This window comes from Fictibacillus aquaticus (assembly GCF_002245695.1).
Taxonomy (GTDB): Bacteria; Bacillota; Bacilli; order Bacillales; family Fictibacillaceae; genus Fictibacillus; species Fictibacillus aquaticus.
In genome coordinates, this window is record NZ_NOII01000007.1 from 1 (window position 1) to 56,957 (window position 56,957).

Below are 56,957 nucleotides of genomic sequence, written 5' to 3' on the forward strand. Positions count from 1 at the left end.
AATTCCTTACCTATGCTTTTGTTCAGTTTTCAAAGAACTTTTTTAACTCGTTTGTTTCAGTGCCGCTCGTTTTGGCGACTTTATTACTTTACCACGCCACCACTTTCGTGTCAACAGTCTTTTAAAAAACATTTTCGTTTGTTTTATCTAGACCGTCACAAGTAAGAAGTTTTCCCGGCGACGAATAATAATATACCACCTATTTTAATCTTAGGCAATAGGTTTTTCGAAATAACTTCAATAAGTTTTAGTTATTGGTCTTTTCGCTGACGAAAAAGCCTATTCTTACTAGTCTAAAGCCTTTGATGAAGGTTAGGAACCGATCAAAGCACACCCGATTTGCTGCAAAAAAAATCCCTTACAATAGAAAAAACCGCCACAAGGACGGTTTCGTTCTATATAAGTGTTTACTTCTCAGAGTGGCGCATTTGCGGGAACAGCAATACGTCACGAATAGACGGAGAGTTCGTAAGCAGCATAACGAGACGGTCGATCCCGATGCCAAGTCCTCCAGTAGGCGGCATGCCGTACTCAAGAGCCTCGATGAAATCGTCATCCATCATATGTGCCTCGTCGTTTCCTTCTGCACGTTCCTTCAGCTGGTCTTCGAAACGCGCGCGCTGATCGATCGGGTCGTTCAGCTCTGAGAACGCATTAGCGTGCTCGCGGGCAACGATGAACAGCTCAAAGCGGTCCGTGAAGCGTCCATCTTCTGGGTTCTTCTTAGCTAATGGCGAAATTTCAACCGGATGTCCGTAAACGAACGTAGGCTGAATAAGCTTTTCTTCAACGAAGTGCTCGAAGAACTCGTTCACAACGTGACCATATGCCATACTGTCTTTTACAGGAACACCGTGTTCTTTCGCAAGAGCACGAGCATCTTCATCAGACATGACTGGCCAGAAGTCAACGCCACATGTTTCTTTAATAGCGTCAACCATGTGTACACGGCGCCATTCAGGCTTCAAATCAACATCGTACTCACCGTATTTTACAGTTGTAGTACCAAGGACTTCCTGTGCAATGTGTGCGATCAGGTTTTCAGTCAGGTTCATGATGTCGTGGTAATCAGCGTACGCTTCATACAGCTCGATCATCGTAAATTCTGGGTTATGTCTTGTTGAAACACCTTCATTACGGAAAACGCGTCCGATTTCATACACTTTTTCCATGCCGCCGACAATAAGGCGCTTTAAGTGCAGTTCGATCGCGATACGCATGTAAAGCTGCATATCAAGAGCGTTATGGTGGGTGATGAACGGACGTGCAGAAGCACCGCCTGCGATCGCATGCATTGTTGGTGTTTCTACTTCCAAATATCCATTGTCATCAAGATAACGGCGCATTGCGCGGATGATCTTGCTTCGTGCGATAAATGTATCTTTTACTTCCGGGTTCATGATCAGGTCGACATAACGCTGACGGTAGCGCTGTTCTACATCTTTCAAGCCATGGAACTTGTCTGGAAGCGGGCGCAGTGATTTTGTGAGGAGTTCAAATTTCGTCGCTTTGACAGAAAGCTCCCCTACTTTTGTTTTAAATACTGTACCGGTTACACCGACCCAGTCGCCGATATCAATCGTGTCAAAAAGGCTGTAAGCTTCTTCGCCTACTGCATCCGTACGGACGTAAATCTGGACTTGTCCAGTTAAATCTTGAATGTGTGCGAAACCAGCTTTACCTTTTCCGCGCTTCGTCATAATACGGCCTGCAATTGTTACGCTGACGTTTTGGCTGTCGAGTTCTTCTTTTTCTACATCTCCAAACTGTGACAGCAGGTCTCCAGCCATATGGGTACGGCTAAATTTCGTGCCGAACGGGTCCATTCCTTTTTCGACTAAGCCTGCCAGCTTCTCTCTGCGCACTCTTAGCAAATCGTTTAATTCTAGTTCCTGACTCATGAAAACACTCCTACCTTCTGCAATTTTGAATATCTACTATCCTATAAGAAATGCTGTCTTCTTCCGGAAGTTCAGCATGTATGACCGCATTTACCGGTTTTCCTAACATCGCCCTGGCAACGGGCGAAAGGGCAGAGACGCGGCTGTGCAAATGGTTCGCTTCAAACGGATGAACGATCGTCATGGAAAAGCAGTCCATGAATTCCTGTTCCTGCAGCGTCACGAAAGAACCAAGTTCAACAACATCTCCCTGCTCTCTTATGTCAGGCATCGTTACAGCATCATCTAATACTGCGGCGATTTCCTGAATCCTCTGCCTCATCAGCAGACGGCTTCCGGACTCGGCCGTGTTTATTTCTAGCGTTAGTTCATCAATTTCCTTTTTTAACATCTGGATGCCTTCTTTAGTAAGCATGATTACATTAGACATGCTCATCTTCCTTCCATCATTTTATACAATGATGCGGTATCCAACGTTGTACTTTCTATAGTGCAATAAAAGCCAGATGTATATCTGGCTGGTTTGTTTCTCTAGCTGATTTTTTGCTGCTGCTCTTCTATCTGGTCCACGTATTCGTATAACAATGAGCTCATGTCTTCTCTTGTAGACATCTTGTTGATCTCGTTGCGGACATTCCCTGTCTTAGGAAGACCTTTTAAGTACCACGCTGCGTGTTTCCTCATCTCGCGCACTGCTACATCTTCACCTTTCAGTTCGATCAGACGGTCCATGTGCAGCATGCAGATGTTCATCTTTTCACGCGCATCAGGCTCTGGGAGAATCTCTCCGTTTTGCAGGTATTGAACAGTGCGGTACAGCATCCACGGGTTGCCGAGCGCTGCGCGTCCGATCATGACGCCGTCAACGCCGTACTTGTCGAGCTTTTCCTTTGCTTCTTGAGGCGTAGAGACGTCCCCATTTCCGATAACCGGGATGGAAACGTTCTGTTTAACTTCTTTAATGATATCCCAGTCTGCGAAGCCTTCATACATCTGGACACGTGTGCGTCCGTGGACGGCAACAGCCGCTCCGCCAGCACGTTCTACTGCCTGCGCATTTCGCACGGCATAAATATGATCCTCATCCCAGCCGATGCGCATTTTTACCGTGACCGGCTTTTGCACAGCATCGACTGTCGCTGATACCATCTCATAGATTTTGTCCGGATCTAGAAGCCATTTCGCGCCAGCATCACATTTCGTGATTTTAGGAACGGGGCACCCCATGTTGATGTCGATAATGTCGGCGTTCGTATGTTTATCTACATACTTCGCTGCCGCAACAAGAGATTCCCGCTCTCCGCCAAAAATCTGGAGGCTGAGCGGTTTCTCGCGCTCATCCACATATAGCATCTTTAGAGACCTTTCGTTTTCGAGAAGTATCCCTTTGTCACTCACCATCTCCGCGCACACAAGACCTGCGCCGAACTCTTTCGCGATCAGACGGAAAGCCGGGTTGCATACCCCCGCCATCGGGGCGAGAACGACAGGATTTTTTAACGTAATATCACCGATTTTGAGCATTTTTCACCTCTATCCTTTTAACACAATAAAAATCTATCTATTTGCCGTACTGTTTGTAAGTTCTTCTTCTGAGATGTTGAGTATATCTGCAATTTTCAGCAGCAGCTCTGGCTTTGGCTTTCGGCTGCCGCGTTCAATTTCTCCTAAAACAGATACGGAGATCCCGGCGCTTTTAGCGAGACCTTCCTGTGTATGGCCTTTTAGCTTTCGGTAAGCCCGGATGCGCCTTCCCATTTTATCTTCTTCCAAATGCGTACACCTTCTTTATCTTTCAGCTCGCAAAGGGCTTCTGAAATTGACATATCCACTCCAGGAATCTGAAGATCTGAAGCGATATCGCTGAGAGGGATAAGTACAAACGAACGCTCGTGCATTCTCGGATGAGGCACATTCAGCTGTCCGGTCTGTATACTTTCACTATTATACAATAAAATGTCAAGATCTAAAGTTCTAGGTCCCCATTTTTCTTTGCGTTTTCTTTCCAGTTTCAGCTCTATCTCCTGAGCTTTTGCTAAAATCTGATGCGGATCGCAGTTCGTTTTGAGCAAAAGGGTTAAATTTAAAAAGGCAGGCTGATCGGTATAGCCTACCGGGTCTGTCTCATAAATAGGAGAAACACGCTGAACCGATATATCCGGATCAGCATCGAGCAGTTCTATCGCCTTTATTAAATACGCTTCTCTGTCGCCGAGATTTGAACCGGCTGATATATAGACGCTATTCATTGCGTGACCGTTTGATCTCTACAGCAACGGCATCGTAATGACCCGGAATGGGAGGGTCTGGTTTGATGACTTTAACTGTAACTTCTTCAATAAGAGAGAACCGGGCAAGCAGTGAAGCCGAGATGTTTTCAGCAAGAGTCTCAACGAGCTTAACCGGCTGGCCCTCCATGATCTCCTTCACCACGCTGTAAATCTCCCCATAGTTCACACTTTTCTCAAGATCGTCCGACCGTCCCGCTTCACGAAGATCAACTCCTGCGGCAACATCGACCTCAAATCGCTGGCCAAGCTTTGTTTCTTCGGCAAAAACACCGTGATAGCCGTAAAATTTCATGCCGCTCACGTAGATTGTATCCATTAGTCCTGCCTCCTGCCGAGCATCGCATCCATCATTTTAGCCATCCTGGCGATTTCTTTAACATCATGCACGCGTACGATCGTACAGCCGCGCTCGATTCCAAGACAAACTGTCGCACCTGTCCCTTCCATCCGCTCTGTTACAGGAAGGTCGAGTGTCTTGCCGATCATCGATTTTCTTGATGTTCCGAGCAGCACAGGATAGCCGAGTGCCACGATTTCATTGAGCCGCCTCATCGTTTCAAGGTTCTGCTCATACGTCTTCACAAATCCGATGCCTGGATCCAAGATTATGTTCTCTGGTTTCACTCCTGCACCAGCGGCGATAGCGATACTGTGCTGCAGATCTGCGATAACGTCCTGCATAAAATCTTCATAATCCGTGTTATCACGGTTATGCATCAGAATAATCGGCACGTCGAGTTCAGCAGCAACGTCCGCCATATCTGGATCTGCTTTCGCACCCCAAACGTCGTTGATGATGTGTGCACCTGCTTTAATTGCCTGTCGTGCGACCTCCGCTTTATACGTATCGATAGAGATCGGCACTGACACCTCTCTTGCTAGAGCTTCAATTACTGGAATGACCCGTTTCAGCTCCTCTTCCAAGCCGACTTTCTCCGCTCCAGGACGGGTTGATTCTCCGCCCACATCAATAATATCAGCGCCGTCAGCTACCATTTGCTTCGCATGTTCGACAGCCGCTTCTATCCGGTTGAACTTGCCGCCGTCTGAGAATGAGTCGGGCGTGGTGTTCAGAATGCCCATTACATACGTCTTTTTAGAAAAATCCAGTGTATAAGGTCCGGCAGTTATCTTAGAGGTTTTCATTAAAACCGTTTCAGTCATGGTGGTGTCCACCCTTTCTTAGTTCGTCCATTGAAAGAAGGCTGTATTTGTTTGCATCATATTTTCTCTGTAAAAACTCGGTCATCTTCCCGGCACTTCCCGGAAAACGGGTGCCAGCAAACGAACAGACAGGCACGATTTCCTGAATCGAATTAGTCAGGAACACTTCGTCCGCCTGCAGAAGTTCCTCTATTTTATAATGCCCTACCTCGGCTGGAATGTTGAGCGTGTCCGCCAATAGGAGGATAAACTGTCTCGTGATGCCGTTCAGAATACCTGTGCTGACCGCAGGAGTGAAAAGAGTGCCGTCCTTCATCCAAAAGATGTTGGACACGCACCCTTCTGCAATATCGCCTTCTTTTGTCAGGAAGAGACCTTCTTGATTCAGAGGATCAGCCAGTTCTCTTTTTCCGAGGATGCTATTTAAGTAATGATGAGACTTGATCCGCTCATTGCCTTCAGGTGTGTTTCTAGCCGTCTTCAGAAGAACGAGTTCTTTTTCTGCAGAATACACGCCAGTCAGCGGTTTTCCATAAAGGATTACCGTTGGATGTTCATAGCTCCCCGTCTGCAGGCCGATCTCGCCTATTCCTGCTGAAACGTTAAACCGTATATACGCATCTTCCCATCCGTTTTTCTGCAAAAGGTCCCGTACAAGCTGCGCGGCTTCCTCAACAGCGAACGTTTTAGAAATGTTCAGCTCTTCAAGTGCCTTGTTCAGCCTGTTGATATGATCCTCGAGCAAAAAAGGATGGCCGCCGTATGTTCGAAACGTCTCAAACACGCCGAGTCCATACATGTAACCATGATCAAATGGCGAAATAACGGCTTCTTCTTTTTTGACCAGTTTCCCATTTAGACTGACATACATGGTTCACCTTTATAAGCCGTAATAAAATTACGCAGCAGCTGCATCCCCTCATCCGTCAAAATGGACTCAGGGTGGAACTGGACGCCTTCAATCGCGAACTCACGATGGCGGATTCCCATGATCTCGCCTTCTTCTGTCCAAGAAGTAACTTCAAAGCAGGATGGCAGCGTTTCTTTCTTCACGATAAGCGAATGGTAGCGCGCAGCTTGGAACGGCTGACTCAACCCGCTGTATACGGTCTTCCCGTCATGATGAACCATAGATGTTTTGCCGTGCATGAGCCGTTCTGCGCGGATAACGTCGCCACCGAAAGCCTGGGCCATCGCCTGCTGTCCTAAACATACGCCGAAGATCGGGATCTTACCGGCAAAATGCAGGATCGCATCCATGCTGATGCCCGCTTCGTCCGGTGAGCAGGGTCCAGGGGAAATCATGAGAAAATCCGGATTCAACTGCTCTATCTCAGCTATTGTAATTTCATCATTTCGCTTAACGATCAGCTCTTCGCCAAGCTCTCCTAAATACTGTACAAGATTGTAAGTGAATGAATCATAGTTATCGATCATTAAAATCATGACATTTCCCTCCTTGGATACTCTGCTTTCATCTCGCTCTCCTCTTTCGCGCGCCAAAGCACTTCCGCTTTCTTCAGTGACTCTTTGTACTCGGCGGCAGGCTCAGAATCGATCACGATTCCCGCTCCTGCCTGCACATGCGCGATACCTTCCTTAGCTGTTATCGTCCTGATGACGATATTCATTTCCATATCACCATTGTAGCCGATCCATCCGATCGAGCCGGTATAAAGCCCGCGCCGGACCGGTTCGAGTTCTTCGATGATCTCCATCGTCCGTACTTTCGGAGCTCCTGTAATCGTGCCTCCAGGAAAAGTCGCCTTAAGGCAGTCAAACGCATCCACATCGTCCCGCAGCTTGCCGCGGACATTTGAAACGATATGCATGACGTGAGAGTACCGTTCGATCACCATAAACTCGTCCACTTCCACGGTTCCGTATGCACACACCTTGCCAAGATCGTTTCTCTCAAGATCGACAAGCATCACATGCTCTGCCCGCTCTTTTTCGTTGTTGATCAAAGTCTCTGCGAGCTCAAGATCTTCCTCTTCCGTCCGCCCGCGCGGCCTGGTGCCTGCGATCGGCCGTGTAGAAGCTGTTTTACCTTTCTTTTTCACGAGCAATTCAGGAGATCCGCTCACGATTTCAAAAGACGGTGCTTGAATGTAACTCATATATGGTGATGGGTTAATCCGGCGCAGCTCTTTATAAATGCTGAACGGTTCGGTCATGAGCGGCTTTGACTGCCTTACTGACAGGTTCACTTGAAACACATCACCCGCAGCGATGTACTCCTGAATCCTCTCAACTGCTTCCATGAAGGATTCCTCTGTCATCGAAACGAAAAGTTCATCAGGATTTATATCATCCTTTACGATAAATTGTTTTTCCGCAAGATCATCCGCATCACAGCTTGTCCACCTTTTTACAAGGTCGTTCAGCCGTTCATTTGCACTAAGTTCATTGCCGAAGCGGTCATTCACGATAATCCACAGTGTTTCTGTTTCATGCTCATAAACGAACACATCATCGAACACGTAAAAAAATAAATCCGGCATATCCAAGTCATCTATCGCAGTTTCCGGCAGCTTTTCGATCTCTCTTGCCACATCGTAGCTGACGTAGCCGATCGCTCCGCCCGCAAACTCTGGCAGGCCGTGAACCGGATCACTTATATAATCAGCGAACCAATTTTTCATGCTGTCTAGCAGAGGACCTTCTACCTGTGTTGTTCCTTGCTTGTCGATGATTGTCAGCATATTGCCTTTGCCCTCAAGAACAGCGAATGGGTTCATGCCCATTATCGAATACTTGCCCGCCCGGCCGCTTTCAAGCAGCACCCGGTGCTCCTCATGCTGTGATACCTGCTCGAATTTATTGAACCAGTCATTGCGACCGATCATTATCGTCTCATACACCGTGACCGTCTGCTTCACTATTCATACACTCCTAAAATGAAACTTCTGCCTATATTGTACATGAGGAGTGCCGATGGTAACACACCTTTAACAAAAACAAAATGATGGAAATATGTTCGCAGCTACTTAAAAATCAATTCTGTTTCTAAAGAAATCAATGAAGCGGTTGATCTCCGTTTCAGGCGCACGCTTTCCGCGGGGGCGTGGCGAAAAGCAGAAACGGCTCGTTCAGCCCCGACCAGCAAAAGGGAAAGGGGGCCGGTAAGTCGCTCTTTGACTTATTGGACACTTGCCCTTTTGACCTCGAGGGGCTAGCCGTTTTCTGCTGGACAGGTGAGCCCCTTTGCCGCTGCGCGGCCTAAAGGGTCTCACCTGACCGCTCGTCCCCCAGGATAAGGAAGGCTACGTAGCAAGACATCGCACGAAGAAAATGTGCCTTTCATTTTCGAGGAGTCGGCACCTTCCACTCCGATCAACTTTATCAATGATGAATTCAAGATGATTATGTGAATGTTATTGAAGTTTAATCCGAAAAATTTCTAATGTATTTGTCTTTGAAGCTTACACCTCTAAGACAAATACATTGAACTTTCCCATCCACCCTAATGAAAAAAAGCCCCCGCAGAGGCTTTTGAGCTTTATTGATCTTCAAACTGATATAGCGGTGTGCTTAGGTAGCGTTCTCCGTTACTTGGGATGATCGCGAGTACTTTTTTCCCTTTACCAAGTTTTTTCGCGGTTTCGATAGCAGCATAAATAGCTGCGCCTGAAGAGATTCCTCCGAGCAAACCTTCTTCTCTAGCTGCGCGGCGCGCGTATTCAAACGCCTTATCGTTCGACACTTGGATCACTTCATCGTAAATATCCGTGTTCAGGATGTCCGGAACAAATCCTGCGCCAATTCCCTGAATTTTATGAGGACCAGGCTTTCCGCCTGAAAGAACCGGAGAATCCTGCGGCTCAACTGCGACGATTTGGATGCCAGGATACTGATCCTTCAGCACTTTGCCCGCTCCTGTAATCGTTCCGCCTGTTCCGATACCCGATACAAAGGCATCCAATCCGTCAGGAAACTGCTTTAAGATTTCCTGTCCTGTTGTGGCGCGGTGGACCTCAGGATTGGCTTCGTTCTTAAACTGCTGAGGCATGAAGTAGCCCTTTTCCTTAGAAAGCTCCTCAGCCTTGCGGATCGCGCCGCCCATTCCTTCAGGTCCAGGAGTGAGCACTAATTCAGCTCCATATGCGCGAAGCAGGTTTCGGCGTTCCATACTCATCGTTTCAGGCATTACAAGAACACTCTTGTATCCTTTTGCAGCAGCGACCATTGCTAATCCTATCCCCGTGTTGCCGCTTGTTGGCTCGATAATCGTGTCGCCCTCTTTAAGTGCGCCATCTTTTTCTGCCGCTTCGATCATGGCGAGAGCAATCCTGTCCTTAACACTGCTCCCTGGGTTCATGAACTCTAGCTTCAAATAAATGTCCGCTACATTTTCGTCAACGATTCTGTTCAGCTTTACTACAGGTGTTTGACCAATTAGCTCTGTTATCGATTGTGCCACTCTTGCCATTTTCACCACTCCTAAAACCGAGTATTTTTATTGGATAAATTGTATCAATTTTAAAAGAAGACTGTCAATTTTAAGAAACTGAGCGATTTCTTATTCATCATACGGCATTAAGGCTTTTTTCATGCCTACTCACCATATTAAAAAAGAACCCTAAGCTGGGCTCTTTACTTTGCTTCTTTTTGAAGTTCTCTTAATTCCTCATCTGTGAAAACATAAGACGTGCTGCAGAAATGGCAATTCGCCTCTGCCTCACCGTCTTCGTCAATAATGGCCTGCAGTTCATCAGCACCTAAGCTGATAAGCGCACTCGCAAATCGTTCTTTTGAGCATGTGCACTGAAACTTTACAGGGCTTTTCTCAAGAATTTTTACGTTTTCTTCGCCAAGTAGCTCAAACAAAATTTCTTCAGGCGTAAGGCCCTTATCGATCAGCTTCGAAATCGGCGGTATCGCTTTGATTCTTTCTTCCAGAAGATCAATCACTGCATCTGCCGCATTCGGCATAACTTGAACAACAAATCCGCCAGCAGCTTTAATAGTGTTGTCCGGATTCACCAGCACACCAACACCTACTGATGAAGGCACCTGTTCCGATGAAGCAAAGTAATACGTGAAATCTTCTCCAAGTTCACCTGAAACGAGCGGTACAGACCCGGTAAATTTCTCGCGCAGCCCAATATCTTTAACGACCGATAAAAATCCGTCCCGCCCGACAGCACGCGCTACATCCAGCTTGCCTTGGCTGTTCAGTTCAAAGTGTGTCTGCGGATTAGTAACATACCCGCGCGTCTCTCCAAGCGTGTTAGAATCCACGATAATCACACCGATCGGACCGCCGCCTTCGATTTTCACGGTGATCTTATTATCTTCACCTTTAAGCATCGCGGCCATCATCGTCGTTGCCGTCATCGCCCGACCGAGGGCAGCTGACGCGGTCGGCCATGTGCCGTGGCGTCTTTGCCCTTCGTTTACCATATCTGTAGTGCTGATCGCATAAGCTCGAATCTGCCCGTCAAACGCAAGTGCTTTTATTAAATAGTCGTTCATGAGGTTACCCCTTTAATTCCTGTTTTTTAAATAGATCATTAGCAGTCCCTTTAATGTTAGGAACGGGTCAACAATATCGATCAACTCACATTCCTGTGCGATCAATGCCGCCAAGCCGCCTGTCGCAATGACTTTCGGCTCTGTTTCCGACTGCTCTTTCATTCTTCTTACAATACCCTCAACCTGGCCGACATAACCGTACACGATACCCGCCTGCATAGCATTTACCGTGTTCTTGCCGACAATGCCGCCCTCAGGCTTCGCGATCTCGATACGCGGCAGCTTAGCCGCCTTGGTATAGAGCGCTTCTGTCGAGATGCCTATTCCCGGTGCGATTGCTCCGCCCATATACTGCTTATCTTCGTTAATATAGCAGTAGGTAGTCGCTGTCCCGAAATCAACGATTACAAGCGGACCGCCGTATTCATGGATAGCCGCAATCGCGTTTACAATACGATCAGCTCCCACTTCTCTCGGGTTTTCATATTTTATGTTCAGGCCTGTTTTGATGCCAGGGCCTACTACTAGAGGCTTTAAGCCGAAATATTTTTTGCACATGCGCTCAAGTGAGAACATGATTGGAGGCACTACAGAGGAAATAATAATGCCTTCTATGTCTTCCTTTTTTATGTTCACGTGACGAAAAAGATCCAGCACGAGCATACCGTACTCATCCTCTGTCTTCTCACGAGATGTTGCTATTCTCCAGTGGTGCTTAAGTTCATCGCCTTCATACAGACCTAAAACAATATTCGTGTTGCCTACGTCAAAAACGAAAATCATCGCTATGTCCCCACTTTAACTTAATAATCTCACTTCAAATAAAATACCACACCCAGCCGTTCCTTGCACGCAGGCTGACTTCCAAAAGATTATGAAAGACAAAACTTGTTTTCTTAATCTATGTTGTTATTTAAGAACTCAAGGAAGCAGTTGATGGATTCAAGATGATTATGAATCTGTCCCTGTATTGCTTCGGAGAAGAAAACTAAGAATCAGAAAGCTCTTTTACTTACGCACCTCCCACAGTTCGCTTCGTTGAAAATGTTAGCTAACATCGCCTGAGAGCAAAACCATCTTTTGCATCAGCGCTTCCCGTAGTTCGCTTCGATGAAAACGTTGTAGACATCGAAACCTATAATTCCCCAAAACCAAATCCCTGTCTAAGAACCTAACCATTCAAAAATCTGATAAGTCCAACCAATTTCAAAAACCAAACAACAAAAAAACCGCCCCATCAAAAGGGCGGCTTTGCTTATGCGTCTTTATTGTTCTCGTCTTTCTTATGAATCGTTACTTTAACGTCATCAGAAGAAGTAGAGATTGTTTTGGAATCAGGAAGCTTGCCTGTGTTTACAAGCGCTTTGATTTGCTCTTCGTCCAGTGTTTCTACTTCTAGAAGCGTTTGGGCGATGATTTCGAGCTTTTCGCGGTTGTCTGTCAGGATCTGCTTACAGCGGTCGTAAGATTCTTTAACGATGCGCTGGATTTCCATATCGATTTCGTGAGCGATTGCATCACTGTAGTTCTGTTCGTTGTTAAAGTCGCGTCCAAGGAATACCTGTCCTTGAGAGCTGGAGCCGAACTGCATCGGTCCGAGTCTGTCACTCATACCGAATTCGGTTACCATGCTGCGCGCGATTCCGGTTACACGCTGGAAGTCGTTGTGTGCCCCTGTACTTACTTCATTGAACACGATCTCCTCTGCAACACGTCCGCCTAGTAGGCCGACGATCTTGTCGAGAAGCTCAGGCTTTGTCATGAAGTAGCGGTCTTCCTTAGGAAGCATTACTGTATATCCGCCAGCTTGGCCGCGCGGAACAACTGTTACTTTGTGAACCGTATCTGCACCTTCGAGAACAAGACCGATTACAGTATGGCCTGCTTCGTGGTAAGCAACGATATTCTTTTCTTTTTGAGAGATGACGCGGTTTTTCTTGGCCGGACCGGCAATAACACGGTCGATCGCCTCATCGACATCTTCAAGTTCGATCTTTTTCTTATTAGAACGGGCTGCCACAAGAGCTGCTTCATTCAATAAGTTCTCAAGATCCGCACCCGAGAATCCAGGAGTACGCATCGCGATTGTCTTCAGGTTTACTTCTTCCGCTAAAGGCTTGTTGCGTGCATGAACCTTTAAGACTTCTTCACGGCCTTTAACGTCTGGACGGTTAACCGGAATCTGACGGTCAAAACGTCCCGGACGAAGAAGTGCCGGGTCAAGAATATCAGCACGGTTTGTCGCAGCGATGATGATGATTCCTTCATTCACGCCGAAACCGTCCATCTCTACGAGCAATTGGTTCAGCGTTTGTTCACGCTCGTCATGGCCTCCGCCAAGACCAGCGCCACGCTGGCGTCCAACCGCATCAATTTCATCGATAAAGATGATACAAGGTGCGTTTTTCTTAGCGTTTTCAAACAAATCACGAACACGAGATGCACCGACACCGACAAACATTTCTACGAAGTCAGAACCTGAAATCGAGAAGAACGGTACGCCGGCTTCCCCTGCTACTGCACGGGCTAAAAGCGTTTTACCTGTACCCGGAGGTCCTACAAGAAGAACCCCTTTAGGGATACGGGCACCGAGTGTAGAGAATTTGCGCGGATCTTTCAGGAATTCAACTACTTCCACAAGTTCCTGCTTCTCTTCATCTGCGCCAGCTACGTCTTTGAACGTTACCTTTTTCTTCTCTTCGTTATAGAGCTTTGCTTTGCTCTTTCCGAAGTTCATCACACGGCTGCCGCCGCCTTGAGCCTGGTTAAGCAGGAAGAAGAATAAGATAAAGATAATAACAAACGGAATGATGGATGTGAAGAACGTCACCCAGCCGCTAGTCTGTTCCTGTTTTTTCAGGTCGACTTTCGCCGTTTTTGCCAGCTCTTTAATTTCGTTAAAATCATTAAGAGGTGCATTTGTCTCGAACATCTTATCTTTTGGATAGTTTTCGAGCTTTCCTCTTACAATGTACACTCCGCCCTCAGGCTGGTACTGAATGCTTTCCACTTGGCCTGCTTCGATATATTTAACGAGCTGGTCATAACGGATCGGCTGCACTTCATTTTTCGTTCCATTAAAGAAACTTACTACGCCCACCACGACTAAGAAGATGAGCAAATAAAATATAGTATTCCGGAAGATTCGATTCATCCCTTACCTCCTCAACAGACAATAAGCATGCTATTTGGGAAAATTAGTGCTTCCTGTTTTATTTATTCTCATAGATCTCCGGCTTTAAAACTCCGATATACGGAAGGTTTCGGTAGCGTTCGATATAATCGAGACCATATCCTACTACGAATGCATCAGGGACGATAAATCCGGCAAGGTCTGGCTTAATATCTACTCTTCGTCCTGTCGGTTTGTCGAGCAGCGTTACGATCTTAACTGATTTTGCCTTACGGTGAAGGAAAAGCTGAACCAGGTAGCTTAGCGTTAATCCACTGTCAATAATATCTTCGACAATGATGACGTCGCGTCCTTCAAGCGACGTGTCTAAATCTTTAATTATTTTGACTTCACCTGAAGAAACTGTGGAAGCACCGTAGCTGGACACTGCCATCAGATCATATTCAAGGTGAATATCCATCCGCTTGATAAGGTCTGCCATGAATGGCAGCGCACCCTTCAGTACTCCGATTACAAGCGGAAACCGGTCTTTGTATTCCTCCGAAAGCTGTGCTCCTAATTCCTCGATCTTTTCTTGGATCGCTTCAGCGGAAATTAAGACCTCTTTCATTTCATTATGCATGTTGACAAGCCTCCTAGACGTCCTGGCAATATTTTCGAAAGTGTATGGCAAACCACTTTTCCGAATGTGCGGGCTTATGAGCGCTTATTAGGGCAGAATGCTTTAGCCCCGGCAGCCATAGAATATTTCCTTCAGCATCTTCTACAACCGGCCAGATGTTTCGCTCGGTCTGCGGAATCTTACTGTCAATGAAAATATCCTTCAGCTTCCGCGACCCGGCCATCCCGGACAGTGTCATTCTGTCACCAGCCCGGCGGCTGCGGACTGTAAGCGGCAGCTTTACCTCTTCACTCGCACATACAAAAACATCTTTTCCTCTGTCGATAGAGGCCGTTTCCAGCATTTCTGCAGACAGTTCGCCTGCCTCAAGAACAAGAACTCCCGGAATGGGAATTTCGTAACTGAAGTCTGCATGTTCCGCCTCTTCTGCAAATGTGAAAAGGCATGAATCATAGGATTTTTTCACCCTTAAGCCTGATGGGAAATGAAGGATTCCTGATGGCTGCACACTGTTTAGCAATGCTAAAAACGTCTCTTTATGTAATGAGGAAAGAGATGAAGGGATTTGTTTATACAGATAGTTCAATATTAGAGTAATCCCTCTTTTTTGTAAAGGAATAGGCATTTTCAAAAATGCTGGAACAGACAGCACGCATTCCTTCTCTGCCAGTACTGTTAAAGCTTCTGATAGGGCAGATTCCGCCTGCTTCATCATGTACGTTTCATCTTCTGAAATAGTTTCACTAAATTGCTGAAACCTCTTGTGAACCGACGGATTTTCCTGTTTCAGAAACGGCAGTACGGCTTGCCTGTAGCGATTTCTTGTATATTTCCCGCTCTTGTTGCTCGGATCATGCACAGGCTGAATATCGTTCACCTCACAATATTGCTCGATTTCAGCCTTTGTTATACAGAGAAAAGGGCGAATAATCTTTCCGTCAGTAAATTTTCTTACGGCACGGATTCCCGAAAGACTCTCTCCCTCGCTTCCTCTGACAAGCCTCATGAGAATCGTTTCCGTCTGATCGTCCCCATGATGCCCGAGTGCCAGCGCCTCTGCTCCGTACATGTTCATCACTTCAGCAAAAAAATTGTATCGCAGCTCCCGTGCTGCTGATTGAAGCGGCTGCCCTGTCCTTTTCATATGCCCCGCGACGTCTAGAGTCTGTCCAGCGAAGATAATATCTTTTTCCCTGCAAAAGCTTTCTACAAACCGGCATTCTGTAGCAGATTCTTCGCCCCTAAGGCCATGGTCGGCAGATGCTGCGATAATCCGCAGCTTGCGGCTGTGCGAGAGCTTCCAGAAATAGTGCAGCAGAGCGAGCGAATCCGGCCCGCCGGATACTCCGACCACAACGGTACGGACAGAATCGAGCATTTTATGTTTTGATATAAACCGTTCGACTTCTTGCAAGACTTTCTGCTCCTTTACGTCTTTTCCACACATCATAACAGAAACTCGGGCTTCAGTTCGCTTACATCGTCTGTCCGATCATATAAAAAAGATAAAGAATAGAAAAAAACGTAAATAACAGGACGGTCTCAAACGCCCAGCTTTTTTTCTTCTGCCTTCTCACCTGCCTGGTCGTTTGCTGAGGAGAAGGTTTTGCGGTGCTTGCAGCAGGCTTTTTGACAGGCGGGGATTTCTGAGAAGGTGCCGGCTGCCTGTCATGGTGCAGCAGCAAAAGCAGATCATGCTTCATCTCTTCCGCACTCTTATATTTTCCTTGCAGCGCTTTTTTGATTATACTCTCGTAAGGCTGCAGCTTACCCGATTTTCGCACCGCTTCAAAAAGCTGCCGCGAAGGCTCAGCTTTCTTTTGAAACCGTGCCGGGTACGCACTGTTGATCATGATCATCGCAGCAGAAAAAAGGTCGTAGGATGGCTCTGCTACTCTTGAGCCCAGCCCCCAATAACCTCTGTCAAAAAACTCGGTGTATTCTTTTATCGACCTTCCAAGCTGGGTGGTCCCTCCGACGTCAATCCATCTGATCTTGTACGGCGGTCCTGTCACGAGAAGGTTGTCAGGCTTCAGGTCTCCAAACGCCCAACCCGCTTCATGCAGTTTCTGCAGGCTGTTCAGCAGCTGAAGTATGATGATTCCGAACCACTCCGGCCCGTTTCTGTCTAAAAACTCGAACACATTCTCGCCCTTTAAATAATCCATCACATAAAAAGGATAACGGCCGCTCGTACTGTTCCAGTCGTCCACATCGATTAAAGAGGGCCCGAGGACAATACCCTGGACCCTTGAAAAATGCTTCAGCACGTTTACTTCTGAAGTGATCGACATACTGTCATGGCCGATTTTCAGCGCAACAGAACCTCGCGCACTGTCGGCTAGATAAACAGCACCTGTCGCACCGTACCCGAGCAGCCTTCTGATGGCATACTCGTTATGGTGCCACTTGCCTCTAATTCTTTCACCTCTGACTAAATTACATACCGGATTCTTTGAAATATCCATCCCTTGGTTCATCATCACGGGAAAGCAGTCCTCTCTTTGAGCGGCGGCTCTGGAAAATGGATATCGCTTCCTTGATCGCCGGTCCGGTCGGTGTGATGCCCCCAAGTTCTACTTGGCTCAGCATTTTCGTAACCGATTCAAGCCTGCTTGACCAATCCATGAGCAGCTCCGCGTCATATTTCTTTCCTGGGAAAACACAGACAGCAAACTGGTTATCTCCTATTCTAGAATTCAAAGAGATGGACAGATCCAGCAGAGACTCCTGGACTGTCGCCATCTTATCTTCCATACTTCCTGAAGCATCAATCAGCAGCAGCACCTCAAGGTCCATTGTCTCACCGAGTTCATCGACGACCTCCATCACTTCTCCTCTTTTATCAGGAGGAAGGTCATCGAGTGTGCTTTTCCCGCCTAATATTTGCTGCAGCTCGCCGTTCACTACACCCTGTATCGTCTGTGTCATCGCTTTTCTCGTAACCATCTGAACAGTCTGGGAAAGCTGCTTCGTATACACGATCTGGCTGATTCCTCCGCCAGCTGAAGCGATTTCTTCTACCTCTTTTAATCCTTGTCTATGATACTCTGGCATGTTTTCATTCAAAACACCGATTACATTGACCGTGATTCCCTGCTCGCTGGCGAGTGCCGCCATCGCGACCGGATCGCTCCCCTGATTTGAGCATCCGTCCGTTATAAGCAGAATCTGACGAAGTGTTCCTTTTTTACGCATCATCATTTCCCCTTTCACCAATAGATTTCTTATCACCATCCTTGTCATTCAAACGTTTTTCTATACTTGCTGACGGTGCAAAAAAAGAGAGAAAAAGCGGAGACCGCTTTTTCCCTCTAGTTCGCATGCTTTCGATTAATGTTGATTTTCGGATAATGCGGGATGACCGACCACTTTGGCGTGTTGCGGTTGATTTTGATGACAACGACCGTCATATCATCCTCGATCTGGTTATGGCCTGTCCTCACCACTTCCTCCATAAGCAGATCCGCAATTTCCTGAGGATCTTCCGTTTCCATCTCGCGGATTTTCCGCTTCAGCCATGCATCGATGTTTTCAATATGCTTCGGTCCTTCGTAAATACCGTCACTCATCATGATGAGGAAATCTCCTGCTTTCAGCTGTTCGCTCACGACTTCAACGTCAAAGTCATCAATGATGCCCATCGGCAGGTTGCTCGCTTTGATCATATGAACCTGATCGGCGCGCTTCACAAAGCTAGGAGTAGAACCGATCTTTAGGAATTTTACCGATGCATCCTGCAGATCGACCATCGCAAGATCAAGTGTAGAGAAGATTTCATCTGTCGTGCGGAGTGACAGTATCGAGTTAACGGACTTGATCGCAACCTCTTCATCAATGCCTGACTGTAGAATTTTTCGCAGCAGCTGCAGTGTTTCATTGCTTTCCTGGAACGCTCTCTCGCCGTTGCCCATCCCATCTGCGATCGCAACAGCAAATTTACCTCCGCCGAGTTCAATCATCGAGTGGCTGTCGCCAGAGAGCCACGCACCGCCTTTTGCAGCCGATGCGATACCTGTTTCGACCACATACTCTTTAGCTGATCGGAACGTGATATAGCAATAGCCGTTCGGGAAATTAGCGCACTCTTCTTTTGCGACGAGGATCGTCTCTTCCAAAATATCCGATAATAACGGCGCGATGATTTTCTCCCCAACACCGCCGCCTCCGCAGTACGGAATGCTCAGTTCGATATCAACGTTAGATGCTTCAAGGCTGTACACTTCAATATGAGCGATGTTGATGCCCGCATTATATAAGGTGTCTTTAATCTGTTCTTCCTGAATTTGATGGTTCTCCTGTTCGCGCTGAATTTCCTTCGCGAAATTGCCCATTACCTGCGAAACGCCCATAAGCTGATCGGCCACGAGACGCCTGCTTTCCTGCACCTGCTGCTTCAGCTTCTGGCTCGCTTTGAACTGCGAAAGCTCCTGAAGGATCAGGTCGCTCACCTTTTTATGCTTGATGCAGTGAACCTCCCACTCCCGCTTCAGTTTCCTGTCGCGGATTTCTTCATACATTTCCTGTTCGGTCATGATCTGGTTCATATAATCATACGTTTTATTAAAATTCGCTGCCCAGCAATGCTCTTTTTTGAAGCAAGTCTGGCATGTTTTTTCCGTAATATTGCTTAAGAACAGATCAACCTCACGCGTTCCGTCTTCTTCTTGAGCCTGCATGCCTGCACTCGTAAAGGAATGAGACAGCGCCTGAAACAGAGAGGAGAACTGCTCTACTCGGTTTGCGGTCACATCGCGCACCTTTTTTACATATTGCTGCTGTTCATTCGAATACTCCCTTGATCCCGGGATATATTTTGATATCGTTGAAATGGCCGCCTTTGGAGTGATTAAAAACAGAGCGACCGCCGCAAGTGATTCGAGGACTGCGGGAAAAAGGGCTTCTTTTCCTTCTCCATAGAGCCCGATCATGACAGTGGCGATAAGAAGCCCTAGGCCAACGCCGATCTTCTTCCCTTCTTTCAGCAATCCACCAAGCAAACCTGAAAACGCCAGCAGACTCATCTGATACAAGCTGGCAACTTGAGCAAGGCTCAAGATAAGGCCGGTCACAACGCCGACTGTGGAGCCAATCGCTGCTCCGCCGGTAAAAGCAAACATCAAGACAAGATATCTTGAAACAATATGTTCCACAGATAAGCCATACATGACCCATCCGATCGTTCCAGTCATAACAGATGCAAGCAAGATCATCAGACAGACAATCTCTTCGTTTTTTAATGACTGCGGAACCCGTTTCATCGTTAATAGCGGTATGCTCTGCAGGAAGATTAGGGTCAGAACGAGACTTAATCCCGCCTCTACTAATCCTGTCATCACATCGCTCTGTTCAATCGTTCCCGTAATCGAGGTGAGGGCCATCCTCGCCCCGATGCTCGAAATGAACACCAAGATCGGCAGCATCCCAAGCCTGTTTTTAATGAACCGATCCCCCGCTTTCTGTAAAATCGCATAAATGATTAAACCTGCGAGGATAAAAATTGCGTTCGCTGGTTTATGTGAAAACGTTCCTGCCAGCACAGCCAGCACAGCAATACCTGTCCGTTCTTTTTTTAATACAAAAACAGCAGCTGCAAATGGCAGCGCGAACGGAGCCAGCTCTGATAATATGAGAGCCCGTCCAAGCAAAAAGCCGATTCCAAACAGCAAAATGCGCCAGTTCAAAAAGATCCGGCTCACGAGATTGAGCCATTTTCTGCCTGTCTGGTACGCTGCTGTTTGAGACCTTTCAATCCACGCCATTCCCCGAATTGGTTCCAACACTTCCTGTTCGAGCTTCTGCCACATCCCCCACACCACCCGTTTCGTTGTATTGTGCTTTCGATTATAACGCGGCGGCATTTGAATATTTTGTCAAAACAAGAATGGGTATTCCAAAAACTTCTCGACGAATTCTCGCAATATCGTTAGGGAGACACGAAAAGAGGAGCGGTGAAGGTAAAAAAGCAGGGAAATACGAGGTTATTATCCATATATCGTTTTTTTGTGACGTGATTCATAACTTTAATTTAGGGATTTAGGGTGAAATTTGTTTTGTTTAGAAAAATAAAAAATTGGTTATACACTGACCGGTTTATTTAGCTAGACCCGTAAATTTGGATTTTGACCCGTAAATCTAGAGTTCGACCCGTAACCACTTAAATTAGACCCGCAATTTCCCGTTTAGACCCGCAAATCCTTAGAATAAGTTCTTCTTGATAGCTTCATTCCAATATCAAAGGAGATAACCGGTTTCTGGCTAACTCCCACCTTGTTTTTCTTCTTTATTTACCGAATAGTTGCTCTTAATGAAAAAATCCTTAAATTTAAACATAAAAAAGCACCTCCATCAGGAGATGCTTGAATGTGTGTTTATGTAATGGTGACCCATACGGGATTCGAACCCGTGTTACCGCCGTGAAAGGGCGGTGTCTTAACCGCTTGACCAATGGGCCGTTGTCTTTAAAAATATGGTAGCGGCGGAGGGAGTCGAACCCACGACCTCACGGGTATGAACCGTACGCTCTAGCCAGCTGAGCTACACCGCCATATGTAAAAGACACAAGTAGTATATTACTAGATACGTCGAATACTGTCAATAACTCTTAAAATAAAAATGTATTCTGATAATTTAAAAGGTCTTAAAAGAAAATATAGCACTTGGTGCAATAAGGAGTCGAGTTGAGTCTTTCTACCTCTTTATTGCATTTCGGACAGACAACATGCGAGCTTTCCTTTCGCCGCCGTTCTTCTGCCAGCCGCAGAGCGTAGCTTCGGAGAGACAGCATCACGCCCATTAAAAGGATACACAGGAAGATTACCATACAAATCCGCCTCATCTTTTTTATAGTGTCCCAAATAAAACATAAAGCCCCGGGCAAAATCCCGGAGCTTTCAATATGGTATGAGCATTGCAATGTTTAGAACAGCAAATTACCCTCGGCGTGCGCCGCGTCCGCCGCGTTTTGATTCTGTCTGGCGCTTTAGCGTGGACAAGCGGTCTTCGCTGTCTTTGAGGAACTTGCTTACTTTATCCTCAAACGTCAACGCTGTTGGCTGATGTCCGCCGCGGTTATTTGGTCTGCGGGATTTTTGGAATCCTCCGCCGCCGCCACCGCCGCGATGGCTGTGGGTTGGAGCTGCGTTTTCTTTTGCCTTTTTTATCGATAAGCCGATCTTACCGTCCTTCTCGATATTCATGACTTTTACTTCGACTTGGTCACCAACTTTTAAATGATCGTTGATGTCTTTCACATAATTGTCCGCTACTTCACTAATATGAACAAGTCCGGTAGTACCCCCTGGCAGCTCAACAAACGCCCCAAAATGAGTAATTCCTGTAACCTTCCCCTGCAGCTTGCTGCCTACTTCAATTGACATGCAAAAAATGCTCCTCCTTAAGTAATTTCAATCCATTTTATTATACATTCGAAAAAATTGTTGTGTCAATCCGACTTAGATTCCGGAAGCTTAAAGATTGTCTCTCCCGGTTTGGACATAAAGAAGTCTCGACGCAAAATTTCTCCGATGTATTCCACATCATTTAGTTTATTCACTTCATCCTTAAGTTGTTCCTTTTCTTTCCGGACTGTTTTGAGTTCTTGCTGCAATTCCTTTTCTTCCTGTTTTTGCTCATCAATCGTGGAAAGCTGGCTTGCTATCGTTGATACAACAAAAAAGGCGAGGAAAGAGAATACCGTCAAAAACACCGTCAGGCGCCGGTAAAGGCCGCGTTTACGTTTTGCCAGCACTTTCTGCTGAAGCTCTTGTTCCTGAACATACCCCGAATGAATCTCCGTTATCTTTTTCGGACGCTGGATCATCTTTTCCCCCCTTCCAAGGGTTTTATTACTTTTTGAACCATGTTACTGCTTTATTCCATGCCGAACGCAGAAACCCTGCTTTCTTGGACACTTTATCTTTAAAAGTATACCATGTTTGCTTCGGAATGAAACTCCATATCAGCAGCCCTGTCCATTTAAAGGGGAGAAAAATAATTTTAAGCAGCGAGAAAGCGATGCGCCATACCATATTCAAAGCCCACATAATAATTGCAAGCAGCAAGGTGAATATCCACTTGATCGGGTTGACCACTAAAACTTCCAGCAGCCTCTTAATAAAACGAAGCACTGCGGCCACTATTTGAATCGTCCGCTCGAGTATCCGTTTATACGTCTTTTCTAAAAGGGCTTTGTAAGCTGAAAACCCGCACAGAAGGGCAAGGAATATATAAAAGCGGACTTCAGCATGATTGACCTGCAGCAGCACATAGAATACAAGAAGCGCCTGCAGCACCCAGAAAAGAAAGTCATTGATAAAATGAAACCAATTCCATTTCTTTTTTTCATGCAGAAAGCGCCCGTAAGTATCCATGGCCATGCCGATCCAGATGCCCATCGCAACCATGCTGAGGATCGTCTGAAACTGCACTGTCAGCGTCATTTGAATAGCTTGCTGAAAAATCCTTTAGTCTTTTCGCCGCCCTGCTGCTGGTCTAAGTACACGAGGTCAAAAATCTTCCCCTCGATTGCAACCATGCCCGACTCTACATTCAGATTTTTCATTTTCAGATTGCTGCCCCTAATAGCAAGAAAGCCCATCGATGTCTCGAGCAGGAACTCTTCGTTATCAAATGATTCCACATGCTTGACCCCAGTTATCTCAAGGGTCTTTCTGCCAATCATTTTCACATCATGGCCCGGCAGGCTGTCTTTCTGCCCGGAAGATCCGTATTCATAATATTGGTTCATCCGCTTCCCTCCTCTTGTCCGTACATTTATATGAGACAAGGGTGGAGGTTAGAACAAGCCTGGTGTCATATTAAATTTCGTAAAACTTTGTCGCTTTTAAAGAAATCAGAGAAGAAGTTGATCTCCGTTTCAGGCGCACGCTTTCCGCGGGGCAGGCGGTGAGCCACTCGCCGCTACGCGCCATTGAGTGTCTCACCTGACCGCTTGTCCCGCAGGAGTCGGCACCTTACACTCCGATCAACTTTATCAATGATGGATTCAAGATGATCAAGCAAGCGCATGTGGTGAATATGCCAGCCATAGCATTCGAACCTAAAATCAACATCTCTGATGGATTTGACATTGAAGCTTACACTACAGCGGCAATTCTACTGAACTTTTTTAACAAAATGAACTATCTTTAGAAAGCAGCCGTTCCTATATGTTAATTAGGAGACTTACAATTTATGTTAAAAGTTGTATGATATAGAATGTGTGAGGTGGTCAGTAATGGAGTTATTCGAGATTAAAGTGGCTAAAAAAGGTGAACATCTTCTTATCAAGTGGCAATTATCCAAAATCGAGATACCATTATCAGATATAACAGATGTGGTAAATGATGATACATATGCTGGAGAAGAAAAGTCAGCGATTAGGATTGGAAACCCGTATGGCAATACTGATAGAGTGGTAATCAAAACTTTGAAGGGGACTTATGTGCTGTTCACCAGCATTGGTGGTATGCGAGATAAAATTTTGTCATTTATGGCTGCTTAAAACAAACAGGGGGTCCGGTACTGTGTGTACCGGACCCCCTGTTTTGTTCTTTTATTCAGCCGTTTTAATGCTTTCTTCACTGATGACGGAATACATGCCCTCGGCATCTTCCTTGCGGGTCGTTTCTTTTAGTTCGTTGATACGAACTTTAACCATCTTCTGACCGAAGCGGATTGCAAGCTCATCTCCCACTTTTACGTCGGAGGAGGCTTTCGCTGTCGTACCGTTGATGGCGATACGGCCCTGATCTGAGATTTCCTTCGCCACGGTTCTGCGTTTGATGAGGCGGGAAACCTTCAGAAACTTATCAAGACGCATGATTACTTAACAGCTTCTTTCAGCTTGTTGCCCGCTTTGAATGCTGGAACCGTTGAAGCAGGAATCGTGATTTCTTTTCCTGTTTGCGGGTTGCGTCCAGTGCGGCTAGCGCGCTCGCGTGTTTCGAATGTGCCGAATCCGACAAATTGTACTTTGTCGCCATCTTTAAGTGCAGCTGTAATTTCGTCGATCACACCATTTACTACGGCTTCTACATCTTTCTTTGTAAGACCAGACTTCTCTGAGATATTTGTTACTAGTTCATTTTTGTTCATTTTAAAAGACCTCCTTTAGTTTCTATCAAATGATTCGTGTTAAACCGTTGAAAATTAAGGGTTTCAACTGATTCTCGGAACATAATTCTCTATTTTTTAATAGATTCCTTCTTATCTTCAATAAATTTCTTTCGCTTTGTTCCATAAATCGTCCATTTCCTGCAAATCCGAGTCTTCCGGCGTTTTTCCTGCCTTTTCAAGTTCATTTTCAATAAAACGGAATCGGTTGAAAAATTTTCGGTTTGTCGCTTGCAGAGCTTCCTCAGGATCGATTCCGTTGAACCTGGCAAGATTGACGACTGCGAATAAAATATCGCCCATCTCCTTCAAGCGCTCATCATCGCTTGCTGCCTCTTTAAATTCCTGAAGCTCTTCTGAAATTTTATCCCATACCGGCTGTTCATCTGGCCAGTCAAATCCTACTTTCGCCGCTTTCTTTTGCAGCGAAAATGCCTTCATGAGAGAAGGGAGACCTTTAGAGATGCCGTCGAGCAGAGATTCTCTCGTTTCTTTTCCTTTTTCCTGCTTTTTAATTTCTTCCCAGTTCGCCAGCACTTCGTCAGCATCTTTAGCATCTGCCGTGCCGAACACATGAGGATGCCTGCGGATCATTTTAGAAGCGGTGTTTTCGATCACATCATCGATAGAGAAATACCCTTCCTCTTCCCCGATTTGAGCGTGCAGCAGCACCTGAAGCAGCACATCGCCAAGCTCTTCTGCAAGATGGTCGTCATCTTCCTCGTCGATCGCCTCGAGCACCTCATACGCTTCTTCGATCAAGTACTTTTTAAGCGATGAGTGTGTCTGTTTCTGATCCCATGGGCAGCCCCCTGGTGCTCTGAGTGCTGCGATTACGCCGCGCAGAAAGTCGAAGTCGCGGTACATCTGCTCTTCCTTTTTGACGGGCGGAATATAAAGCGCAGTAAGGTTATTCAGTTCCACAGCTTGATCGAGCTCATAGAGCGGAGTAGCCGTGATTTTTTCACTCGCACTGCCTGCTGCCGTTACGACATAAACGGTGTGATCGTCGCTGTATTTTTCCATAAGTGTCAGCTTTACGTCTGAAGCGATATACGCATCATATACCTGTACAATAATAAGATGGCTCCGGATTTGAATGGTTTCTTTAACAAGCGCCGTTCCGTCCAGAATCTGACAGCCTTCTATTGGGTCGATTCGGAGAGCCGTGTACATCTCATCCAAAAAGCTTTTTCCTCCAAGCACATCAATCTCAATGCCTGGTGACTGATGAAGCAGAAGCTGGACCGTCTGTTCGGCGACAAGCGGGTGGCCTGGCACGGCATAAAGAACATCTCCGTCAGCTGATCTTTGGCGGAGGTCCGCCGCTATTTCTTCGTATACAGGCTCAAAAGAATCGTGTTTTTCGTAAACACTGTCATACGAATCTATAGAAATCCCTCTGTCCCGGAGCTCCTGCACTGCCGGATGATCATCAGTACGTACGAGCAAGCTTCCTGCTTTCATGATCGTTTCATAAATGCCCAGGGTCATCTGCGACAAATCCCCGGCTCCAAGTCCGATAATCGTTATTTTCCCTGCCATCTCTGTCTCCTTTTATTCCATGAGTCTGCCCATTTGCGTGCTTTAGGAACAGCCTCGAGTATAGACTCCATGTTTTCATTGCGCAAATATTTTGCTGCAAGCAATGCTGCAAAAAATGTTCCCGCTCCTATTATAGCTGAGAGGATTGCCGCCGCTGAAGCTTCGAGTCTGTGATTCAAGCCCGTTAAAGCGGTCAGCCCTTCCATTGCGAGGATTGCTGCAAGCAGCATAAGAACTAATGCCGCTGTGAGCTTCAGTATGTCCAATCCCCAGCTGCGCCACGTAAAGACAGCGGTTTTTCTTTGCAATAAAAAAATCTGAATAAATGCCGTAGCCCCTGTTGCGATAACAGTTGCTATACCCGCTCCCATCATGCCCCAGATCGGAATGAGCCAAACGTTCAGCACAACTTTTAAAAAGACTCCCGCCACCACGGCGATTCCAGCTGACCGGTAAAGACCGAGACCTTGGAGTAATCCTGTAGCCGTAAAAATGACTGATGCAAACAGAACCGAAAGTGACAAAACTGACAGCTCGATAGAACCGTCGCTGTTTTTAAACAGCATCATATTCACTGGTTCCATTATAACAGCAAGCCCCAAAGCGGCCGCTGCACCGAAAGAAATGCTTATTTTTAAAGAAAGGCGGCATAGACTGCGGACCTTTTCGTGTTCTTTCGCTGTATAAAGCGCAGACACCTCAGGAACAAGGGCAAGCGCAAGAGACGCAGCAAGCACGGTGCCAAGCTGAAGAAGCGGCTGACCGCGGTCGAAGATTCCTTTAAGTTCACGTGCCGGCAGTTCGCGGTACCCGTTTTCTGTCAGCAGGTTTACAAAGCTGAACGCATCTGCCATCTGCATAAGAACGAGGACCATCGCACTGAGCGACAAGTAAATGCTCCCTCGCAAAAGCTCCTTTAAAACACTGAACGAAAATGAAAACGTACGCCTCAATTTATGAGTGCTGCTTGTTTTAAAATAACGGTAAAGCAATATGGATGAAATAACCGCTCCAGACAAAGACCCTGCCAGCGCGCCAGTTCCTGTTTCGTAAGCTGAGCTCCCTGCCTTCACCAGCACGTACGAAACAATCAGTATCCCGCTCACCCGCACAATCTGTTCGATAATTTGAGTTACCGCTGTTGAAACCATCTCACCCATGCCTTGAAAATATCCGCGGTAAAACGCGGTAAACGGAATAACCAGAAACAAGAAGCTTATCACCCTGAGCGGATCAGATAGTGCCGGATCTCCCATCCATAAAGCTAAACGCGGCGCGGAAGAAAAAAGGAGGATAAACGTCAGTCCTCCAAGTGCACAAACAGACCAAAACGAGGTAGCGATTACATCCTTCTCTTTCGCACTTCCTCTATGTACAGAAACAACCCTAGAAAACGCCATCGGATATCCAGTAAAAGCAATCGCCGCTGCGATAGCATAAAACGGATAAACCTGCTGAAAAACATAAAAACCAAGATCGCCCGCTATATTCTGATAAGGAATACGATAGACCGCACTGAGAATCTTCACAACAAGACCCGCCGCAGTAAGCAAAAGAGCCCCCCGCCAAAGCGAACGATTAACATTATCCAAAGTCATTACCCCTAATAACACAACATTTTTCAACGTATTATAACATAAGGCTGATTTCGTAAACTATGGTGCTTTTAAGGATTCAGAGAAGCGGTTGATCTCCGTTTCAGGCGCACGCTTTCCGCGGGGTGAGCGGTGAGCCCTTCCGTCGCATGCGCCATTGGAAGGTCTCACCTGTCTCACTCATCCCGCAGGAGTCGGCACCTTACACTCCAACCAACTTTCAGTGAAGTATTCAAAGCTGATTAAGAATGTGATGAAAATGTCAGCTAAAGCAAATGAATAAAAATATCTCATTGAAAAGGCGTTGAAGCATTATTCCTCATGGGCAATTCGGCAGAACCTTTTTCAAAAGCAACAATCTTTTAAGAAAGAGCCGACACAAAAAGAAAATCCAAAACACTCTCGCGACTCCAGCATATTACTTCGAAGAAAATGTTTTTTACCCAAACATGTCCAAAAATAAACACCACCAGTACCGGACCCCCAACCCAAATTAACCAATCAAAAAAGGCTGATCACCAGGCCATCTTTCATGTCCTTCGAATCAGCCTTTTTATTATTGTTCCATCTGGCGGGCGAGGAAGCCTGCTGCTGTTTCAGAGAGTTTTTGCTCGAGCTCTGAGATTTTCTTGCCTTCCTTTGCCACCATGACGACTGCCCCTATTGGGTCGCCGCCAGCTACGATCGGCGCGACGATATGAGCGGTATTTTCTTTTACATTATCAATGAGTTCCGCGTCAGCCCCGTTCATCTCAACCAAGGTTTTTCTGTCGCTCATTGCGTTTTCTACCACTTTTCCTACGCTCTTGTTCAAATAATCCTTTTTCGAGCCGCCAGCTACAGCGATATACGTATCACGGTCCGCAATCAGCACAGTATGACCTGAACTTTCAGCAAGGCTTTCTGCATATTCCTTTGCAAAATCTCCAAGCTCATTGATTGGAGAATATTTCTTTAAGATGACTTCCCCGTCACGGTCGACGAAAATCTCGAGCGGATCTCCTTCACGGATACGAAGGGTTCTGCGGATTTCTTTTGGTATTACGACGCGGCCTAAGTCGTCGATTCGGCGGACAATTCCTGTAGCTTTCATATGAATAATGCCCTCTCTTCCTTATGATATGACAATGGATGTAAACGTAAATGGCACCTTCTTTTGAAGAATGTTCCATTACCTACAAGTATTATTTGTCACATATGGGTTTCTATTCACAAAAAAGGAGAGGTACAATATTAGGATTGGGACACGCTTTTTTCCTGCTTCACATTTTTCATTTCCTTTAACAGCTTCTCCATTGCTTTTAGCAGCTCCAAATCCTTTAGGCGCTTACGCTGAATCAAAACTTTAAATTGCCCTTTTGTTGCATCCAGCGTCATAAAGCGTCCGATCTTGTTCGCCACTTCGAAGATCTTTCCTCCGTGAATCGTCTTCGCGGTTTCTGGCTTCAGTGTCATTGTGACCAAATCGCCCTTTTGCTCGATGTTCGCGAAGCCTTCTTTCTTAGCGCGAACCCTTATCGCAGCGGCGAGCAGCAGACATTCAACCTCAGTTGGATAATCGCCGAAACGGTCGATCAGCTCTTCCTGCAGGTCATCGACGTCCTTCAATGTTTTGACAGCGCGAACCTGCTTATATATATCGATCTTCTGCTTCTCATCCTCGATATACTGTGACGGCAGGTACGCATCGATCTCAATGTTCATCTCAAACAGTGCTTTTTCTTCGGCCGGCTTATTGCCTTTTCGCTCTTCAATCGCTTCTTCAAGCATCTGAGAGTAAAGGTCGAACCCGACAGAGTCGATGAACCCGTGCTGCTGGGCACCGAGAAGGTTTCCGGCACCGCGGATGGATAAATCGCGCATCGCGATCTTGAATCCCGAACCGAGCTCGGTAAACTCTTTGATCGCCTGAAGCCGCTTCTCAGCAACCTCTGTGAGCACTTTGTCACGCTGGTACGTGAAATAAGCGTACGCCACACGGTTAGATCGCCCGACACGTCCGCGCAGCTGGTATAGCTGGGACAATCCCATTTTATCCGCGTCATAAACGATCAGCGTGTTAACGTTCGGAATATCAACACCCGTTTCGATGATCGTCGTGGAAACGAGAACATCGAGATTTCCTTCTAAAAAGTCAAGCATTGTTGATTCGAGCTCGTTTTCCGACATCTGTCCGTGAGCATAGCCGACACGGCTGTCCGGTACGAGCATAGAGATCTGTTCGGCCATTCTCTCGATCGAATCGACTCGGTTATACAGGAAATACACCTGTCCGCCTCGGCCCATCTCACGCTCGATCGCCTCACGCACAAGCGATCCGTTGTAATCCATCACATATGTCTGGACCGGGAAACGGTTTTCCGGCGGTGTTTCAATGACAGACAAGTCGCGCACACCGAGCATGGACATGTGCAGTGTTCTTGGAATCGGAGTGGCTGTCAGTGTCAGAACATCTATGTTTGCTTTAAGCGTTTTAATCTTTTCTTTATGTGTCACACCGAAACGCTGCTCTTCATCGATGATGAGGAGACCTAGATCTCGGTATTGAATATCCTTAGACAGCAGACGGTGCGTTCCGATCGCGATGTCGACCGTGCCTGCGTTTAATCCCTTGATCACCTCATTCTGCTCTTTTTTAGAGCGGAAACGGCTTAACGAACCAATCGTGATCGGAAACTCTGAAAAGCGTTCACGAAACGTCTCGTAATGCTGCTGAGCAAGGATTGTAGTCGGTACGAGGAACGCCACCTGCTTGCCGTCCATGATCGCCTTAAATGCAGCACGGATCGCGACTTCAGTTTTACCATATCCTACATCGCCGCAAAGTAGACGGTCCATCGGCCGGACGCTTTCCATGTCCTTCTTGATCTCGTCGATCGCCCTTAGCTGATCGTCCGTCTCTTGGTAAGGGAAGCTTCCTTCAAATTCACGCTGTTCCACGCTGTCTTCCGCAAAAGAATGACCGCGGCTTGCTTCTCGTTCAGCATAAAGCTTGATTAAGTCATCAGCGATATCCTGAACAGATGACTTCACTTTGCTCTTCACTTTCTTCCAGTCGCTTCCACCCAGCGAATAAATCTTCGGCTCTTTTCCTTCTGAACCTACATACTTCTGCACCTGGTCGATCTGCTCGACCGGAACGTACAGGTTATCTTTTCCGGCGTATTTGATATGCAGGTAGTCTTTATGAACGCCTTTTATCTCAAGAGTTTCGATTCCTAAGTATTTCCCGATCCCGTGGTTAACGTGAACCACATAGTCTCCTGTTTTAAGCTCCGAATAGCTCTTGATTCGTTCGGCGTTTGTCATCTTCTGCTTTCGTGCAGGACGGCGGACTTTTTTCGTGAACACTTCTTCTTCGGTGATGACGACGAGCTTCTGTTTTACCGATTCAAAACCAGAAGAGAGGTCGGCGTTGACAATTTGCGCGCCTTTCGTTTTTAACTCAGTATCGTCTTTAATCTGTGCCGCTTCAATTTCATAATCTTGAAGCACCGACTCAAGCCGGTCCGCTCTTTCTTTGTTTACAGCCGTAAACACAACAGCATTGCCTTTCTTTTTCCACCTGTCCATCTCGCCTTTTAATAGATGAAGCTGTCCGTGGAAGTTCTGCATGCTCTTGCACTCGACATTAATAATGTTTTGCGGCTGTGTGTGCGGAACATGGCGCAGGAAAAGGGACATATAGATAATTGGCTGCTTCACTTTATCTCCAGGCAGCTTTACATCAGGAGAAACACGAACATCACGCAAAAATTCTCCGTGCTCAAGAAGCGCAGTCTCCCACTCCGCCTCGTCCTTATCCAGCTGGTTGTTTGTTTCCTGAATCCTGCCCGCCTCATCCATGATAATCACACTGTTCTCCGGCATGTAATCAAGCAGACTTGCAGGCTGTTCATAAAAAAGCGACGCATACTTGAACATGCCCTGGAAGCTTTCCTGATCCTTCATGCGGCCAGCTTCATACTCGATATTCTGGACGAGGATTTCCTTGATTTGATCGTCCTTCAGTGACTTTAGCGTAGCGGCAAGCCTTTCTTCGATAGCTGCTGCCGCTCTTTTATAATGCTCTTCATATAAAAGCAGCTCTTGAGCCGGTCCGATTTCAAACGTCTGGACTTTATCGCCAGACCGCTGTGTTTCGCCGTCAAAATAACGAATAGAGTCAACTTCCGTATCAAAAAGCTCGATTCGCAGCGGCTGTTTTTCTGTCAGCGGATAAATATCAAGGATGCCTCCGCGCAAACTGAACTCTCCCGGCGACTGAACCATCGGAGAACGTTCATACCCCATCGCGATGAGCTGAAGGAGCATCTTATCCAGGTCGATGTCATGTCCTACTTCAAGGCTGATCCCGCTTTGCTTCCACAGCTCAACAGGCGGCAAAAAACGGCGCAGCCCTGCAGCAGGAGCGACTACGATCCCTTTTTTATGAGAAGTCCAATAATTGAGAACCTCCAGACGCTGGCTTTTCAGCTCAGGACTCGCGATAGCAATCTCTGACGAAATAACATCATTGACCGGATATAAATAAACTTCATTTTCCGGAATAAGGCCGCTTAATTCTTCATAAAGCTTCTGTGCCTGATAGAGATTATGTGTGAGTATGAGCTGCGGCCGTTCTGTCAGCTCATATATCGATGAGATCAGCAGTGTTCTGGCCGAACCTGATAAACCCGCGATCAGCTGTTCTTTTAACCCCTCGCTTATGCCATTGATAACCGTCCGGATATCTTCTCCCTGGCTGAAAAATTTCTTTAGATTTAACATGTGCTGCTCCCCTCCAAATGCTGTATAAAAAGCGCAAGCAACATCATGCGCTGATTTTAATCATTCATTCAAAAACAGAAAAAGGCCTTGGACGCCCGTCATGCGGGGGTCCAAAGCGTCTTTCTATTGGATAAAGTGTGATAAAGCGTGATAGTCCGGGTTATTTTGCAGAGCATCCTGACAGTCCTCACAAGTGATTTTTACATGTATATCCCCATTAGAGGCATATGAGACCATTTCTTTATGTTCGGATTCAGTCAGCTCATGAAAGCCGAGCTGCTCTGCTGTAACTTCTGCAGTCTCGATCGAACCGATTGGCGACCTGCAGTGCCGGCAGTGATAATGGACAGCCATCGCTACCCTCCTTTAATGTGCAGACAATGTACTACACATTATGGGCAGCGGCCGCCTCTTCTATACGATAATCAGCCGTTATAACGGTTCATTACATTCTCGAACGTTTCTGTCAGAAAAGCTTCACAAGCCTTAGCAGCCTTTTCGATTCCTTCTTGCACATGCGGCTGTTCATCCTTTGAAAAACGGCCAAGTACAAAATCAGGAACCGGCTGGGCATTGACGGGTCTTCCGATGCCAAAACGGATACGCTTGTATTCCTGTGTACCAAGGTGCGCGATCATCGACTTCATGCCGTTATGTCCGCCAGCACTTCCTTTAGCACGAAGACGCAGCTTGCCCGGTGCCGTATCAAGATCATCGTAAATGACAACCATATCTTCCACTGGAATGTTGAAGTATTTCATAAAAGGACCGATGCATTCCCCTGATAAGTTCATATAAGTAAGAGGCTTTAATAGAAAGACCTTTTCTCCCTTAATGATTCCCGATCCATACAAGCCTTTAAACTTAGACTGCTGCAGCGGAATATTCATTTCGCTCGAGAGCTCATCAATCACTTTAAAGCCGATATTATGACGTGTATCTTCATATTGAGGACCTGGATTTCCCAAGCCGATAAACAGTTTCATTTCTTAACCACCCGCAATACATTTGTTTGAATCTATTATAACCGACTAGCTGTAAAAAGAGTAAATGGAGTAGTCCGCCGCACATTGTTTAGGCCGTTTTAAAGGGAATACAACTGTTTTTTAGAAACATCGACAGTTTTATTAGACACTTCGACAAATTTATTAGACAGTTTGCCAATTAATTTAGACACACAGTTCACACGATAATTTAGCCAAACCGTCACTTACAGGTACCGGACCCCGCCCCGCATGCTGCTTATAAGAAATCAAATTAAAAAGCACAGCGAATCGCTGTGCTTTCGTTATGACTATTCTTCTTTTTGTTCTTTTTCTTCATCCTGTGAAGATTCTGCTTCTTCAGTATCGGATGCTTCCGAACTAGCAGCGTCGTCATCGCCTTCTTCTGTTTCCGGCTCTTCAACAACTGTTGGAGGCGTAACAGAGGCAACCACTTCGTCTTCTTCACTCAGAATTTCGTATGAATCACCTTTAGGCAGATCCTTCACGTAAACAGAATCGCCAATATTTAATCCTTCAATGGAAACTTCAAGCTGCTCAGGGATATCGCTAGGCAGCGCCTTAACGTTAATGTAGTTCAGCGTACGCTGAAGCACTCCGCCTTCTTTAACTCCTGGAGCTTCGCCTGTCACAACGACCGGCACTTCTGCTTCTGTTTCCTTGTTTAAGTCTACAGCAACAAAGTCAATGTGTGTGTAAGCTTCTTTTAACGGATGTGCCTGGACTTCCTGTACCATGACGGAATACGATTTGTTACCAGTCTTAAGCTTGATAACCCCGTTTTTGCCGACTTCACGGTACGCCTTCATAAAGTCCGTTTCAAGCACTGAGACGGATTGGGCTTCTGTTCCGTAGCCATATAATACCGCAGGAACATACCCCTCTCCCCGAATGGATGTTAATTCAGACCGTTTTTTTGTAGAACGATTATTAGCTTGTAATTCTACTGTCATGTTTTCACCTTCCTATTACGAGTCTCTTTTAATGATTACCCGTTTAGCAAGGATTTAAAACACTTTAGTCAAAAAGCTTAGAAACTGAAAGCTGCTCGTGTACACGGATGATCGCTTCGCCGAGAAGAGGAGCAACAGAAAGCTGTGTCACTTTGCCTGTTTTCTTTTCTTCTGGAAGGACGATCGTGTTGAGCACAACCAGTTCTTTAATCTTAGAGTTTTCAATACGTTCAATTGCAGGGCCGGAAAGTACAGGATGCGTGCAGCATGCGTATACTTCCTTCGCTCCATTTTCAACAAGCGCGTTCGCAGCAAGTGTGATTGTACCCGCTGTGTCGATGATGTCATCGATCAGGATCGCTGTTTTTCCTTCAATGTTACCAACGATGTTCATGACTTCGGCAACATTCGGACGAGGACGGCGCTTATCGATGATCGCGATCGGCGCTTTCAGGCGGTCAGCAAGCTTGCGCGCACGTGTAACCCCGCCGTGATCAGGAGATACAACAACGATGTCGTTTAAGTTTTTAGAAGAGAAATGGTTACCAAGGATCGGAACCCCAAGCAGCTGATCTACTGGGATATCAAAGAAACCTTGGATTTGCGTAGCATGCAGATCAATTGCAATAACGCGTGTAGCGCCTGCAGTTTCCAGAAGGTTAGCAACAAGTTTAGCTGTGATCGGTTCACGGGCACGTGCTTTGCGATCCTGACGTGCATATCCGTAATACGGGATAACAACATTGATCGTCTTCGCGGACGCACGCTTAAGTGCATCAATCATGATCAATAGCTCCATAAGGTGATCGTTGACCGGATCACTTGTGGATTGAATAACGTATACTTCGCTTCCGCGGATACTTTCTTCAATATTGATTTGGATTTCTCCATCGCTGAATTTTGTTACTGAGCTTTTACCTAGTTCAATTCCGATGTGGTCAGCAATTTCCTGTGCCAGCTCCGGATTAGAATTAAGTGTGAAAAGTTTTAACGTTGGATCTACATACGTTGCCATTAGGTGATTCATCCCTTCCCAGAAATAAAAATGGTTATTTTCTTTTCTCGTTTAGCTTTTGAACGTAATTTTCTTTTGTTGTTTGTCTTGAACGGGCAATGGACAGAGCGTCTGACGGAACATCTTCCGTTATCGTAGAGCCTGCAGCGACATATGCGCCTGCTCCTACGGTCACAGGAGCCACCAAGTTTGAGTTGCAGCCGATGAAAGCTCCGTCTCCCACTTTAGTAAGCGACTTGTTTTTTCCGTCGTAGTTCACAGTAATTGAGCCGCAGCCTAAGTTAACATTCTTGCCGATTTCGGCATCCCCAATGTAGCTTAAGTGTGACGCTTTGCTGCCTTCTGCCATAACCGATTTTTTCACTTCAACAAAATTGCCGATCTTTACATTGTTCTCTAGCTGCGAAGAAGGGCGGATATGAGCAAACGGTCCGATGTTAGTAAAGCTTCCTACTTCACTGTCATGTACGACTGATTGCTTGATAACATTTTGATCACCGATCGTGCTGTCTTTGATCTCACTGCTTGGCCCGATGATGTTCTCGCTGCCGATTTTAGCAGCGCCTAAAATCACTGTCCCCGGATAAATCACTGTATCATTGCCGATTTCAGCATCAGCCGAAATGTACGTGTTTTCAGGATCGATCAGAGTAACGCCATTGCGCATATGCTTTTCATTAATGCGGCGTTTCATAATTTTTTCAGCCTGAGACAGGGCAACGCGGTCATTGACACCCATCGTCTCATCAAAAGAAGGTGTTTGATAAGCTGCAACAACTTCACCTTGCTTCTGGATGATCTCAACCACGTCTGGAAGGTAGTACTCCCCCTGAACGTTGTCGTTGTTTACTTGCTTAAGCGCAGCAAAAAGAGCTTCATTATCGAAGCAGTACGTGCCCGTGTTGATCTCTTTTACCGCAAGTTCTTCTTCGGATGCGTCTTTGTGTTCAACGTTTCGCTCAACCGTGCCTTCCGCGTTGCGGATGATGCGGCCGTAGCCTGTCGGATCCTCTGCTTTCGCAGTCAGGATCGTTGCCTTAGCATTAAGAGAAACATGCTCGTCGATAAGCTTTTGCATTGTTTCGGATGTGATTAATGGCGTATCGCCGCAAACAACAAGCGTGATACCCTTCTCGCCAGCCAATGCGTCCTCAGCCTGCATTACGGCATGAGCTGTACCGAGCTGTTCTTCTTGAAGGACGTATTGTGCACGGTCTCCAAGATGTTCTTTTACGGTTTCGGCACCGTGCCCGACAACCGTCACGATTTTCTTCATATCCAAAGCAGAAATCTGGTCAACAACATGCTCGACCATCGGCTTTCCGCATACAGGGTGAAGTACTTTATATAACTTGGATTTCATTCTTGTACCTTGACCAGCAGCTAGTATAACTGCATATCGATTTATCATCCTGAACCTCCAATATATATCCTGATATTCCATTACGAATATATCTTATAATGATAGTCATTTCAAGGAATGATGCGGGATTGTCACTATATAGATAAATGTACCAGAAAGTAATGTAAGCTTTGTTGCTATTAAAGAACTCACAGAAGCGGTTGATCTAAGATGAATTCTAGATGATCAAGTGACAAAACAAACTTTTCAGAAGCAACAATCATTTAATAAAGAACATTTAGCAAAAAGCATAAAAAAAACCCCGGCGCGTTGGCCGGGGTTCTTGTTTCCGTATGGGAATCAGGAAGCGCCTGCTTCTTCAAATGCAGATTCCATTTCTCCCATACGGTGATATTCAGTTAAAACCGCGTTTTGGATTTTTTCGCGGGTAGTTGATGTAATCGGATGTGCAATATCCCTAAACTCCCCATCTGGAGTTCGTTTGCTTGGCATTGCAACGAACATTCCGTTGTTTCCATCAATTACTCGAATGTCATGAATAACAAATTCATGATCAATTGTTATGGAGGCAATCGCTTTCATACGGCCTTCTGTATTAACACGGCGTAATCTAACGTCAGTCACTTCCATGTAAAACACCACCTTTTTCCATATTAAGAACGTAATACAATTATTCTGCACGATTTTACATAATCCTTCTTTAAAAAGAAAAAATTTTTAAAATATTTAGTTTATGGGTATATTCATTAGTTACCATAAAAAAAAACAGAGCCGAGGCTCTGTTTTTCGTTCATATTTATTTTACGAGTGCGATAACTTCAATTTCTACTTTCGCGTCTTTCGGGAGTCTCGCTACCTCTACACATGAGCGAGCTGGCTTATGTTCACTGAAATACTGGCCGTAAACTTCATTGATAGACGCAAACTCTTCCATATCTTGAATGAAGACCGTTGCTTTTACAACCTGCTCAAGTGAAGACCCTGCTGCAGCAAGAACTGCCTTCAGGTTTTCGAAAACTTGATGAGTCTGCGCTTGAACGTCTCCTTCAACCATTTGACCTTCTTTCGTCAACGGAATCTGGCCTGAGCTGTAAAAAAGGTTGTTCACGATCATCCCCTGCGAATATGGACCGATTGCAGCGGGTGCTTCTTTTGTAAAAATTGATTTCATCGTTTACTCTCCTTTTCCCTGAAAGTAGTTGCCCGGTCTCACTTCAATCCGGTTCTCACGTTCGTTCACTTCAGAAAGACGGGCAAGTGAAACATAATCGTCAACAAGGCGTTCTGACACTTCCTGAGCTTCAACGAGAACTCCGATTCCCGCTAAGTTTGCCTGGAACTCGCTGATGATGCTGATCATGCCCTTTATCGTTCCGCCCGCTTTCATAAAATCATCGATGATCAGTACGTTTGAGCCCTGCTTGATGCTTCTTCTTGCAAGTGCCATCGTCTGGATTCTTTTGGTAGAACCGGACACGTAATTAATGCTCACCGTCGATCCTTCCGTTACTCTGCTGTTGCTTCGGACGATCACGACAGGTACGTTCAGATGGGAAGCTACTGCGTACGCGAGCGGAATCCCTTTCGTCGCGATCGTCATGACTACATCGATCTTGCGGGACGCGAAAGATGATGCGAACAGCCTGCCGATTTGATTCACAAGATGCGGGTGGCCGATGATATCTGTTACATACAGATAGCCTCCTGGAAGGATGCGTGACGGGTCTTCAAGCTGCTGAACAAGCTCATTAATGATTTGCTCGGCTTCTTTATCTGAAATGCCAGGTACGTATCTTACGCCCCCTGCCGCTCCAGGAACCGTGGTGATTTTTCCGTAGCCGTACTGTTCAAAATGTTCTTTAATAATTGCAAGATCTTCACTGATCGATGACTTGGCTGACTCATATCGTTCAACGAAATAAGATAGAGGTATAAGCTGGTGAGGATGCTGTAAAAGGTAGGTTGTCAGGTCAACCATTCTTCCGCTTCGTTTTAATTTCATACAATCCTCCAAAATCCGAATATTTTAAGTTAATATAACACTTTTATACGGATTTTATCAACAGGTCATTCCCCTAAAATGCGTACAGCATAAACTTCATTACAGAATCCGCGCAATCCGTTATATACTCTCTGTACTCTGGATTCATGCTGGAACAGCCCAAAAACAGTCGGACCGCTTCCGCTCATGAGCACACCATCCGCACCAAGCCGGATCATCTGTTCTTTGATCTGCCTCACTTCCGGATACATGTTGAGTGTGACTGACTCCAGAACGTTGCCGAGCTGAGAGCAGACTTTGCTAAAATCTTTTTGCTTGATCGCATCAACCATCGCCGCAGTGTCGGGATGTTCCAGGTTGTCGACCTTCAGGTTGCGATACACCTCGGCTGTTGATACTCCGATCGGAGGCTTGGCCAGCAGCACCCAGCAAGGAGGCGGCGCGTTAAGCAGCTGTATAAATTCGCCCCTTCCTGTCGCAAGCGCCGTTCCGCCATATACACAAAACGAAACATCAGAGCCAATTTTCGCTCCGCGTTCTGCGAGTTCATCAAGCGACAGGTTCAATCCCCACATCTCGTTCAAGCCTTTTAAAGCAGCAGCCGCATCGCTGCTGCCTCCTGCAAGGCCAGCCGCAACTGGTATGTGCTTTGAGATATGAATATGTACGCCCTCTTTGATATGAAATTCTTCTTTTAACAAAAGCGCTGCCTGATAAGCAAGGTTTCTGCCATCAAGCGGAACAAAGCCTCCTGAGGACTCGATCGTAATCTTGTTTTCCTCGAGAGGCGTCAGCTCGATCCGATCTGCCAAGTCAACGGTTGTCATCACCATCTCAACCTCATGATAACCATCCGGTCTTTTCGACAGAACATCAAGCGACAAGTTAATTTTCGCAGGCGCCTTAACTGATACTTTTCGTTTCTCCATTGTAAAACTTCCTTATGTCATTTTTATTCTAATTTAATTTTATCACAACTTATGAATTGTTGAAGAATGGAAAAGGATTTGGTTTTTGGGCTGAGTTTACACTGTGGGACGCAGGGACTTAAAAAACCCCGGGGACCGCAGTCCCCAGGGTTTACGCATATTTCTATCGATTTTGACGGGACATGCTCTGCTGAGCCAGCTCGACGGCTCTTTTTACCATGTTGCCCGCATCTCTTGCTGTTATGCCGCCCCAGCCATCTCGCTGTACGGTATCGTAAAAGCCAAGCTCTTTCGCCATTTCTGTCTTAAACTCTTCAGACATGATGCCTCTTCTGCGTCCCATGGCGCAAAACCCCTTTCATATGCGATAAGGTTAGTATGAGGCATCTAAAGAATATGTATCCGGCTTGTCTGCTTTGGGCAAAAAAAATAGCAGTAAGGTTTCTTACTGCCCGCTAACTTCTTCTAAAAATGTTAATTCGACCGTCTCCGTTAAAACGTCAGCGTAGCTGTAAGAAACGCGTTCGAAAGCGTTGGTGTCTTGGTCTAGCTTAATAATGAATACTGCTGGATATGTTTCTTCGAGAGTACCCATGCGTTCGATCGTTTTGCGACGTCCGCCATTTGCACGCAGAGAAAGTCTTCTGCCTACGTTGGACTCTAGCACGCGTCTAATGTCAACAATTGTTTTACCCATTTAGACTCCACCTCACTTAGACAAATTGTAACACAAATCGTGTTTATTTGTCAAATAAAATTTAAATTATAGCAAGACAACGTTTTTTCTGTCAATGACTAATTACCCTTTTTTATGCCTTTTTTAGTATGCAGCAAAAAATAGGAAATATGTATCAATAAAAAAATTCCCCATAAACGTATGAGGAATTTACATGCAATCATCCGATTAAGTATGGTTTTTTATTGGCATACCGGTGCGCAAAAAGCCCGTCGTCTCAACGCCTCCCAGCCCTTCTTTGCCGGTCAGTGTGTTGCGGAGGACGTCCATGACGTTCACTCTGTCCATAAATGAGGTGAGGCTGATTTTCGACACGATGTAAACAGGATCGAGTGCATGGATATTGATTCTGGAAGGCGAGCTCGCGAAATTTGATCCTGCTTTAATCAAAGATTCAAAATGAGACTGGCATGCCCCGGCAAATATCATTAGGTGATCCAGATGCGGATACCTTCTTCTTACTTCCCTTACCGTCCGGACAAAGAATTTTGTATGCCTGTATGCGTTCATATCAGAGACGGCACCCTTGCTCTTCATATAAGCATCATGGCCGGTTATGACCAGAATGTCCGGCCGCACCTCATCTACAAGTGCAGGCACTTTATCCGGCATGTCACTTTCCTTCATATGAATCCCGTAAACAGGAACGCCAAGCTTTTTGTACAGCTCCAGACATTTATTTAAATAAAGCGGGTCACCGTCAACGTGAAGTACTCTTCCAGGCAGCTCAAAATATGATTGGTCATACTGGTAGCCATTTGTCGAAACGTATTCCCGCTTCTGCCGCAATAAGTAATAATCCTGGCGGAACAATTTATACGATGAATCTTCCTTTTCCTGTTCCTGCTGGCGGTACTTTGTCCTTTGCTGGTCATCAATGACGACCAGATCATCGACAGGGGCGTCAGCCCACAATCTCATATCTTCCCCAGCCAGTTCAGCCACCGATTTCGTATCGTTAAACCCGATGACACGAAAATAGATGTCACAATGATAGGAAGTGCGTCCTACAACTGCACCGATCTCTAATTTCATTATACTCCCCCTATTTGGAGCCGCCGCTCTCTCCAGGTCCTTCTTTAAGATATGAAGAAGGAAGGGGAAAAATGATTTCTTATTTCACAAGGTGAAGCAGTGCATCTGAAAGCTTGCCGAATTCTTCTACCGTCAGCGTCTCGCCTCTTCTTTTTGGGTCGATGCCGATTTCGTTCAGAACGGTCTCTAAATCCGCTTTCCGCTCTTTTGGGATCACTCCGCTTAGCAGGTTGTTCCATAGTGTCTTCCTTCTTTGCGCGAAAGAACCACGGACGACCTCAAAGAAGAACGCTTCATCTTTTACCTTTACCGCAGGCTCGTCCCTTAAAATCAATCGGATAACAGACGAATCTACGTTAGGCTGAGGAACGAAAACCGTCTTCGGGACTTTAATGACTGTCTCGGCTGTCGCGTAATACTGTACAGCGATCGAGAGGGAGTTATAATCCTTCGTACCTGGCTTCGCAGCTAAACGGTCCGCTACTTCTTTTTGTATCATACAGACGATTCCTCGTATCGGCAGGTTCTCAGTAAGCAGCTTCATGATGATCGGTGTCGTCACATAATATGGCAAGTTGGCGACAACCATGATATCCTGTCCTTTTTCAAACTTCTCTTCAATGACTGCCTTAACATCTGCTTTTAAAATATCAGAATGGATGACTTCCGTATTTCCATATGGTGAAAGCGTATCTTGTAAAATAGGCAGAAGCCGCTGGTCGATCTCAAATGCTACGACTTTTTTAGCGTTTCTGGCAATATGCTCAGTAAGCGCTCCAATCCCCGGGCCGATTTCAATCGCACCTGATTCCTCTGTCAGCTCTGCCTGTGCCACGATATTCGTTAGTATATTTTTATCAATAAGAAAGTTCTGTCCTAAACTTTTCTTGAACGTGAAGCCGTATTTATCAAGAATCGCTTTCGTCTGCTGTGGTACTGATATATCCTTCCTCATGCTGCTCCTCCTCTAAAACCGTGCGCATTGCACGTGCAAACTCTTCATTTGATATATGAAACATATTAAGACGCTTATGCAGCTGTTTACCGTTGCTGTATCCAATCTTCAGCAGCTGCCCTATGCGCTCACGCCTGTTTTTCGCTTTATCGCCGCCAGTTAAACCCGCCGCGATCATTTCTTCCCAGGAGACAGATTCCTGCCCTGACACATACTCTTCCTTCACATGCTTTAAGGCCTCTAAGATTGCCTCTTTAGACGCATGTTCGACGCCAACCTTTTTCTTGTTCTTGCTTATAGCGTCTTGCTTAGGCAAAAAAGCATGCTTGCAGCCAGGCACGTGCTCTGTAATGATTTTTCTAATTTTCTCGCCCGGAAAGTCAGGATCCGTAAACACGATAACTCCCCGTTTTTGCTGGGCAATTTTGATCCTTTCAATTGTGTCTGCGCTGATTTCTGACCCGTTCGTCTCGAGCGTGTCAGCATCCAGCACATTCTTTATGGCAATCGTGTCGCTTTTTCCCTCCACGACGATAATTTCCTTGATTTTCATGATACCCCCGGCGTCAAACATTGACGAATAAAAATTAAATAGCTGCTGCTCGTAAAACGATAATCTGTGCATAACATGTAATAAACGTAAATCAGTGTTTTTAAAATATTTTTTCGGGAAAATTATTTCTAAGTGAAACTTTTTAAAAACCTGTGCCGTCTAATTAAATGAATCAATCTTTTTATGCTATTGGTAGTATACCCTAGCAGCGCATATTTTTCGAATCACGAAAAAAGCACAGAGGCTGCCGCCTCTGCGCAATATTGTTTAATCAATAATTCGAATTGTAATGGTTTTCCTGCCCCACGCAACAGCCTTAGACTGTGATGAGAAGAAAACATCAATTTTATTCCCTTTGATCGCTCCTCCTGTATCAGATGCAATCGCATATCCGTAACCTTCTACGTATACTTTGCTTCCAAGAGGAATAACACTCGGGTCTACCGCAATGACTTTTGCGTTCGGATTAGCTTTCAAGTTGAACCCTGTTGCTGTGATGCCTGAGCATCCTTCGCAATTCGCAGTATATGCTGTGCTGGACACTGTTAAGACACGTCCTGAAGACGGCTTGTCGTTTCCACGGGATACAACCGTACGCTTTGCAGGTGCTGGTGCAGGCGCTGGTGCTTTTGTTCCGACCGCGATAACACGATCCTTGCCTTCTGATGTCTGATCGGTTTTAAGCAGCTTGCGAGATACTATTTTGCCGTTTTCCAAAATAACTTCGTAACGTTTGGAAACTTTCCCTTTCGTACCCTCTGACACTACTTTTTCTGTTCCTTTTGCAAGTGAACCGTCATTGCGCTTCACAGTTGCATAAGGTGTTTCTTCTTCCACTACATCGGTGACCTTTTCTACTCTGATGATGTTTACCTGCATTGTGCGACGCAGCTTCGTGCTGGCTGCAGGCTCTACTCGATCTAATTTGCCTAATGTAACGTTATGCTGCTTCAAAAGGTCAGCGACCGTAGTCGAAGTGGTCCAAACCTGCTGAGGCTTACCGCCTACTACAAGCTTAACCGGAACCGCAGATTTCAGTGTTACTTTGCCTTCGTCCTTAAGCTTCGCTTTAAGGCCAGGCTTTATTTGGTCGTGCTCTTTTACTTCCAGCTTGTTTTCCTTAAGGAATTCTCCAACAGTCTCAGCAGTGGTCCACGCTTCCGTGTTCTTGCCGTTTACCGTCAGATTAATTTTCTTGGCTGGAATATATTCAACCGTCATGCCCTCTTTAAGCTCCGAATCAAGTCCGGGGTTTATTTGGTCATGAGAGTTGAACTCTATGTCATTTTCTTTTAGCAATTCCCCTACTGTGTCAGCGTGCGAGCGGACTTTTGTTTCTTTACCGCCAATCGCAAGGCTTACATCTGTTTTCGAAGATTCATAGCTTACGAACCCAGTTGTGATCGCCAATGCAAGAATAAGCACGATTGATACAAGAAGTTTTCCTCTGGTTAATCCAGAAAAAAGGGATGTTAAATTCTTTTGCATAGATTCACTCCTCCCTTACAAAGATTGAATTATAGTGGTCTATTATCAATCTGTCAAATATCCCCTCCTCATTCGCTCGGTTGATGCAAGCCTATTATGAGCAGAAAAAGGGAATTTTGGGAAGAAAAACTACTCGACACGTTTTTCTCCCACATTGAAATTTTTGTTGAAAAGATGCACTTTATTTCATGTATTTGCTAGTTTCGACACCGAACGCTATCGATTTAGACCAAAAATACGGTGCGCGTTGTCGGATGTTTTTTGAATTAATTCTTCGAGCGGAATCTCCTTCAGCTCAGCAAGCGTTTCAGCCACATACTTCACATACGAAGGTTCGTTCCTTTTTCCTCTCAAAGGATGAGGGCTTAAATATGGACAGTCTGTCTCGATCAAGAGCCATTCAAGCGGAATATCCTTTGCCACTTCTTTTACTTTTCTGGCGTTCTTAAATGTGACCGGGCCGCCAAATGAAATGTAAAAATTCATCTCCATACATTGCTGCGCTGTTTCCAGGCTTCCCCCGTAACAGTGCATGATCCCCCCGACTTCCCGGGCGTCTTCCTCCCTCAGAATATCCACGACATCCTGAGTTGCATCACGGTTATGTATGATGATCGGCAGCTTCACTTTCTTCGCAAGCTGTATTTGGCGGCGGAATACTTCCTTCTGGACATCTTCGGGCGACTTGTCCCAATAATAATCCAGTCCCATTTCGCCAAGTGCTACTACTTTCGGGTGGGCAGCAAGCTCCTCAATCCACGCAAGATGCTCATCCGTCATGTCAATCGCATCCACTGGATGCCATCCAACCGCGGCATAGATGAAATCATACGTCTCAGCTAACAAAAGAGCATCCTTGATCGTCTGTTCATCAAACCCGACAACGACGATTTTTTCCACCCCTTCATCCAGCGCCCGCTGTATGACCTCTTCTTGATCTTCCTTGAATTGATGTGCGTTTAAGTGTGCGTGTGTATCAAACATCGATAGTCCTGCCTCCTGATTATACTTGATAAGAATATCAAACTTATTTCCTAAAAACCAATGCATTTCCATAACATTTCCATTACAAAAGGATTACATAACAGTCATCAAATGCCTCTTCTTACTTCTTTCGACAAACTTCTACCCTCTATAAAAACTTACTAATGCTTCAAAGAAGATGCAAACCAAAACCAAGCATTAGAACCAAACCAACCCCAAAAAGAAAAACCCGCTAAATTACCGTAATCGGCAATAGCAGGTTTCTCATCTTTATTTTACTTTTGCCCCATTCGGAAGTGAAGGGTCGACTGTTGCCAGGGTGAGCTGGTCTCCTTGCGAGCCTGCAAGAATCATTCCCTCTGAAAGCTCGCCACGGAGCTTTACAGGTTTCAGGTTGGCTACACAGATTACCTTTTGGCCAACTAGATCCTCAGGCTTATAGAATTTCGCGATGCCTGAAACGACTTGTCTGCGCTCGAATCCAAGATCAAGCTGGAGCTTCAGAAGCTTGTCGGCCTTTTTTACAGGCTCAGCTTCTAAAACCGTTGCTACTCGAAGATCTACTTTCATAAAGTCGTCGATTGAGATCTCAGGCGCAAGATCTTTAACAGGTGCTGCTGCCTGCTCTTCTTTTTCCGCTTCAACAGCAGGCTGTGCGCCGCCCATCGATTGGCGGATGTATGCAACCTCTTCTTCTGTTTCAAGACGCGGGAAGATAGGCGTTCCTTTTGCCACAGCTGTACCGCCAGGAATTTGGCCGAATTCAGCAAGACTTTCCCATGCTGTCAGCGAGCCTTTTTCAATACCTAGCTGCTCCCAGATTCTTGCCGGCGTCACTGTCATGAAAGGCTGAATCAGGATTGAAACATAACGCAGCGATTCTGCCAGGTGAACCATGACACTCGCAAGCTCTTCACGCTTCGCTTCATCTTTCGCCAAAACCCATGGCTGAGTTTCATCAATATACTTATTTGTACGGCTTACAAGCTGCCAAATTGTTGTAAGTGCCACTGAGAACTGCATTTCTTCCATCGCAGCTTCTGCTTTGCGCACAGTTTCCTGTACGAACGCTTCAAGCGTCCCGTCGAATTCATTTACTTTTCCTTCGTAAGCAGGAATCTTTCCGTCAAAATATTTTCCGACCATCGCTACTGTACGGTTAAGAAGATTCCCAAGGTCATTAGCAAGGTCATGATTGACGCGGTCAACGAAGCTTTCCGGCGTGAAGACGCCATCAGAGCCGAACGGAACCTCGCGAAGAAGATAATAGCGCAGCGCATCAAGACCATAACGGTCGATTAGCGTTACTGGGTCAACGACATTTCCTTTTGATTTGGACATCTTCCCGTCCTTCATCAAAAGCCATCCGTGTGCAAACACTTTTTTCGGAAGCGGAAGGTCAAGCGCCATCAGCATGATCGGCCAGTAAATCGTATGGAAGCGAACGATTTCCTTGCCTACTAGATGAACATCCGCAGGCCAGAATTTCTGATGCTTCTTATCGTTGTCTGTGCTGTATCCAAGAGCAGTAATATAGTTAGATAAAGCGTCGATCCATACATAAATGACGTGCTTAGGGTCATTTGGAACTTTTACTCCCCAATCAAAAGAAGTACGCGATACGGCGAGATCTTCTAGACCTGGTTTGATAAAGTTATTGATCATCTCATTCTTGCGCGATTCCGGCTGGATAAAATCAGGGTTTTCTTCGTAATACTGAAGAAGTCTGTCCGCATATTTGCTCATGCGGAAGAAGTAGCTTTCTTCTTTCACTTTTTTGACCGGACGGCCGCAGTCAGGACAGTTTCCGTCTTCAAGCTGGCGCTCTGTAAAGAATGCTTCACATGGCGTACAGTACCAGCCCTCGTATTCGCTTAAGTAAATATCTCCCTGATCCAATAGCTGCTTGAAGATTTTTTCAACGATCACCTTATGACGGTCTTCTGTTGTACGGATATAATCATCGTAAGAAATATCGAGCTTCTTCCATAGATCTTTGATTCCGACTACGATGCTGTCTACGTATTCCTGTGGAGTAACGCCTTTTTCTTCAGCTTTTTCTTGAATCTTTTGCCCGTGTTCATCAGTTCCTGTCAAATACATGACATCGAACCCTCTCAGGCGCTTATAGCGAGCCATCGCATCTCCTGCCACAGTCGTGTAAGCATGACCGATATGCAAATTTCCGCTAGGATAATAAATTGGAGTCGTGATATAAAACGACGGTTTCCCCATTGCTTTGCTTCCTCCTTTAATAACTGTGTTTTGAAAACTTGGCTGACGCCAAGCTTTTCTAAACTTTTTCACGGCGTCGAATCACTTCTTTGTTAAAAAGTTATTCTTTTATAGTAAAAAAACGAAAATGCCCCTTACGGCTAGATGAGGGACATCATTTAAACGTTCGCCATAAGCATACCGCATGTGGAAAAAAATCCATTTTACAAATTATATAAAAAATGTGGTATTTAGGACATAAAAATCATCCGGCATGCGAAAACACTTATGTAAATACTTTCATTATTCTCTTTTCTTCCTTCAAAATATACCTAATTGGCTCTAGCCAGTCAAGGCAGCTTGAACGGTTAAGAATAGAAAAAAATGAATAGTATTTTTTAATGGTCAGTTTTGTCGAATTATGACGAATTATCTTCAGTCCATTTCCAGTAATAAATTTGAAATATTGGCTCAATTTTGGATAAATACCAATTGCTGTACTTTTGCAGTTCTTGAAATGTTTAGAAGTTTCTAAGAGCGGGCATATAATGGTAAGTAAACCGATTGGACAAATCTGTTGACGCCTTTTGGAAAAACTGGTAAGATGATTTCGTAAGTTTTTGTCGAATTCTGACGATATAACATTGTAAGATAGATAGGGATAAATATTATATTAAAAAGTCTGGGAGGAGATTTATCAATGAAATCTACAGGAATTGTACGTAAAGTTGACGAACTAGGACGGGTGGTAATTCCAATCGAATTGCGCCGTACACTTGGAATCGCTGAAAAGGACGCTCTTGAAATCTATGTGGACGATGACCGCATCATCCTTAAAAAATATAAGCCAAACATGACTTGTGCTGTAACTGGTGAAGTTTCTGACGACAACTACACAATCGCTGGCGGCAAGATCATCCTTAGCCAAGACGGTGCTCGTGAAGTAATGGAAGAACTTCAAAAGCAGCTTCAAACAAGCAAGTAATCTTTAACACTTAACAATGAAAAGTGAACCTCCTGCCACTTCGGCAGGAGGTTTTTTTATGGCTGATTTAAAAGACGATGTCATGAAATCAAAGAAGCGGTTGATCTCCGTTTCAGGTGCACGCTTTCCGCGGGGTGAGAGGTGAGCCCTTCCGTCGCATGCGCCATTGGAAGGTCTCACCTTCCCACTCATCCCGCTGGAGTCGGCACCTTACACTCCGATCAACTTATCAATGATGGATTCAAGATGATCATGCGGATGTGATGAAAAAATCAGCTAAAGCATATGAAGGTATTATCAGAGGTAATCCACTGACTTTTCTAGAAGATTTGCTTGATAACTTACTCTACATGATACGACTGATAAACATCCCGCTTCGGAAGCCCTCTGTCAGCTGCTGCTGCCTTAATTGCTTCTTTCGGCTTCATTCCTTCATTAATATAGTGATCAACATGACTGTTAAGCGGAAGATCCTCCCACCACTTCGTAACATCTGCTGCAGCGTTTGGATCTCCTCCTTCTACCACAAGGCAGAACTCGCCTCTCACTTCATTTTGTTCAAAATGAGCAAGAAGTTCACTTAATGTCCCACGGCAAAATTCTTCATACCGTTTACTCAATTCCCGGACTGTCACGCCTTTTCTGTCTCCGAGCACGTCGATCATCGCTGACAATGTTTCTTTTATGCGATGCGGCGCTTCATAAAAGATGAGGGTTGAGGGGAAAACGGAGAGCCGCTCGAGCTGCTCTTTACGTTCCTTTTTGCCGCGCGGAAGGAAACCGTAAAATGTAAACATTTCCGTTGAAAGACCCGATGCTGCTACTGCAGGCAGAGCAGCACTCGCGCCAGGAAGCGGAATGACGCGAATCTTCTCCTCTATGCATAGCACAGCAAGATCATAGCCTGGATCGGAAATGCCTGGCATTCCTGCGTCCGTTACGAGAGCGACCTGCTTTCCTTCCTTTAACTGTTCAAGCAGCTTACGTCCGCTCTGTTCTTTATTATGCTCGTGATAGCTTGTCAGCGGCGTGGCAATCTCAAAGTGACTGCACAGCTTCTTCGTCTGCCTCGTATCTTCGGCGGCAATAATATCGCTCTCTTGTAAAATCCGGACAGCACGAAACGTCATGTCCTCGAGGTTGCCAACCGGCGTTGGCACAAGATATAAAGCTCCTGTCCCGTTAGCCTCTGCCTCGTTATAACTGCTCTGTTTCCACATTTCGCAAGCCCCCTTCCTGTATCAGTTTCTCTTTATTTTTTCTGCTCATCTGCTTTATCGCGTATTCAGCCTGCATCGCTTCCTGCTTCGTCTGAAATTCTGCGTGAAATAGAAGCTTCAACGGACCGCGTCCTCTTGTATATTTAGCTCCCTTTCCGCTTTCGTGCATCTGAAGCCGGCGTTCCAGCTCGTTCGTGTACCCCGTATAGTATGTCCCGTCTGCGCATTCGAGAATATAAACAGCATGCTGCTTATCTTCCATAGAAAACCTTCTTCAGCTGTTCTGTATATTGACCGTCGCTTCCGTACACAGTCAGTGGCGGCAAGATATGAAGATCAGGCTTTCCTTTTTTCATTCCTTCTATTAAAAGCATGTTTGCTTCGCTTCCCTCGCGCGGGTAGATGAGCTGCAGCCTTTTAGGTTCGAGTTCATACTGTCTCATATATGCCAAGATCTCCATCAGCCTGTTCGGACGATGAACGAACGCCGCTTTCCCGCCTTGCTTCACGAGCTGGCTGCTGACACGGATAACATCCTCGAGCGTACAATGAATTTCATGACGCGCGATCGCCAGATGTGGATTCTCGTTATAATCCTTTTCATTGACCGACGGAAAATAAGGCGGGTTGCATGTGAGAGCGTCGAACGTTCCATGGCCGAACTCTGCCGCAGCTTCCTTAATATCAAGCGTATGAATTGAGATCTGCTCTTCAAGGCTGTTGATTGCAGTGCTTCGCTTCGCCATGCTGCTCAGCCTTTCCTGAATCTCGACTCCTGTGATAGCAGCCTTTGATCGTGTGCTGAGCAGCAAAGGGATAGCGCCGTTACCTGTGCACAGGTCTATGATTCTCCCTTTTTGAATCGGAACCCAGGCAAACCGGCTGAGAAGGACAGCATCGAGAGAAAAGGAAAAGACAGAGTTGCTCTGTATGATTTTTAGTTGTTCATCCACTAGATAATCGAGCCGTTCGTCCGGCAGCAGTTCCGCCATAAAGTTTCCTCTTTTCCGCTAAGATCATTTTTGTGATGATAAAAAGCCTTCCCAGAAGGAAAGGCCTTTTATTTCTTATTTAAGAATGACAGACAGAAAAGGCAGTCCCCTTCTGTCCTGACACTTCCATAATGAAGATTGCATATGTGAAACCCTTCTTGATAAAGACGCGCGAGGTTATCGTATCCTTCTCCGATATCCATCGGCTCTTTATGCTTTTCAAGAACGGGCTTGCTTTCTTTTTTAGCAGCAGTCTTTCTGTTCTTTGAGTCCAATGCGTTGCGGAGATTTTCATTCTCCATCTTTAGATGGTGGTTTTCCTCTATGAATGACGCCAAATGAACCTTGAAATCTTCCAGTTGACGCGTCATCGCCGCCAGCTGCTCCTCCATTTGGACCACTCTGGAAAAAATCGCTTGTTTCTCCACGAAATCCACCTCTTTATTCTGTGGCTTGCGTTATTAGTTCCTCTTTTTTGTTAAGAAGTTCGTCTATTGAATATTCTGTGACACTCCCGATCTGCGGAAGGTCCACCTGTACGAGTTTCTCTAGCATGTTCAGCCCTACTACACGGCCTTTTCCGTGAGGTGTCGCGATTTCCTGGCCAATATCCGGCATATCCCGTTTTACCTCTTCATAATAGTCGTTCTCATATTTCAGGCAGCACATCAGCCTGCCGCAAAGACCTGATATCTTTGCAGGATTCAGTGAAAGGTTCTGATCCTTGGCCATCTTGATGGATACCGGCTCAAAATCACCGAGGAACGTTGAACAGCAAAGCATCCTTCCGCACGGTCCGATGCCGCCGAGCATTTTCGCTTCATCCCTGACTCCGATCTGCCGAAGCTCGATGCGGGTCCTGAAGATGGAAGCTAGATCCTTCACTAGCTCGCGGAAATCAATCCGCCCTTCAGCTGTAAAGTAAAAAATTACTTTGTTGCGGTCAAACGTATACTCTACGTCCACAAGCTTCATATCGAGCTTATGCTCGCTTATCTTATCGACGCACGTTTCAAAAGCCTGTTCTGCTGCTGTCTTGTTTTCTTCCACAAGCAGCATGTCCTTCGAATTAGCGAGACGAACGACCTTCTTTAATGGAAGGACAACATCATTCTCGCCTACCAGCTTCTTTTCGATAACGACCTTTCCGTATTCAATTCCACGCGCTGTTTCCACGATCACAAACACGTCTTTTTGCACTTCAAGGTCGCCGGGGTCGAAATAATATATTTTTCCCGCTTTTTTAAAGCGGACTCCAACTACCTCATACAAGGCTGTTATCCCTCCTGTAATTGCAGCACCAGCTGCTCCATAGCCATCGCTGGGTTCATGTTCGACCCGAGCTTCTTCTGGGCAGACAGTATCGCAAGCATTGAGTCGCCAATACGGCGCTGTGAAAGGTAAAGTGCCTGCTGCTCCAGGGCCTGCAATTGATCACTAAACACTACTCTTTCTGTTTCGGAAAGATGTATAGATAAAAGATCCCGGTACCAGATCAATAATAAATTCAACCCTGATGCCAGCTGCTCTTTTTCTTTGAAAAAAGAGAGCCAGTTTTCCTGAAGAGTCACAAGAGCGTAATCAGGTCGCTTCCGCAACTCTTCTGTCAATTGTATCACTTTGTCTCGCGCTTGTGCAAACCACTCTTCCCTACAAATTTCGAGCGCTTCTGACGTATCGGACGTCAGTGCAGCTGCCATTTTAGCCATTGCGGGAGAAACATTTTCCCCCATCAGCAGATCCTCCAGCTTTCCTGGCGGGAGCGAAGAAAAAGACAGCAGCTGAGCCCTTGACCGTATCGTCTCTAGCAGCCTGTGTACTTGCTCTGTCAGCAGAAGAGCGATAGACTGCGAGACTGGCTCTTCTAAAAACTTAAGCAGGCTGTTCGCGGCTTGGACGGTCATCCGGTCTGCATGCTCGATAATGTACACCTTTTTGTTGGACTCCATCCCTTGGTAGGCGAACTCTTTTTGCAGCGCCCGGATCTGATCGATTTTAATGCTCTGCCCGTCCGGCTGGATCACATGAACATCAGGATGATTCCCGCTGTCGATCCTCCGGCAGTTGCGGCATTGGCCGCACGCTTCTCCATCAATCGCTTCCAGGCACAAAAAAGCCTTTGCAGTTTCTTTCGCGACCGCTGTTTTTCCGGTGCCGCGGGGACCTTCAAATATGTAAGCATGGGCAAGCCGGTCTTTCTTTATGCTGTTTTTTATCGTTTTGACTGCGCGTTCCTGCGTTTCCAGCAGCGGTGCCCAACTCATCCTCATCACCTACGTATATAAATTGATCAGCAATCCTTTGATCTCACCGATTTTATCGAGCATCTGAACCGACCGGTTTTCCTTTTCAAGCATGATCGCCGTCAGCTCCATCAGCTTTTCATCTGTTTCTTTGACAACCTTCAGTGTTCTCTGGCGGCCGTCTCCGTTCCAGCTTTTGTTCTGCTTCAGCTGCAGTCCGAAATCCACCGCTTCTTTAACAAAGCGCTGGACAAGACTTTTATACACCTGAAGGTCTTTCACAGTCTGCGAATGAAGCAGACGCCTGCCCTGATCTTCAATATCGCCAAGCAGACGGGTCAGCTGTTCACTCTGCATCTTATCCTGCTGTTTGGCCACCGCCTCGCCGAAGGATGACGAAGATGCTTTGATCTCCTGCTTCCCTTCCTTAGAGGCCGCACCCAATGCAGGTCGCGGATCATGTCCAATCTTCATCGTAATCCCTCTTATCCTTTAAAATTGCTGAAAATGTTCAACTGGAAGTACGAAAACCGTCGCTCCCCCTACTTCCACCTCTACCGGGTACGGCACGTAGGCATCAGCATTTCCGCCCATCGGAGATACAGGGGCAACAAGCTGGCTGCGGCTTTGGCAGTTTTCTTTAATGAGATCGAGCACCCCTTCCACCTGATGGTCTTCCACTCCGATCATAAACGTTGTGTTTCCCGCTTTTAAGAATCCTCCCGTTGTCGCCAGTTTCGTCGCACGGTAATTTCGGTCCACCAATGCATCAGCAAGCTTATTGCTGTCCTTATCCTGAACAACAGCTACAACCATTTTCATAACGGTTCCTCCTATTTAAAATGTAATGTCAGCAAGCTCTCTATGTCTTTCTTTATTTCTTCAAATACCTCTTCTGTTCCTTGTTCGCCATCAATCACTTTTATCCGTTCAGGATATTCTTCCGCCAATCGGTGAAAGCCGTCCCTCACACGGTTATGGTACGAAAAATCCTTCTGCTCGATCCGGTCCAGCTGAGTTCCGCTATAGCGCGCTTCCATCCGCTTACGCCCCGTTTCCGGACTCACATCAACGAGATAGCTCCTGTCCGGCTTAATGCCTGTCGTCGCGTAGCCGTTAATGGCACCAACCACATCCGCACCCGTCTGCAGCCCGTATCCTTGATAAGCAATCGAAGCGTCAACAAACCGGTCACATAGGACCACTTTTCCTTCGTTCAGTGCAGGAACGATTTTTTCATGAACATGCTGTGCACGGGATGCCGCGTACAAAAGAATCTCGGTCATATCCGCCATCTCCTGATGAGCCGGATCGAGAATCAGTTCACGTATCTTATCGCTGATCGCAGTCCCGCCGGGCTCCCTCGTCTGGATGAAGGCGACGCCTCTCTCTTTTAAGTAATCGGCAATCTTTCCGATCTGTGTAGACTTTCCGGAACCGTCCGGACCTTCAAGTGTAATAAATAAGCCTTTCATTGCTGTTCTTCTCCTTCTTCCTCTTCAAAAACACTGATCATTGTTTCGTTCCCGCCCTGAAAACGAGCTCCATTTTGCTGCAGAACGTTAAACGATTTGATCATGCTTTCTGTAATCTGCTCTCCTTTGGCGATCAGCGGCACCCCAGGCGGGTAAGGAATAACAGCCTCAGCCGAAATCCTGCCAGCAGATTGATTGATCTCCACCAGTTCAGTACCTTTGTTCCTCATCTCGCCATATGAGTAAAAAAGGCTGCTGACCGGCGCAAACACTGCTTGGAAATTTGTTGTCTCTGTTCTTTCTTTTCGGTTCAGATCTTCAGATACCTTTAAAACAGCTTCTTTCCAGCGCATTGTTTCATGTGAAACACCAAGCGGGAGAACGAACAAAACATTCAGCGAGTCAGCAAGCTCCGGGTACAGCCCATGCTTCTCAAACATCTTCTGCAACTCATACCCTGAATATTCCCCTTCCGCCTGCAGTGTAACCTTTAACGGATCTGCTTCATATCCAGAAGGTGGTTCAATTACAAGAAATCCATGCTGTTTCAAAAAATCCTTAAGCTCGATGGATTGTTCTTTTATCGACTGTATGTCAACTGTTTTCAGCTGCGCCAAGTAAGCACGGCTGAGATCAAGCGAAGCCATAATCGGATAAGACGGCGAACTGGACTGAATCATCTGCAGTGCGTGCCGTACCCTTTTTTTATCTAAAAGCGATCGCTTTCCAATATGAAGATATGCTCCCATCGTCATCGCTGGCAGTGTCTTATGCGCAGACTGTACCGCAGCATCTGCCCCCATAGAGAGCACACTCGCCGGAAAGCCATCCAGCACATAATGCGCCCCGTGTGCCTCATCAGCCAGCACTGGGAGACTTCGTTCGTGCATGAACTCAATGATTGATATCAAGTCAGCTGACATGCCGTAATAATTAGGAGTCGTGACGATCAGGCCTTTTATTTCTGGATGCTGTTCTAATGCCATTTTTACAGTCTCAAGCGTCAGTCCCAGGGGGAATCCGCCTTGCTGATGAATTTCAGGTCCGAGGAAAATCGGCATTAATCCGGCCAGCTCAAGACCGTTTAATACCGACTTATGACAGTTCCTCTGCACCATTACTTTGTCACCTGGATCAAACGCAGCAAGAATCATAGCCAGGTTTCCAGCCGTGCTTCCTCCAATTAGAAAGTGCGTCTCATCCGCACCGTAAAATTTTGCCGTGAGATCCTGCGCCTCCTTTATGCACTCTTGGGCATCATGAAGGTCATCGAGACCTGTAAGCTCCGTCACATCGATCTCACTTATTTTTTTATAATAAGAAATTCCCGACTCATGCAGCAGTGATCCGTTTTTATGACCCGGCACGTGCATCGATATCGGTTTTCTGTTTCTATGCGAAATTAATGCAGAAAATAAAGGCGTTTTCTCAAACATAAGACATCCTTTTCTTCTATTATACTTACCTCTATTCTACCATTTTTCACTCGATAAATCAGGCTGAGTTATTCACTTAGCGTACTTGAGCAAAATAAAAAAACAGGCATGACAGCCTGTTTTTAAAGGGTGGCGTTCGCTAATTTCAGTTTTCTTAGCTGGCTCAGATAATGGCGGTAATACTCATCATTCACTTCAGCCTCTATAATTTTCGTTTCACACTCATGACAGATAAACTGATGCAGGATATGAATCCCCATCGTTTTCGATTCTTCACAAATCAGGCAAGTTTCCCCATGCTTATGGACCGAACTCATATCTTCCCACCTCCATGCTCCCATTCTTGCCGGAATAATCACCATATATACGTTTTTTCAAAAAACTTTATCTAATTCAATGTATGACATTCGCCCATCCCTTGTGTCTGTACATCGGAAATAAGGAAAAGCAGGCACAGAAGGACATTTTGGAGTTCATCTGAGCTGGACCCGTAAATCTTGATTTTGACCCGTGAATCTGGATTTCGACCCGTAACTTCTTCACTTAGACTCGCAATTTTCCATTTAGACCCCTAAATCGTTCAGAGGATGATTCTGAGGCAGCTTGATCCTCAGAAAACAGCTTCTTGGTTTAATGCTGATAAGTAGATAACCGGGTTTTGGTTATCTTCTACCTTATTTCTGCTCTTTAACTCCCACATCATTGTGATAAAACACAAAAAAGAAGATAACCGCAATGGGTTATCTTCTATCCTTGCCCG

General features: G+C 45.9%; 60 protein-coding genes and 2 tRNA genes. 2 read left to right on the plus strand and 60 right to left on the minus strand.

Annotated features, from left to right (window positions below; translation table 11 throughout):
• Positions 1 to 407: 407 nt before the first annotated feature.
• From lysS to yabP, 26 genes are all read right to left on the minus strand, one after another.
• Entirely contained in the window at positions 408 to 1,901 is a 1,494-nt protein-coding gene (gene lysS, locus CGZ90_RS14385) for a lysine--tRNA ligase (RefSeq protein ID WP_094253228.1), read from the minus strand.
• Positions 1,902 to 1,911: 10 nt separating this feature from the next.
• A complete protein-coding gene (locus CGZ90_RS14390; RefSeq protein WP_165766866.1) occupies positions 1,912 to 2,331 on the minus strand; it encodes a GreA/GreB family elongation factor in 420 nt (139 codons plus the stop codon).
• A 101-nt stretch (positions 2,332 to 2,432) separates the two neighbouring features.
• The gene (gene dusB, locus CGZ90_RS14395) at positions 2,433 to 3,425 is read right to left on the minus strand and encodes a tRNA dihydrouridine synthase DusB (protein ID WP_094253230.1); all 993 of its coding nucleotides are present in this window, start codon (positions 3,423 to 3,425) and stop codon (positions 2,433 to 2,435) included.
• Between the two features lie 33 nt (positions 3,426 to 3,458).
• Positions 3,459 to 3,674, minus strand: a complete 216-nt coding sequence (locus CGZ90_RS14400) for a helix-turn-helix domain-containing protein (RefSeq protein ID WP_094253231.1) — start codon at positions 3,672 to 3,674, stop codon at positions 3,459 to 3,461.
• Positions 3,626 to 4,150, minus strand: coding sequence for a 2-amino-4-hydroxy-6-hydroxymethyldihydropteridine diphosphokinase (folK, locus tag CGZ90_RS14405; RefSeq protein ID WP_094253232.1), 525 nt, complete (start codon positions 4,148 to 4,150; stop codon positions 3,626 to 3,628). Before folK ends, CGZ90_RS14400 begins: the two co-directional genes overlap by 49 nt.
• Entirely contained in the window at positions 4,143 to 4,508 is a 366-nt protein-coding gene (gene folB / locus CGZ90_RS14410) for a dihydroneopterin aldolase (RefSeq protein WP_094253233.1), read from the minus strand. The genes folK and folB overlap by 8 nt, the downstream gene beginning before the upstream one ends.
• Entirely contained in the window at positions 4,508 to 5,356 is an 849-nt protein-coding gene (gene folP / locus CGZ90_RS14415; protein ID WP_379675200.1) for a dihydropteroate synthase, read from the minus strand. The genes folB and folP overlap by 1 nt, the downstream gene beginning before the upstream one ends.
• Positions 5,349 to 6,227 carry an aminodeoxychorismate lyase gene (gene pabC, locus CGZ90_RS14420; RefSeq protein WP_094253234.1) on the minus strand — a complete coding sequence of 293 codons (879 nt, stop codon included), beginning with the start codon at positions 6,225 to 6,227 and terminating at the stop codon, positions 5,349 to 5,351. The genes folP and pabC overlap by 8 nt, the downstream gene beginning before the upstream one ends.
• Positions 6,212 to 6,802: an aminodeoxychorismate/anthranilate synthase component II gene (pabA, locus tag CGZ90_RS14425; protein WP_094253235.1), complete on the minus strand. Its 591-nt coding sequence runs from the start codon at positions 6,800 to 6,802 to the stop codon at positions 6,212 to 6,214. Before pabA ends, pabC begins: the two co-directional genes overlap by 16 nt.
• On the minus strand, positions 6,799 to 8,205 hold the full coding sequence (gene pabB / locus CGZ90_RS14430) for an aminodeoxychorismate synthase, component I (RefSeq protein WP_094253285.1): 1,407 nt from the start codon (positions 8,203 to 8,205) through the stop codon (positions 6,799 to 6,801). The genes pabA and pabB overlap by 4 nt, the downstream gene beginning before the upstream one ends.
• A 653-nt stretch (positions 8,206 to 8,858) precedes the next feature.
• Entirely contained in the window at positions 8,859 to 9,788 is a 930-nt protein-coding gene (gene cysK, locus CGZ90_RS14435; protein ID WP_094253236.1) for a cysteine synthase A, read from the minus strand.
• 164 nt (positions 9,789 to 9,952) lie between these two features.
• Positions 9,953 to 10,834, minus strand: a complete 882-nt coding sequence (hslO, locus tag CGZ90_RS14440; protein ID WP_094253237.1) for an Hsp33 family molecular chaperone HslO — start codon at positions 10,832 to 10,834, stop codon at positions 9,953 to 9,955.
• 12 nt (positions 10,835 to 10,846) lie between these two features.
• Complete coding sequence (locus CGZ90_RS14445) at positions 10,847 to 11,617, minus strand: type III pantothenate kinase (protein WP_094253238.1); 771 nt, start codon at positions 11,615 to 11,617, stop codon at positions 10,847 to 10,849.
• 472 nt (positions 11,618 to 12,089) lie between these two features.
• Positions 12,090 to 13,988 (minus strand): ATP-dependent zinc metalloprotease FtsH, encoded by a 1,899-nt coding sequence (gene ftsH, locus CGZ90_RS14450; RefSeq protein ID WP_094253239.1) that lies wholly within the window; start codon positions 13,986 to 13,988, stop codon positions 12,090 to 12,092.
• A gap of 58 nt (positions 13,989 to 14,046) precedes the next feature.
• The gene (gene hpt, locus CGZ90_RS14455; protein ID WP_094253240.1) at positions 14,047 to 14,589 is read right to left on the minus strand and encodes a hypoxanthine phosphoribosyltransferase; all 543 of its coding nucleotides are present in this window, start codon (positions 14,587 to 14,589) and stop codon (positions 14,047 to 14,049) included.
• 13 nt (positions 14,590 to 14,602) lie between these two features.
• Complete coding sequence (tilS, locus tag CGZ90_RS14460) at positions 14,603 to 16,003, minus strand: tRNA lysidine(34) synthetase TilS (RefSeq protein ID WP_240515445.1); 1,401 nt, start codon at positions 16,001 to 16,003, stop codon at positions 14,603 to 14,605.
• Positions 16,004 to 16,064: 61 nt separating this feature from the next.
• Positions 16,065 to 17,072 carry a protein kinase domain-containing protein gene (locus tag CGZ90_RS14465; RefSeq protein ID WP_094253241.1) on the minus strand — a complete coding sequence of 336 codons (1,008 nt, stop codon included), beginning with the start codon at positions 17,070 to 17,072 and terminating at the stop codon, positions 16,065 to 16,067.
• Complete coding sequence (locus CGZ90_RS14470) at positions 17,029 to 17,826, minus strand: vWA domain-containing protein (RefSeq protein ID WP_338032248.1); 798 nt, start codon at positions 17,824 to 17,826, stop codon at positions 17,029 to 17,031. The genes CGZ90_RS14465 and CGZ90_RS14470 overlap by 44 nt, the downstream gene beginning before the upstream one ends.
• Before the next feature lie 77 nt (positions 17,827 to 17,903).
• On the minus strand, positions 17,904 to 20,396 hold the full coding sequence (gene spoIIE, locus CGZ90_RS14475) for a stage II sporulation protein E (protein ID WP_094253243.1): 2,493 nt from the start codon (positions 20,394 to 20,396) through the stop codon (positions 17,904 to 17,906).
• Between the two features lie 572 nt (positions 20,397 to 20,968).
• Positions 20,969 to 21,043, minus strand: a tRNA-Glu gene (locus tag CGZ90_RS14480).
• 16 nt (positions 21,044 to 21,059) lie between these two features.
• Positions 21,060 to 21,136: transfer RNA gene (locus tag CGZ90_RS14485), tRNA-Met, on the minus strand.
• A 93-nt stretch (positions 21,137 to 21,229) separates the two neighbouring features.
• Positions 21,230 to 21,412 (minus strand): hypothetical protein, encoded by a 183-nt coding sequence (locus tag CGZ90_RS20505; RefSeq protein WP_133063601.1) that lies wholly within the window; start codon positions 21,410 to 21,412, stop codon positions 21,230 to 21,232.
• A 109-nt stretch (positions 21,413 to 21,521) separates the two neighbouring features.
• Entirely contained in the window at positions 21,522 to 21,968 is a 447-nt protein-coding gene (locus CGZ90_RS14490; protein WP_094253244.1) for a S1 domain-containing RNA-binding protein, read from the minus strand.
• A gap of 65 nt (positions 21,969 to 22,033) precedes the next feature.
• A complete protein-coding gene (locus CGZ90_RS14495; protein ID WP_094253245.1) occupies positions 22,034 to 22,411 on the minus strand; it encodes an FtsB family cell division protein in 378 nt (125 codons plus the stop codon).
• Between the two features lie 25 nt (positions 22,412 to 22,436).
• Complete coding sequence (gene yabQ / locus CGZ90_RS14500) at positions 22,437 to 23,030, minus strand: spore cortex biosynthesis protein YabQ (protein ID WP_094253246.1); 594 nt, start codon at positions 23,028 to 23,030, stop codon at positions 22,437 to 22,439.
• Positions 23,027 to 23,338: a sporulation protein YabP gene (gene yabP, locus CGZ90_RS14505; RefSeq protein WP_094253247.1), complete on the minus strand. Its 312-nt coding sequence runs from the start codon at positions 23,336 to 23,338 to the stop codon at positions 23,027 to 23,029. Before yabP ends, yabQ begins: the two co-directional genes overlap by 4 nt.
• A 489-nt stretch (positions 23,339 to 23,827) precedes the next feature.
• Here yabP and CGZ90_RS14510 point away from each other — a divergent pair, with 489 nt between their 5' ends.
• Entirely contained in the window at positions 23,828 to 24,094 is a 267-nt protein-coding gene (locus tag CGZ90_RS14510; protein ID WP_094253248.1) for a SunI/YnzG family protein, read from the plus strand.
• 51 nt (positions 24,095 to 24,145) lie between these two features.
• Here the strand turns inward: CGZ90_RS14510 and CGZ90_RS14515 are convergent, their stop codons facing one another.
• From CGZ90_RS14515 to metG, 23 genes are all read right to left on the minus strand, one after another.
• Complete coding sequence (locus tag CGZ90_RS14515) at positions 24,146 to 24,412, minus strand: RNA-binding S4 domain-containing protein (protein ID WP_094253249.1); 267 nt, start codon at positions 24,410 to 24,412, stop codon at positions 24,146 to 24,148.
• Between the two features lie 2 nt (positions 24,413 to 24,414).
• A complete protein-coding gene (locus tag CGZ90_RS14520; protein ID WP_094253250.1) occupies positions 24,415 to 24,687 on the minus strand; it encodes an HU family DNA-binding protein in 273 nt (90 codons plus the stop codon).
• A 117-nt stretch (positions 24,688 to 24,804) separates the two neighbouring features.
• Positions 24,805 to 26,250 carry a bifunctional methyltransferase/pyrophosphohydrolase YabN gene (yabN, locus tag CGZ90_RS14525; RefSeq protein WP_094253251.1) on the minus strand — a complete coding sequence of 482 codons (1,446 nt, stop codon included), beginning with the start codon at positions 26,248 to 26,250 and terminating at the stop codon, positions 24,805 to 24,807.
• Complete coding sequence (locus CGZ90_RS14530; RefSeq protein WP_165766867.1) at positions 26,235 to 27,842, minus strand: polysaccharide biosynthesis protein; 1,608 nt, start codon at positions 27,840 to 27,842, stop codon at positions 26,235 to 26,237. The genes yabN and CGZ90_RS14530 overlap by 16 nt, the downstream gene beginning before the upstream one ends.
• 559 nt (positions 27,843 to 28,401) lie before the next feature.
• Positions 28,402 to 28,938 carry a stage V sporulation protein T gene (spoVT, locus tag CGZ90_RS14535; RefSeq protein ID WP_094253253.1) on the minus strand — a complete coding sequence of 179 codons (537 nt, stop codon included), beginning with the start codon at positions 28,936 to 28,938 and terminating at the stop codon, positions 28,402 to 28,404.
• Between the two features lie 140 nt (positions 28,939 to 29,078).
• Complete coding sequence (mfd, locus tag CGZ90_RS14540) at positions 29,079 to 32,615, minus strand: transcription-repair coupling factor (RefSeq protein ID WP_094253254.1); 3,537 nt, start codon at positions 32,613 to 32,615, stop codon at positions 29,079 to 29,081.
• A gap of 123 nt (positions 32,616 to 32,738) precedes the next feature.
• Positions 32,739 to 32,969 (minus strand): anti-sigma-F factor Fin, encoded by a 231-nt coding sequence (gene fin, locus CGZ90_RS14545; protein WP_094253255.1) that lies wholly within the window; start codon positions 32,967 to 32,969, stop codon positions 32,739 to 32,741.
• A gap of 71 nt (positions 32,970 to 33,040) precedes the next feature.
• The gene (gene pth / locus CGZ90_RS14550) at positions 33,041 to 33,601 is read right to left on the minus strand and encodes an aminoacyl-tRNA hydrolase (RefSeq protein WP_094253256.1); all 561 of its coding nucleotides are present in this window, start codon (positions 33,599 to 33,601) and stop codon (positions 33,041 to 33,043) included.
• 308 nt (positions 33,602 to 33,909) lie between these two features.
• Entirely contained in the window at positions 33,910 to 34,572 is a 663-nt protein-coding gene (locus CGZ90_RS14555) for a 50S ribosomal protein L25/general stress protein Ctc (RefSeq protein WP_094253257.1), read from the minus strand.
• 64 nt (positions 34,573 to 34,636) lie between these two features.
• Entirely contained in the window at positions 34,637 to 35,587 is a 951-nt protein-coding gene (locus CGZ90_RS14560) for a ribose-phosphate diphosphokinase (RefSeq protein ID WP_094253258.1), read from the minus strand.
• 34 nt (positions 35,588 to 35,621) lie between these two features.
• Positions 35,622 to 36,998 carry a bifunctional UDP-N-acetylglucosamine diphosphorylase/glucosamine-1-phosphate N-acetyltransferase GlmU gene (gene glmU, locus CGZ90_RS14565; RefSeq protein ID WP_094253259.1) on the minus strand — a complete coding sequence of 459 codons (1,377 nt, stop codon included), beginning with the start codon at positions 36,996 to 36,998 and terminating at the stop codon, positions 35,622 to 35,624.
• A gap of 291 nt (positions 36,999 to 37,289) precedes the next feature.
• The gene (spoVG, locus tag CGZ90_RS14570) at positions 37,290 to 37,580 is read right to left on the minus strand and encodes a septation regulator SpoVG (protein WP_094253260.1); all 291 of its coding nucleotides are present in this window, start codon (positions 37,578 to 37,580) and stop codon (positions 37,290 to 37,292) included.
• A 166-nt stretch (positions 37,581 to 37,746) separates the two neighbouring features.
• Positions 37,747 to 38,121 (minus strand): RidA family protein, encoded by a 375-nt coding sequence (locus CGZ90_RS14575; protein WP_094253261.1) that lies wholly within the window; start codon positions 38,119 to 38,121, stop codon positions 37,747 to 37,749.
• A 3-nt stretch (positions 38,122 to 38,124) separates the two neighbouring features.
• Positions 38,125 to 38,952 (minus strand): pur operon repressor, encoded by an 828-nt coding sequence (gene purR, locus CGZ90_RS14580; protein ID WP_094253262.1) that lies wholly within the window; start codon positions 38,950 to 38,952, stop codon positions 38,125 to 38,127.
• A gap of 65 nt (positions 38,953 to 39,017) precedes the next feature.
• On the minus strand, positions 39,018 to 39,881 hold the full coding sequence (gene ispE, locus CGZ90_RS14585; protein ID WP_094253263.1) for a 4-(cytidine 5'-diphospho)-2-C-methyl-D-erythritol kinase: 864 nt from the start codon (positions 39,879 to 39,881) through the stop codon (positions 39,018 to 39,020).
• Between the two features lie 163 nt (positions 39,882 to 40,044).
• Positions 40,045 to 40,224 (minus strand): small, acid-soluble spore protein, alpha/beta type, encoded by a 180-nt coding sequence (locus tag CGZ90_RS14590; protein WP_094253264.1) that lies wholly within the window; start codon positions 40,222 to 40,224, stop codon positions 40,045 to 40,047.
• Positions 40,225 to 40,326: 102 nt separating this feature from the next.
• Complete coding sequence (gene veg / locus CGZ90_RS14595; protein ID WP_094253265.1) at positions 40,327 to 40,578, minus strand: biofilm formation stimulator Veg; 252 nt, start codon at positions 40,576 to 40,578, stop codon at positions 40,327 to 40,329.
• A gap of 207 nt (positions 40,579 to 40,785) precedes the next feature.
• Positions 40,786 to 41,652, minus strand: coding sequence for a sporulation peptidase YabG (gene yabG, locus CGZ90_RS14600; protein ID WP_094253266.1), 867 nt, complete (start codon positions 41,650 to 41,652; stop codon positions 40,786 to 40,788).
• A 79-nt stretch (positions 41,653 to 41,731) separates the two neighbouring features.
• Entirely contained in the window at positions 41,732 to 42,607 is an 876-nt protein-coding gene (rsmA, locus tag CGZ90_RS14605; protein WP_094253267.1) for a 16S rRNA (adenine(1518)-N(6)/adenine(1519)-N(6))-dimethyltransferase RsmA, read from the minus strand.
• Positions 42,561 to 43,160, minus strand: coding sequence for a ribonuclease M5 (gene rnmV / locus CGZ90_RS14610; protein ID WP_094253268.1), 600 nt, complete (start codon positions 43,158 to 43,160; stop codon positions 42,561 to 42,563). Before rnmV ends, rsmA begins: the two co-directional genes overlap by 47 nt.
• Positions 43,161 to 43,427: 267 nt before the next feature.
• Positions 43,428 to 44,648: a resuscitation-promoting factor gene (locus CGZ90_RS21230; protein WP_094253269.1), complete on the minus strand. Its 1,221-nt coding sequence runs from the start codon at positions 44,646 to 44,648 to the stop codon at positions 43,428 to 43,430.
• 216 nt (positions 44,649 to 44,864) lie between these two features.
• Positions 44,865 to 45,632, minus strand: a complete 768-nt coding sequence (locus CGZ90_RS14620) for a TatD family hydrolase (RefSeq protein ID WP_094253270.1) — start codon at positions 45,630 to 45,632, stop codon at positions 44,865 to 44,867.
• A 270-nt stretch (positions 45,633 to 45,902) separates the two neighbouring features.
• Positions 45,903 to 47,867, minus strand: coding sequence for a methionine--tRNA ligase (metG, locus tag CGZ90_RS14625; RefSeq protein WP_094253271.1), 1,965 nt, complete (start codon positions 47,865 to 47,867; stop codon positions 45,903 to 45,905).
• 679 nt (positions 47,868 to 48,546) lie between these two features.
• Here metG and abrB point away from each other — a divergent pair.
• Positions 48,547 to 48,831, plus strand: a complete 285-nt coding sequence (gene abrB / locus CGZ90_RS14630; RefSeq protein ID WP_094253272.1) for a transition state genes transcriptional regulator AbrB — start codon at positions 48,547 to 48,549, stop codon at positions 48,829 to 48,831.
• A 341-nt stretch (positions 48,832 to 49,172) separates the two neighbouring features.
• Here abrB and rsmI read toward each other — a convergent pair whose 3' ends face one another.
• The 11 genes from rsmI to CGZ90_RS14685 all read right to left on the minus strand — a co-directional run bounded on the left by rsmI (position 49,173) and on the right by CGZ90_RS14685 (position 56,514).
• Entirely contained in the window at positions 49,173 to 50,051 is an 879-nt protein-coding gene (rsmI, locus tag CGZ90_RS14635; RefSeq protein ID WP_094253273.1) for a 16S rRNA (cytidine(1402)-2'-O)-methyltransferase, read from the minus strand.
• The gene (locus CGZ90_RS14640) at positions 50,029 to 50,313 is read right to left on the minus strand and encodes a GIY-YIG nuclease family protein (RefSeq protein WP_094253274.1); all 285 of its coding nucleotides are present in this window, start codon (positions 50,311 to 50,313) and stop codon (positions 50,029 to 50,031) included. The genes rsmI and CGZ90_RS14640 overlap by 23 nt, the downstream gene beginning before the upstream one ends.
• On the minus strand, positions 50,303 to 51,043 hold the full coding sequence (locus CGZ90_RS14645; protein WP_094253275.1) for a tRNA1(Val) (adenine(37)-N6)-methyltransferase: 741 nt from the start codon (positions 51,041 to 51,043) through the stop codon (positions 50,303 to 50,305). The genes CGZ90_RS14640 and CGZ90_RS14645 overlap by 11 nt, the downstream gene beginning before the upstream one ends.
• Positions 51,044 to 51,111: 68 nt before the next feature.
• The gene (gene yabA / locus CGZ90_RS14650) at positions 51,112 to 51,471 is read right to left on the minus strand and encodes a DNA replication initiation control protein YabA (protein WP_094253276.1); all 360 of its coding nucleotides are present in this window, start codon (positions 51,469 to 51,471) and stop codon (positions 51,112 to 51,114) included.
• A gap of 13 nt (positions 51,472 to 51,484) precedes the next feature.
• A complete protein-coding gene (locus CGZ90_RS14655; protein ID WP_094253277.1) occupies positions 51,485 to 52,315 on the minus strand; it encodes a PSP1 domain-containing protein in 831 nt (276 codons plus the stop codon).
• 5 nt (positions 52,316 to 52,320) lie between these two features.
• Complete coding sequence (gene holB, locus CGZ90_RS14660; protein ID WP_165766868.1) at positions 52,321 to 53,313, minus strand: DNA polymerase III subunit delta'; 993 nt, start codon at positions 53,311 to 53,313, stop codon at positions 52,321 to 52,323.
• A gap of 3 nt (positions 53,314 to 53,316) precedes the next feature.
• The gene (locus CGZ90_RS14665) at positions 53,317 to 53,760 is read right to left on the minus strand and encodes a YaaR family protein (protein ID WP_094253279.1); all 444 of its coding nucleotides are present in this window, start codon (positions 53,758 to 53,760) and stop codon (positions 53,317 to 53,319) included.
• Between the two features lie 18 nt (positions 53,761 to 53,778).
• Positions 53,779 to 54,108, minus strand: a complete 330-nt coding sequence (locus tag CGZ90_RS14670; RefSeq protein ID WP_094253280.1) for a cyclic-di-AMP receptor — start codon at positions 54,106 to 54,108, stop codon at positions 53,779 to 53,781.
• Between the two features lie 11 nt (positions 54,109 to 54,119).
• A complete protein-coding gene (gene tmk / locus CGZ90_RS14675) occupies positions 54,120 to 54,761 on the minus strand; it encodes a dTMP kinase (protein WP_094253281.1) in 642 nt (213 codons plus the stop codon).
• Positions 54,758 to 56,197, minus strand: a complete 1,440-nt coding sequence (locus CGZ90_RS14680) for an aminotransferase class I/II-fold pyridoxal phosphate-dependent enzyme (protein ID WP_094253282.1) — start codon at positions 56,195 to 56,197, stop codon at positions 54,758 to 54,760. Before CGZ90_RS14680 ends, tmk begins: the two co-directional genes overlap by 4 nt.
• A 122-nt stretch (positions 56,198 to 56,319) precedes the next feature.
• A complete protein-coding gene (locus tag CGZ90_RS14685; RefSeq protein WP_094253283.1) occupies positions 56,320 to 56,514 on the minus strand; it encodes a sigma factor G inhibitor Gin in 195 nt (64 codons plus the stop codon).
• Between the last annotated feature and the right edge of the window lie 443 nt (positions 56,515 to 56,957).

Bases quoted from the DNA above. Each gene is read 5' to 3' on its own strand.
- lysS (WP_094253228.1), bottom strand. From the start codon at position 1,901: ATGAGTCAGGAACTAGAATTAAACGATTTGCTAAGAGTGCGCAGAGAG.
- CGZ90_RS14390 (WP_165766866.1), bottom strand. From the start codon at position 2,331: ATGTCTAATGTAATCATGCTTACTAAAGAAGGCATCCAGATGTTAAAA.
- dusB (WP_094253230.1), bottom strand. From the start codon at position 3,425: ATGCTCAAAATCGGTGATATTACGTTAAAAAATCCTGTCGTTCTCGCC.
- folK (WP_094253232.1), bottom strand. From the start codon at position 4,150: ATGAATAGCGTCTATATATCAGCCGGTTCAAATCTCGGCGACAGAGAA.
- folB (WP_094253233.1), bottom strand. From the start codon at position 4,508: ATGGATACAATCTACGTGAGCGGCATGAAATTTTACGGCTATCACGGT.
- folP (WP_379675200.1), bottom strand. From the start codon at position 5,356: ATGACTGAAACGGTTTTAATGAAAACCTCTAAGATAACTGCCGGACCT.
- pabC (WP_094253234.1), bottom strand. From the start codon at position 6,227: ATGTATGTCAGTCTAAATGGGAAACTGGTCAAAAAAGAAGAAGCCGTT.
- pabA (WP_094253235.1), bottom strand. From the start codon at position 6,802: ATGATTTTAATGATCGATAACTATGATTCATTCACTTACAATCTTGTA.
- pabB (WP_094253285.1), bottom strand. From the start codon at position 8,205: ATGATCGGTCGCAATGACTGGTTCAATAAATTCGAGCAGGTATCACAG.
- cysK (WP_094253236.1), bottom strand. From the start codon at position 9,788: ATGGCAAGAGTGGCACAATCGATAACAGAGCTAATTGGTCAAACACCT.
- hslO (WP_094253237.1), bottom strand. From the start codon at position 10,834: ATGAACGACTATTTAATAAAAGCACTTGCGTTTGACGGGCAGATTCGA.
- CGZ90_RS14445 (WP_094253238.1), bottom strand. From the start codon at position 11,617: ATGATTTTCGTTTTTGACGTAGGCAACACGAATATTGTTTTAGGTCTG.
- ftsH (WP_094253239.1), bottom strand. From the start codon at position 13,988: ATGAATCGAATCTTCCGGAATACTATATTTTATTTGCTCATCTTCTTA.
- hpt (WP_094253240.1), bottom strand. From the start codon at position 14,589: ATGCATAATGAAATGAAAGAGGTCTTAATTTCCGCTGAAGCGATCCAA.
- CGZ90_RS14465 (WP_094253241.1), bottom strand. From the start codon at position 17,072: ATGATGAACCAAGGGATGGATATTTCAAAGAATCCGGTATGTAATTTA.
- CGZ90_RS14470 (WP_338032248.1), bottom strand. From the start codon at position 17,826: ATGGTGATAAGAAATCTATTGGTGAAAGGGGAAATGATGATGCGTAAA.
- spoIIE (WP_094253243.1), bottom strand. From the start codon at position 20,396: ATGTGGCAGAAGCTCGAACAGGAAGTGTTGGAACCAATTCGGGGAATG.
- CGZ90_RS20505 (WP_133063601.1), bottom strand. From the start codon at position 21,412: ATGGTAATCTTCCTGTGTATCCTTTTAATGGGCGTGATGCTGTCTCTC.
- CGZ90_RS14490 (WP_094253244.1), bottom strand. From the start codon at position 21,968: ATGTCAATTGAAGTAGGCAGCAAGCTGCAGGGGAAGGTTACAGGAATT.
- CGZ90_RS14495 (WP_094253245.1), bottom strand. From the start codon at position 22,411: ATGATCCAGCGTCCGAAAAAGATAACGGAGATTCATTCGGGGTATGTT.
- yabQ (WP_094253246.1), bottom strand. From the start codon at position 23,030: ATGACGCTGACAGTGCAGTTTCAGACGATCCTCAGCATGGTTGCGATG.
- yabP (WP_094253247.1), bottom strand. From the start codon at position 23,338: ATGAACCAATATTATGAATACGGATCTTCCGGGCAGAAAGACAGCCTG.
- CGZ90_RS14510 (WP_094253248.1), top strand. From the start codon at position 23,828: ATGGAGTTATTCGAGATTAAAGTGGCTAAAAAAGGTGAACATCTTCTT.
- CGZ90_RS14515 (WP_094253249.1), bottom strand. From the start codon at position 24,412: ATGCGTCTTGATAAGTTTCTGAAGGTTTCCCGCCTCATCAAACGCAGA.
- CGZ90_RS14520 (WP_094253250.1), bottom strand. From the start codon at position 24,687: ATGAACAAAAATGAACTAGTAACAAATATCTCAGAGAAGTCTGGTCTT.
- yabN (WP_094253251.1), bottom strand. From the start codon at position 26,250: ATGGCAGGGAAAATAACGATTATCGGACTTGGAGCCGGGGATTTGTCG.
- spoVT (WP_094253253.1), bottom strand. From the start codon at position 28,938: ATGAAAGCTACAGGAATTGTCCGCCGAATCGACGACTTAGGCCGCGTC.
- mfd (WP_094253254.1), bottom strand. From the start codon at position 32,615: ATGTTAAATCTAAAGAAATTTTTCAGCCAGGGAGAAGATATCCGGACG.
- fin (WP_094253255.1), bottom strand. From the start codon at position 32,969: ATGGCTGTCCATTATCACTGCCGGCACTGCAGGTCGCCAATCGGTTCG.
- pth (WP_094253256.1), bottom strand. From the start codon at position 33,601: ATGAAACTGTTTATCGGCTTGGGAAATCCAGGTCCTCAATATGAAGAT.
- CGZ90_RS14555 (WP_094253257.1), bottom strand. From the start codon at position 34,572: ATGACAGTAGAATTACAAGCTAATAATCGTTCTACAAAAAAACGGTCT.
- CGZ90_RS14560 (WP_094253258.1), bottom strand. From the start codon at position 35,587: ATGGCAACGTATGTAGATCCAACGTTAAAACTTTTCACACTTAATTCT.
- glmU (WP_094253259.1), bottom strand. From the start codon at position 36,998: ATGATAAATCGATATGCAGTTATACTAGCTGCTGGTCAAGGTACAAGA.
- spoVG (WP_094253260.1), bottom strand. From the start codon at position 37,580: ATGGAAGTGACTGACGTTAGATTACGCCGTGTTAATACAGAAGGCCGT.
- CGZ90_RS14575 (WP_094253261.1), bottom strand. From the start codon at position 38,121: ATGAAATCAATTTTTACAAAAGAAGCACCCGCTGCAATCGGTCCATAT.
- purR (WP_094253262.1), bottom strand. From the start codon at position 38,952: ATGAAATTAAAACGAAGCGGAAGAATGGTTGACCTGACAACCTACCTT.
- ispE (WP_094253263.1), bottom strand. From the start codon at position 39,881: ATGGAGAAACGAAAAGTATCAGTTAAGGCGCCTGCGAAAATTAACTTG.
- CGZ90_RS14590 (WP_094253264.1), bottom strand. From the start codon at position 40,224: ATGGGACGCAGAAGAGGCATCATGTCTGAAGAGTTTAAGACAGAAATG.
- veg (WP_094253265.1), bottom strand. From the start codon at position 40,578: ATGGGTAAAACAATTGTTGACATTAGACGCGTGCTAGAGTCCAACGTA.
- yabG (WP_094253266.1), bottom strand. From the start codon at position 41,652: ATGAAATTAGAGATCGGTGCAGTTGTAGGACGCACTTCCTATCATTGT.
- rsmA (WP_094253267.1), bottom strand. From the start codon at position 42,607: ATGAGGAAGGATATATCAGTACCACAGCAGACGAAAGCGATTCTTGAT.
- rnmV (WP_094253268.1), bottom strand. From the start codon at position 43,160: ATGAAAATCAAGGAAATTATCGTCGTGGAGGGAAAAAGCGACACGATT.
- CGZ90_RS21230 (WP_094253269.1), bottom strand. From the start codon at position 44,648: ATGCAAAAGAATTTAACATCCCTTTTTTCTGGATTAACCAGAGGAAAA.
- CGZ90_RS14620 (WP_094253270.1), bottom strand. From the start codon at position 45,632: ATGTTTGATACACACGCACACTTAAACGCACATCAATTCAAGGAAGAT.
- metG (WP_094253271.1), bottom strand. From the start codon at position 47,867: ATGGGGAAACCGTCGTTTTATATCACGACTCCAATTTATTATCCTAGC.
- abrB (WP_094253272.1), top strand. From the start codon at position 48,547: ATGAAATCTACAGGAATTGTACGTAAAGTTGACGAACTAGGACGGGTG.
- rsmI (WP_094253273.1), bottom strand. From the start codon at position 50,051: ATGTGGAAACAGAGCAGTTATAACGAGGCAGAGGCTAACGGGACAGGA.
- CGZ90_RS14640 (WP_094253274.1), bottom strand. From the start codon at position 50,313: ATGGAAGATAAGCAGCATGCTGTTTATATTCTCGAATGCGCAGACGGG.
- CGZ90_RS14645 (WP_094253275.1), bottom strand. From the start codon at position 51,043: ATGGCGGAACTGCTGCCGGACGAACGGCTCGATTATCTAGTGGATGAA.
- holB (WP_165766868.1), bottom strand. From the start codon at position 53,313: ATGAGGATGAGTTGGGCACCGCTGCTGGAAACGCAGGAACGCGCAGTC.
- CGZ90_RS14665 (WP_094253279.1), bottom strand. From the start codon at position 53,760: ATGAAGATTGGACATGATCCGCGACCTGCATTGGGTGCGGCCTCTAAG.
- CGZ90_RS14670 (WP_094253280.1), bottom strand. From the start codon at position 54,108: ATGAAAATGGTTGTAGCTGTTGTTCAGGATAAGGACAGCAATAAGCTT.
- tmk (WP_094253281.1), bottom strand. From the start codon at position 54,761: ATGAAAGGCTTATTTATTACACTTGAAGGTCCGGACGGTTCCGGAAAG.
- CGZ90_RS14680 (WP_094253282.1), bottom strand. From the start codon at position 56,197: ATGTTTGAGAAAACGCCTTTATTTTCTGCATTAATTTCGCATAGAAAC.
- CGZ90_RS14685 (WP_094253283.1), bottom strand. From the start codon at position 56,514: ATGAGTTCGGTCCATAAGCATGGGGAAACTTGCCTGATTTGTGAAGAA.